This is a genomic window from Paraburkholderia bannensis NBRC 103871, assembly GCF_000685015.1.
GTDB classification, from domain to species: Bacteria; Pseudomonadota; Gammaproteobacteria; order Burkholderiales; family Burkholderiaceae; genus Paraburkholderia; species Paraburkholderia bannensis.
In genome coordinates this window covers 113859-171529 of record NZ_BAYA01000016.1, presented here as the reverse complement: position 1 = coordinate 171529, position 57671 = coordinate 113859, and the positions used below count along the sequence as shown (strand labels likewise).

The window sequence follows — 57671 nt, the reverse complement described above, 5'->3', positions numbered from 1 at the left end:
ATCAGCTCGTCCACGCGAACCTGCCCCGCACGCATGCCATCGACCAGGCGGGCCAACGGGTGAGCGGGCCCGACTTCGTTGTCGCGATACGCGCCGATCAGCAGGATATCCCGTACGTCCTGGCCTTTTCCGAACGCCTCGATGACCGGGATCGTGCCGGCGTCCAGCCATTGCAGGTCGTCCAGAAAGAGCACCAGCGGGCGCCCCGGAAATGCAAAGGCCGCGATGAAGCGCATGAGCGTCGCGACGAACCGGGTCTGCGCTTCCTGTGGCGGGAGTTCCGCAACCGGCGGCTGCACACCGATCAGGCGTTCCAGCACGGGGATCAGGTTGACGATCAGGAGTCCGTGCGAACCAAGCGCGTCCTGAATGCGCTCCCGCCATGTATCGACGTCGGATTCGTCTTCATCGAGGATCTGTTGCACGAGCGCCGCCAGACATTGCGCAATCGTTGCATACGGAATATCGCGCTTGTACTGATCGAATTTGCCCGAAGCAAACAGACTGCCCGAGCGCGACATCGACCGGTGAAACGCCTCGACCAGCGCCGATTTGCCGATGCCTGAATAGCCGGACACCAGCACGCATTCGGGCGCGCCATCGTGAACGACCCGCTCGAAGGCGGCCGTGAGCGCCTGCACATGCGTCTCGCGTCCGTACAGGCGACCGGGAATCAGCAAGCGTTCCAGCGAATCGGCCGCGCCCAATGCGAAGGGTTCGACCGGCGTCCCGCGCAGACATTGCTCCGCGCACAGCCTCAGGTCGTGTTCCACGCCTCGCGCGCTCTGGTAGCGATCCTGCGCGGTTTTCGCGAGCAGCCGCTCGACGATGGCGGCAACGGCGTCGGGCACCTGGGGCGCCGACTCCTTGAGCGAAATGGGCGGTCGCGCCGTATGGCAGTGCAGCCACTCCGCCGCCGAGCTGGCCAGCCAGGGGAACCGGCCCGTGAGCATCCAGTAGATCACGACGCCAAGCGAGTACAGATCCGAGCGCGCATCCGGGCGCCGGTTGAGCAGTCCGGTTCGTTCCGGCGCGACGTAGGGAAGCGCGTCCGCGAACAGCACCGGCTGGGGGAATGCGTGACCTTCTGCGGCGGATTCGAGGTTGGTATCCTGGTTCGCATCGGCATCGGCGGTCAGCCCGAATCCAGTCAGCGCGACCGCGCCAGTCCTTGCATTGACCAGCAGATGCGCCGCACGCACGTCGTGGTGAATGAGGCCGCGCACATGCAACGCGTCGAGGGCGGCGGCCGCGTTGGCGGCCATGGAAAGCACCTTGCCGAGTGGCAGGCGATGCGTCTGCATGGACGCGAGCACACTGCCGCCGGGGTCGTCGAGCAGGAGCGTCGTGCGCTGGCTTTCGCGCACCAGCGCGTACGGTCGCGCGAAGCGCAGGCTGTCGAGCCGCGAGCGCAACCGGTCGGCGTTCTCCAGCAGCGACAGCGCTTGCGCCGATAGCTGGCGTGCCGACGCATGCACGGCGAGCCGTGTGTTCGGCGCGCCCCGCGCCTTGATCCGCGAGAGGACGAGCGTGCCGTCGTCCCACAGCGTTTGAACGTCCGGGTCTTGCGGATTCGTGACGACAGGCGCGTCGGTCGGTGATTTCACAGTGGGCGGGATTTCAGGTGTCGGCCGAGAGCATATACCCGGCATTTCGCACGGTGTGCAGCAGCGAACGCTCAAAGCCCGCATCGATCTTTTGCCGCAGCTTGCTGACATGCACGTCGATCACGTTGGTCTGTGGATCGAAGTGATATTCCCAGATGTTCTCCAGCAACATGGTGCGCGTCACGACCTGGTCGGCATGGCGCATCATGTATTCGAGCAGCTTGAACTCGCGCGGTTTCAGGCTGATCGCCTTGCCCGCACGCGTGACCCTGCGCGAAAGCAGGTCGATGCTCAAATCGCCGAGCTTGAGCGTCGTCTCAAGCAGGTCGTTCTGCGAGCGGCGCATGAGCACTTCGAGCCTTGCCAGCACCTCGCCGAAAGCGAAGGGCTTGACGACATAGTCGTCGCCGCCGCCCTTGAGCCCGCGAATGCGCTCGTCCACCGCGTCGAGCGCGCTCAGGATCAGCACCGGCGTCTTGCTGCCCGTCGCCCGCAGCGCCGAGACGATGCTCAGTCCGTCCATGCCGCCCGGCAGCATGCGATCCAGAACGATTGCGTCGTACAGGCCGCCCATGGCGAGAAACATGCCGTCGTGGCCGTTGTCGGCGAAATCGACCACGTGGCCCGCCTCCGTCAGCCCTTTTTTCAGGAAGCCTGCGACCTGCACATTGTCTTCTACTAACAAGATCTTCATTCCAGCCACTCGCGGTTCCAGACAACCACCAAAAACAGTCGCGGCGCAGCGCAGCAGCTTGCGCGATGCGTGGTCTTCCTTGTCTCTGTCATTCGGCTTGCAATTATCCGTCCAGAGCCGATCTTCCGATATTCGGCGCCTCATTAAATTAAGTTAATGTCCTCTTACGCAAGACACCCGCCCGCAATGACTGCACACGACTGTGTCGCCGCTGCGGCAGCCGTAGATTAACAAAAGTTAATTTATGGGTAACGGTGAGGAAACGGCGCTTCGCCTATCATGCTCCTCGATACGGTTCGCGCGCGCCCAGCCCGCTAGAGAGACGACCGACAACGAGGCGCAGGTGCAGCGCGTCCTCAGCCCCCTGCCCGAGACACGCTGCACGAAACCGACATGAACTACGCGACAGCCGACTCCCCAACGCTCGATCCCCGGACACTCGTCATTCGGCTCGGCCATTGCGAGCTGGATCTCGGCGCGCGCGCGCTGCGCCGCGACGGCGCCGTGGTGGAGCTTGGCTCGCGCGCATTCGATGTGCTCGCCACCATCGCCCAGGCGGCAGGACGCATTGTCTCCAAGAGCGAGCTGATGGAAGCCGTCTGGCCCGATACGATCGTCGAGGAAAACAACATCCACGTGCAGCTTTCGGCGATCCGCAAGGCGCTGGGTGCAGACCGCAAGCTGATCCTGACCGTGTCGGGGCGCGGCTATCAACTGATTGCCGCAACGCCCGACGCGCTGGGCACGGCGCTGCCCCAGCCCGGATCCGCGCCCGAGCCCACTCCCTTGCCCGTCCATGACGCCTTGCTCGGGCGCGAAGACGCCATCGCCGAAGTACGCGCGATGGTCGCGTCGGCGCGCGTGGTGACGCTCGTTGGCGCGGGCGGCATCGGCAAGACAGGCATGGCGCGGGAAATCGCGCGGCAACTCGCCGCCGAGCAGGCTATCGATGTCCGCTTCGTCGAGCTGGCCGCGCATGACACGCGTAGTGGCATGATCCGCGCCTTCGCGAACGTCTGCGGCCTGCCCGCCGCCGGGAACGAACCCGACCTGCGCAGCGTGGCAAGCAGACTGGCAGGCATACGCGGCGTGATCGTGATCGACAACGCCGAGCACGTCGTGCAACACGTCGCCGAACTCATCGGCTTGATCATTTACGCCAATCCCCAGGTGCGGATTCTCGCTACCAGCCGGTTGCGCCTGCGCGTGGCGCACGAAGTCGTCTATCGTGTCGGCCCGCTCGAACTACCGGACGCAGGTGACAGCCGGGACGCCATCCTGCGCTCACCGGCAGTGGGCCTGTTCCTGAGGCAGTGGCTCTCGAACGGCGTGCACGCCGACTTGAGCGGCGACCGGCTCCGGGTCGTGGGAGAGATATGCCGGCGCCTCGACGGCATCCCGCTCGCGCTCGAACTGGCGGCCGGACGCGCCTCCGTGCTGGGCCTGGAAGGCCTCTGCGAAGGGCTCGACGAGCCGCTGCTCTATCTTGCCGGCGGCTATCGCACCGCCCAGCCCCGGCACCGAACCCTGCGAGCGGCATTCGACTGGAGCTTCGCGATGCTCGACGCCGACGAGCAACGCGTGTTCAGGCGGCTGAGCGTGTTCGACCAGGCCTTCAGCCCCGAGGCGGCGTGCCAGATCGCACGCGACGCCACGCTTTCCAGTCAAGCTGTGATGGACTGCGTAGGCGAGCTGGCCGACAAATCGCTCGTCGAGATTCAATTCGAAGGCGCGGAGGTCAAGTACCGCCTGTCCACGCCCGCTCGCGCCTATGGCCGCGAAAAACTGCTTGCCGAAGGCGAGATCTGCATGATTTTCGAGCGGCACGCCAGCTATGTCAGCGAACATCTGCCGAAGCTTGCCATCGAGACCATGGCAGCGAAGCCACTCTCGTCCAGTTGGGCAGTACAAGCGCCCCCGTTTATGCGCGCGTAGCTTCGCGCCGTCCGTCCGGTTGCACTGCACCTCGATGCAAGCCGCCGACCGTGGTCAGCGTATCCGCACGAACAATCATTTCTTCACGGCCGCCGCGCCGCGCTTTCGAGGGCGGTGATTTTCGCTTGCCGCTTCCGCTTCCGTTTCCGTTGCCGTTGCAGTTGCCGTTTCCGACTTGACCTCGGCGCGCCTTGCTGGTGGCTTGCGGTTGGACACCTGGGTGCGCCGCCCCGCCGCAAAGGCTTCTGCACGCGCGGCACGCTCGGCGGCCCAGCCTGGATTAACCCGCGTCTCGACCTGGCTAAAGCTAAATGGCAGATCGCCCTTGCCAGGCTTCCAGTCGCCGCCGATGACCTCGCCGGTTCGACGATGCGTCATGGTCACCGCCGGTTCTGCATCCGGATCCAGCCCGCAGTGCCGCATTCCCCACAAGCGCAGCTTCAGCATCACGCCGTCGAGTTCGCGCGCCTTGTCCGTGACGCCGTAGGCGTGCCGCCTGGGCCGCTCCTGATAAACGCGGCGTTCGATCAGCCCATCGCATTCCATCGACTTGAGGCGCTGGGTCAGCAGATTGGGCGACATGCCGGTCTGCGCCTGGATGCCGTCAAAGCGATCATTGCCCATCCGCAGTTCCCGCAGGATCAGGATCGTCCAGCGATCCGCAATGATCGCGGCCGCACGAGCGAGGGGACAAAGCGTCTCGCCGCCAGTCTGGGGTGTCTTTTTCATCTCTCGCAAAACGCCGAATGGTGAACCGGTTTGCCCAGCCATCGAGGCTCCGCGCCGTTCGATGCCAGGCTCTTTACAAGGTCAGTAACTTCACATATTGAAGCAACTATCCCATCTTAACCGGAGAGCGCCGTCATGACCAACCCATCTGGCCCCGCGCAGACGTACGAACCTGAATTGACGGGACTGTTGATCGTCGATCCCTACAATGACGTCCTATCGGAAGGCGGCAAGCTCTATGAACTTTGTTACGACCAGCGAGATCGTCGCGAAGCTGTCCGCCTGAGCGGCGGGAAGATAGCGGTACGCGATGGTTCGACGGGCAGCGAGAAGCCGGCGCCGAGCAAGCCGACGAATTGCACAGCCAGGGAAAGCGTGCAATCCGCGTTGCGGCTGAATTGCGGCTAGAAGCCGACTTCCCGCTGCAGGATGGCCGCGAGGCTCCTCGCCGCGCGCCCGGCCAGGCTCGCGCGTCCCGCATCGAGTTGCACCGTGCCGGTGACTTCGCGCGCGATCCCGGCCGCGCCATCGCAATGCCCGAACCGCACCTGCCACGTCGCCTGCAAAGGCACGATGCGGTGCGTCTTTGCATCCTGCTCGGCGGGAATGGGGCCGCCGTAGGTGCTCGCCACAGAGGGCTCGTCGAGCGTCGCCACGTTGACCTTGTCGACGGCCTCGATCGTGCAGACATGCGCCGCCATCTCGGCCACGCTCGCCACGAAAACCGCCTTCTGCCCGGCCTTCAGTCGCGCCACGTCGCTCTCGCCGACAAACGCATCGCCCTTCACGCCCGTCGGCGCGATGACGTCGTAGACGCGTTCGCCGCGCGCGAGCCACGCCCCCGGAGTCGGCGGATCGCCCGCTTCCTGCACGGTGCCATCGAAGGGCGCGCGCAAGGTCAGCTGCGCGATCTCCGCCTGCAAGCCCGCCACGGTCTGCCGCGCCGCATCCCAGCGTCGCGCCAGCGCGGTGCCCTGCTGCTGCAAGCGCTCGTCGAAGGGCTGCTGCTCCACTTCCCAGCGCAATTGCGCCTCGTCGGCCAGCGCGGTCTTGAGCTTGTAGTCGAGTTCCGGCGACACCAGCACGGCGAGCGTATCGCCCGCATGCACGCGCGCGCCGTCGCGCAGCGGCGGCACGGACGCATCCAGGTAACCCGACTCCACCGTATAGACGCCCTGCGCGTGCTGCGGCCCGAGCACGCCGGGCGCGCTCACGCCCGCCTGCCACGGCAGTACGAAAAAGCCCAGCAAGGCCGCGCCGAGCATCGCGCTGCGCAGCGTCTCGCGCCGCCAATGCAACGCCGAGCGCCGCTGCCACGTCACGGCGGCTTCGCGCCACACGGGCCGCACGATAAACCAGCCGAACTCCACGCAGAACAGCAGCATGCCGAGCAGCTTGAAGAACGCGTGATACACGACCAGCGCGATCGACATGAACACGATCAACCGGTACAGCCAGGTCGCAAACGAAAAGCCGATCAGGAAGCGCCGCCGGGCCGCCGTGCACGGCTCGGGCTGGGGATCGCCGAAGCCGAATAGCCATTCGCGCAGCCACCAGCGCCCGAGCGCGAACGCGCGGTCGTGCAGGTTCGGCATGTCGAGCCAGTCCGACAGCAGAAAATAGCCGTCGAAGCGCATGAACGGGCTCGCGTTGATGGCGAGCGTGGCGATCCATGTCGTGGTCGCGAGCAGGAACGCGCCAGCACGCAGCGGGCCGTCGGGCAAGACGCTCCACGCGAGCGTCGCGACGGCCGCCAGCGCGACTTCACTGAGCATGCCCGCCGCGCCGATCCACAGGCGGTGCTGACGTTGCGGCACTTTCCACGCTTCGGTGGTGTCGGTGTAGAGCACCGGCATCATCACCAGCAGCGCGACGCCCATGGTCGGCACGCGGCAGCCGTAGCGCTGCGCCGTGAAGGCATGGGCAAACTCGTGCAGCACCTTCGCGCAACCCAGCGCCACGCCCACGCCGATCAACCCGCGCCAGTCCGCGTAGCCGTGGAAGGTGTGCAGGAATTCGTCCCAGCGCCGCGAGACCAGCACCAGACCCGCGAGCGCGCAGGCGGCCACCGCCAGCCAGAACGCAGGCCGGTACGCGAAGGCCGCGTAGCGCGCCGCGCGCCGCAAAAACGGCATGGGGTGCCAGAGCGGAATGCGGATCATCAGGTAGTGCTTGAGCAGCCACATCGCGCGGGAGCTGTGCTGGGCGTTGGCGTGCTGTTGCAGGCGCGCGGTGTCCTGCTCGCCTCTGGACACCAGCAGGTTCTGCTGGCGCAGCATGCGCAGCAGCGCTTCCATGTCGTCGAGCGTCACGGTGAGCGTGGTATCGCGGTTCACGCTGTCGACGATCGCGCGCGGGTCGTCAAGGCTCCAGCGCGCGAGCAGTTCGAATGCGGGCCAGCCGATCTGGAAAAAGCGGTTGGCGGCCGGATCGTGGAGCATCCAGGTCGGCGCGCCTTCGGGCGTGGACGCGCCGGGCGTGAGCGTCAGTTCCTGGCGCAGTGGCGGAAGTCGGGACATGATGCGGAAGCAGCGAAAATCACCAGCCGAGCCATTGGCGCGCAAGCGCCAGCGGACGACGCAGCACGTAGTAGATGGCCGGCACCCAGGCGCCGTGGATGCGTGCGGTGCCCATCGCGCCCAGCGGCGCGTTCGTCTCGCCGCTCGCGAAACTCGCGCGTACGCGATAGGCCAGCACGCCTTCGGGCGTCGGTTCGGCGTGGTACGCGATCGAATCGATGCGCGCGTCGTAGCTCGCGAGCGGCGAGCTCTTCGGATACAGCGTGAGCGTCGCGCCCGGCTTCACGTCGATGTTGTCGGCGACGGGCAGCCAGACAGTCAACTCCACGCGCGCGGGATCGGCGATCAGCAGGATGCGCTCGCCGACGGACACCGCCTTGCCTGTCCATTCGTTCGGGTCGCCGAACACCGCCACGCCGTCTCGCGACGCGCTGACTTTCACGCGCGCCAGTTGCTGCGCGTTGTAATCGAGCGCCACCTGGCTCTGGTCGAGCTTGCCCTTGCGCTCGGCCATGTCGAGGCGCGTGCGGTCGTCGGTGACGGCAAGCTGGGCGGTCTGGCGAAACTCCTCCTGGGCCGTGTCGAAGTCCTTGCGCGCGAGCGCATAGCGCGACTGGAGCGTGGTGGCGTCCAGCCCCAGCAGCGGCGTGCCGCGCCGCACCGGCTGGTTCGGCTGCACGTAGAGACGGTCGATCACGCCGTCGAGCGGCGCGCGCACCACGAACGGATCTTTCGGCGTGACTTCGGCGGGCGCGAGCACGGTCAGGCGCAACGGCACCACGCAGGCGATCGCGAGCCCGATCAGCACGCGCCGTTGCGTGCGGCCCGGTTTCAGAACCGCGCGCGCGCGATCGAGCCAGGTCGCGTGCGGCGAGAAGGCGTCGAGGGCGTGGCCCCACACCAGGCCCAGTTCTTCGAGCAACGCGCAATCGGTCGCGCTCCAGGCTTCGTCGCGGGCGAACACCACGCCGCCCAGCGCGCGCCCGGCGCGGCCTGCCAGCGGCAGCCAGATGCCGTGGGCGGGCCACCAGGCTTGCCATTCGTCGGCCACGTGGGGCGCGTCGGCGCGCAGGTCATCGGCGGTGAAAGGCCGCACCTTCGGGCGCGCAGGCAGCACCGGCGCGGGCTGCCCTTCCACGCGTGCGGCCGCATCGGCATCCGGCGTAATCGGAGCGCCGCGCGCGAGCGTCTTGCACAGCCCCGCGAGCCACTGCACGTAAGGCGCGTTGGCGTCGCTCTGCGGCAGGCCGGAAACCGCCGCGATCGTGCCAGGCGCGCTGCCGCGCCACCACGCCGCCTGCCGGTACGGCAGCAAGGCCAGCGTCTCGTTGACGATCGTGAAGCCGAGCGTCGCCTCGCTACTGGCCGCGCGCGCACGCGCGCCGAGTTGCCAGAGCACCGCAAGCTGCTGCCCGTCGATGCGCACATGCGGCGCGCCGCCTGGCGCCCCGTGTTCCGTGCCTTGCCCCACGCCGCTGGGCGTTCCCGACTCGCTCATGATTTCAGTGCGCCGTGAACGTGGCCCAGCCACTCATGCCGGGCAGCAGGTCGGGCGCGCTGCCGCTCAGCGCCGCGGTCACGTCGACCGTCTGCGTGACCGGATCGACGCGTGCGCCGATGCGCGCCACCTTCGCGGGATACGTCTTGCCCACCTCGTCCACCTGCACGCTCAACGGATGGCCGGGCTTGAGCCACAGCAGCCACTTCGACGGCACGATCATCTTGAGTTCGAGATGGCTCGTATCGACGATGGTCAGCAGCGGCTTGCCGGCCTCGGCGAATTGCTGGGGCGCGGCGCTGCGCTTCGACACCCGGCCGTCGAACGGCGCGGCAATCGTGCATTTGCGCACCGTGGCCTGCATGTAAGCGACGTCGGCGGCACTCGCCTTGTGTTTCGCTTCGGCCTGCTGCACTTCAAGCTCGCCCACCGAATGCAGCGCGACCAGCTTGCGGTTTACATCAAGCAGGTCGCGTGCGCCGTCCGCGTCGGCCTGCGCCTTGCGCAACTGCGCGCTGTACAGCGAGCAATCGAGCGACACGAGCGTCTGCCCTGCGCGGAACGCGTCGCCGTCGCGAAACGGCAGCGAAGCGATCTTTGCGGAGATCTCGCTCGACACGTCCACCTGGTCGCGCGACACCAGCTGAATGCGGATCTTGCCGTCCGCGCCGTCTGCGGGCGCGGTTTGAAGTGCGGGTTGAGGTGCGGCTGGTGTAGCGGCTTGCGGTGCTGCTTTAGGCACGGCTTGCGGCGCTGCCTGAGGCGCGGCTTGCGCCGCCCAGGCGGACGCCGCCGTCGCAAACAACGCCACGCCCATTACCACTGTCCTGCGAATTGCAAACGGCTTCATTGCTGCGAAACTCCTGCTGCTGCATTGGCTGCATTGACTGCATTGGCCGCGGCGGTCGTCGTCGGGCCCGGCTGGGCGGCGCTCGGCATGCCGCCGCGCGCGAGCACATCCCAGCGCTTCTGCTCGTCGGCGATGGATTGCCTGAGCGAAGCGATATCGTGTGCATGCAGGCTGTCCGGCACCGGGTCGAGCCCGATCGTCGCCAGCATCTGCCCGTAGGCGCTCTCAAGCTCGCCATAGCTCTGGTAGACGCGCAGCTCGGACATCATTGCGCTCGTCGCCACGCGAATCTCCTCAAGCTTGCCCTGGGCGTTCGCGCGCGTTGCATTGCGCGTGTGCTCAAGGATCTGCTGATCGACGTCGTTGAGCTGCTTGAGCAGCGTGAACTGCCGCTCCTTCGCGCCCAGTTCGCTGCGCGCCACGTGAACCTGCGTGAGCACGGCCATGCTCAGCGCCATGCGCTGCGTCTTCGCGACTTCAAGCTGGGCTTCCGCCGTGCCGTGGATCGCCTTGTAATTGAGCAGGTTCAACAGGTTCCAGCTCACGCTGATGCCCGCAGCGCGCCATGCGTTGTAGACAAGAAAGCTGTTGCTGTCGTAATGGCCGCCGACTTCCAGCTCGATGCCGGGCAGCATCTTCGCCATCGCCTTGTGAGTCTCGTTGACGCTGATGCGCTCGTTGTAGCCCGCCTCCACGAGTTCAGGGCGACGTTGCAGCGCCATGTCCTCCATTTGCGGCATGGCCATCTCGAACTGCGGCACCGTGAAGTCCTCGGTGGCGGCGAGCGTGTAATCCTTGCCCGGCTCCAGGTTCATCAGCGAAGCCAGGCGCGGCTTGGCTTCTTCGAGCTGGTCGCGCACCGCTTCGAGCTGGCGCATCAGGTCGAGCAGCGCGTGCTGATAGTTGAGCGTGTCGATGGGCGAGCGCAGCCCCTGCTGCTGCGCCGCGCGCGAATCGTCGAGCGCCTGATGCGCCTGGTCGAGCAACGGCCCGATGCGGTCGTGCAGACGCTGCGCGCCAACGGCTTGCCAGTAGGCTTCGCGCACCTGCTGCATCATCAACTGCACGACCTTGCGGCGGCGTTGCTCAAGCACCAGCACGCGGTCGGCCTGTTCCTTCGCGTCGTAATAGCTCACGCCGAAATCGAGCAGGTTCCACGACAGCGTGAGATCGGCGGTGCGGTCGTTCTGGTCGGTCGAATAGGACGGGATCAGCGACTGCTCATTCGTGTAAAGACCTTGCGACGACGACGCGAGCGGATGATTGCGATTCGTATAACCGGCCTGCGCCGTGAGCTTGGGCAGCAGGTCGAAGTTCGACAGGTCGAGCTGATGCTGCGCGAGCGCCTCTTCCATCATCTTCAGACGATGATCGAGGTTGTAGCGGATCGCGCGCGCCATCGCTTCGTCCAGCGAGATCGGCCCGCTTACGGGCTGCTGGTTCGCGAACATCGACGTGCGATCGGCCTGTGCGGTCTGGGCGCGCTCGGCGTCGGTGAACGGCGTGGGCTTGATCGCGCAGCCGGACAGCCACAACACGGCGACGGACAATGCGACCAGCGTGGGGCGCGGTGCGCGCACCGCAAGCGACAGGGATTTCACGACGGTTGGTCTCTTCTCTGGAAATGAAAATACGGTGAATGAGCGCGCGGTCATACGTCCAGTCCTGGCGCGGTACGTTGGGCATCGTGCGTGCCGCCGCGAGCCACGGTCTGCGCGTGCGCGACATGCAGGGCTGCATGCGCGCTTGCGAACTGCGCGGCAAGCGACGGTTTGGCCAGCGAGGCATGCGGAGCGGTTTGCGCTACGCCGCCCTTGCTGGCGGGCGTCGTGCTGTGCTTGCCGCTCGGCGCAGCGCCTGCATCGTGTGCATTGCGAACACTGTGCGTGTCGAGCGACACCACCACTTCACGGCGCGTGACGTGGCCGGACGCATCGCGCGTCGTCAGCATCACGCGCACTTCGTGCACGCCCCTGGGCGGCACGCCGCTCAGTACGCCGCTGGCCGCGTCGTAGTGCAGCCAGGACGGCAACGGTTCGCCATCGGCCTGCGTGAGCGAGGTCGTGGACGCCCCCTGCTCGACATGCGCGCTGTGGCCGGGCGTCATCGACGTCAGCGAAAGCGAGAACGAGCCGTCGTCGTGATCCAGTGCGTGAACCTGCATCGAGGGCAAGGACTGCGCGGGCTCGGCGGCGTCGTTCACGATCGTCGGCACAATCGAACCGAGCGCATCGACATGGGTATCGCCCAGCGAGCGGCCATGCACGCCATCGGGCGTGAACGTGAAGCTGACCGGCACCACGATCGAACCGACATCGGGTGTCTGGGCGAACGTGTCGAGCACGATGAGCGGATTCGACACGCCGTCGTTTCGACCGCTGTTGTCGTTGACGATCAGCGGATTCGTGGACGGTGCGCCAGACGGCGGCGGCAAGCTGTGCGCGGTCGTCTGTGTCGACTGCGACGTCGCCGCCGAGGCGCCGGGCGTACCGGGCAGGATCGGCGTGCCGACGGGATCGGGCACGCCCGCGATCTGCAGCGTGCGCGTGACGCTCGCGCTCGTGGATGCGCCGTCGCTGACGGTGAAGGCGATCGAGCGCGTGCTGTCGTGATGTTCGGTCTGCGTGTCGCGATAGCCGATGCTGCCCAGCGCCGCCTGCCACTGCGCGAGCGTGGCCGTGCCGCTCGCCGAGCTGAGCTTGAGCACGCCCGTCGACGCATCGTAGCTGCCGGAAATGTCCCCGGTCGCGGCACTCGGCGTGAAGACCAGCAGGTCGTGCTGCGCGTCGAAGCTGCCGGTGAACGCAATGGTTGCGGACGTAGGCGGCGTGGCGTTCGCATCGGTGAGCGTGACGCCCGAGCCGAGGTTGAGCGTCGCGGTCTTGTCGCCGTTCGCCGTGTACGTGAGCGTCGATCCGTCGCCCGTGCCGACGCCCACGACCAGCGTCTGGTGCGTGGCGGTGACGGCGACCGTGCGCGTGATGGCCGTGCTCGTTTTCGTGCCGTCGTTCACGCTGAAGCTGATCGTGCGCTGCGTGGTGTCGGGCGCGGCTGCGGTGTCGGTATAGGTCACGCTGCGCAAGGCGGCCTGCCATTGCGCGAGTGTGGCCGTCGCGTGGCCCGAGGTCAGCGTGAGCGTGCCCGTTGCGGCGTTGTAGGTCGCCGTGATGTTGCCCATCGTCGCGCCGTCGTTGGCGAACGACAGCACGTCTTCGCCTGCGTGGAAGCCCGCGCCGATCTGTACCGTCGCCGACGACAACGTCGCGTTGTCGAGGTCGCTGACCGAAATGCCGTTGTCGATCACCACCGGCGTCGAGGCCGCATTGTCCGCCGAGACAAACGATGCACTGCCTGTATTGCTGCTCGACAACTGGGGCGTCTGGTCGGTATCCGTCACGCTGACGTTACGCGTAATCGCCGTGCTCGTTTTCGTGCCGTCGTTCACGCTGAAACTGATCGTGCGCGTCGTCGTATCGGGTGTGACTGCTGTGTCGGTATACGTCACGGCGCGTAGTGCCGCTTGCCATTGCGCCAGCGTTGCCGTTGCGCTGCCCGAGGTCAGGGTCAGCGTGCCTGTCGCGGCGTTGTAGGTCGCCGTGATATTGCCCATCGTCGCGTGGTCGTTGGCGAACAACAGCACGTCTTCGCCAGCGTGGAAGCCCGCGCCAATCTGCACCGTCGCAGACGACAACGTCGCGTTGTCGAGGTCGCTTACCGAAATGCCGTTGTCGATCACCACTGGCGTCGATGCCGCGTTGTCAGCCGCAGTGAACGAAGCTGCACCCGTGTTGCTGCTCGATAGAACCGGCGTCTGATCCGTGTCCGCCACACTGACGTTACGCGTAATCGCCGTGCTTGTTTTCGTGCCGTCGTTCACGCTGAAACTGATTGTGCGCGTCGTCGTATCGGGCGTCACTGCTGTATCGGTGTACGTCACGGCGCGCAAGGCCGACTGCCATTGCGCCAGCGTGGCCGATGCGCCGCCCGAGGTCAGTGTGAGCGTGCCCGTCGCAGCGTCATAGCTCGCCGTGATATCGCCCATCGTCGCGCCATCGTTCACGAACGACAGCACGTCTTCGCCTGCATGGAAACCCGCGCCAATCTGCACCGTCGCCGAAGCCAGCGTCGTGTTGTCCAGATCGCTCACCGCAATGCCGTTGTCGATCACCACTGGCGTCGATGCCGCATTATCGCCAGCGACGAACGATGCCGAACCCGTGTTGCTGCTCGACAGAACCGGCGTCTGATCCGTGTCCGCCACGGTCACGTCACGCGAAATCGTCGTGCTCGTTTTCGTGCCGTCGTTCACGCTGAAACTGATTGTGCGCGTCGTCGTATCGGGCGTGACCGCCGTATCGGTGTACGTCACAGCGCTCAAGGCCGACTGCCATTGCGCGAGCGTCGCTGTGGCGCCGCTCGAAGCGAGGGTCAGCGTGCCGGTCGCGGCGTTGTAGCTCGCCGTGATATCGCCCATCGTCGCGCCATCGTTCACGAACGACAGTACGTCTTCGCCGATATGGAAGCCCGCGCCAATCTGCACCGTCGCCGAAGACAGCGTCGTGTTGTCCAGGTCGCTCACCGAAATGCCGTTGTCAATCACCACCGGCGTCGAAGCCGCATTGTCGCCAGCAACGAACGATGCCGAACCCGTATTGCTGCTCGACAGAACCGGCGTCTGATCCGTGTCCGTCACGGTCACGTCACGCGTAATCGCCGTGCTCGTTTTCGTGCCGTCGTTCACGCTGAAACTGATCGTGCGCGTCGTCGTATCGGGTGTGACTGCCGTATCGGTGTACGTCACAGCGCTCAAGGCCGACTGCCACTGCGCCAGCGTCGCCGTCGCACTGCCCGAGGTCAGCGTGAGCGTGCCCGTCGCGGCGTTGTAGCTCGCCGTGATATCGCCCATCGTCGCGCCGTCGTTCACGAACGACAGCACGTCTTCTCCTGCGTGGAAGCCCGCGCCGATCTGCACCGTCGCCGAAGCCAGCGTCGTGTTGTCCAGATCGCTCACCGAAATGCCGTTGTCGATCACCACCGGCGTCGAAGCCACATTGTCGGCCGCAGTAAACGAAGCCGAACCCGTGTTGCTGCTCGACAGCACCGGCGTCTGATCCGTGTCCGCCACGGACACATTCCGCGTAATCGCCGAGCTCGTTTTCGTGCCGTCATTGACGCTGAAACTGATCGTGCGCGTCGTCGTATCGGGCGTGATCGCCGAATCGATATACGTCACGGCGCGCAAGGCGGACTGCCATTGCGCGAGCGTCGCCGTCGCGCCGCTCGAAGCGAGGATCAGCGTGCCGGTCGCGGCGTTGTAGCTCGCCGTGATGTTGCCCATCGTCGCGCCATCGTTCACAAACGACAGTACGTCTTCGCCGATATGGAAGCCCGCGCCAATCTGCACCGTCGCCGACGACAACGTCGTGTTGTCGAGGTCGCTCACCGAAATGCCGTTGTCGATCACCACCGGCGTCGCAGGCGCGTTGTCGCCAGCAACGAACGAGGCCGAGCCTGTATTGCTGCTCGACAGAACCGGCGTCTGATCCGTGTCCGTCACGGTCACGTTACGCGTAATCGCCGAGCTCGTTTTCGTGCCGTCGTTGACGCTGAAACTGATCGTGCGCGTCGTCGTGTCGGGCGTGATCGCCGTATCGGTATACGTCACAGCGCTCAAGGCCGACTGCCACTGAGCGAGCGTCGCCGTCGCGCTGCCCGAGGTCAGCGTGAGCGTGCCCGTCGCAGCGTCATAGCTGGCCGTGATGTTGCCCATCGTCGCGCCGTCGTTGACGAACCCGAGCACGTCTTCGCCTGCATGGAAGCCCGCGCCGATCTGCACCGTCGCCGACGACAGCGTCGTGTTATCCAGGTCGCTCACCGAAATGCCGTTGTCGATCACCACCGGCGTCGAAGCCGTATTGTCGCCAGCGACAAACGAGGCCGAACCCGTGTTGATACTCGACAGAATCGGCGTCTGGTCGGTCTGCGCGATCGTGACGGTGCGCGTGAGCGCGGTGCTTGTCTGCGTTCCGTCGCTCACGCTGAAGCTGATCGTGCGCGTGGCGGCATTGGGCGTGACCGCTGTATCGGTGTACGTCACCGAGCGCAGCGCCGACTGCCATTGCGCCAGCGTGGCGGAGCCACTGACCGAGTTGAGCGTCAGCACGCCCGTAATGGCGTTATAGGTGCCGGTGATGTCACCCATCGTCAAACCATCGTTCATGAAGCCGAGCACATCCTCGCCGGAATGCATATTGCCCGTGATCGCAACCGTTGCGGTGTCAACCACATTGCCGAGCGGGTCGGCCAGGCTCAGGTTGCCGTCCACCGTCACCGGCGTGCTTACCGAGTTATCGCCCGCGACGAACGACGCGCTGCCCGTGCTCGTGGTCGAGAGCACAGGTGCGGAACTCACCACGTCAATCGAATAGCTGAGCGCGGTGCTGGTTTTCGTGCCGTCGTTGGCCGTGATCGAGAGCGTGCGCGTGCCCGTGCCGACGCTCGTACTGGTCGAAAACTGGATGCCGTCGAGAATCGCATTCCACTGCGCGAGCGTCTTGCCGCTTGCCGAAGTGACGATGAACTCGCCATTGACGCCGTTGAAGCTCGCCGTAAATCCGGTGCCCATCGTCGCGTTGTTGTAGTTCAGCGCCAGCAGGTCGCCGCTCTGGAAGCCCGAGGCGAACTGGATCGTGATCGTCATGGGCAACGCGGGCGTCGCCACGCTGTCGCGGTCGCTCAAGGTCAAGCCGCTATCGAGGTTCTGCGCCGATGTGCCTTGCAGATAGGTCAGGCTGCTTTGCGAAGCGGTCAGCACTGGCGTCTGGTCGGTGTCCGCCACGGTGACGGTGCGGGTTACCGAGGTGCTGTTTTTCGTGCCGTCGCTCACGGTAAACGAGATCGTGCGCGTGGCGGCAGCGGGCGTGATCGCCGTGTCGGTGTAAGTCACCGAACGCAAGGCCGCCTGCCATTGCGCGAGCGTCGACGCCCCACCCGAAGAAAGGATCAGCACGCCGGTCGAGCTATTGTAGGTCGCCGTGATATCGCCAAAGCTGCCTGCGCCCAACGCCAGCACATCTTCGCCCGCGTGGAAATTGCCCGTGATGGCGACGGTTCCGGATTGCATCGTCGGGCTATCGAGATCGCTCAGCGCGATGCCCGTATCGACCGCGACCGGCGTGGATGCCACGTTGTCGCCTGCCGTGAAAGCGGCCGAGCCGCTCGAAGTCGTGAGCACCGGCGACTGGTCGGTGCTCACCACGTTGACCGAGCGCGTCCACGCGGTGCTGCTCTTGACGCCGTCGTTGACGACGAAGCTGATCGTGCGCGTCGCCGTGCTGGGCGACGGCGCGGTATCGTCGAACGTGAGCGAGCGTAGCGCCGACTGCCATTGCGCAAGCGTGGCCGTGCCGCCCACCGAATTCAGCGTCAGCACACCATTCGAGTACACGCCGATGATGTTGCCCATCGTCGCGCCGTCGTTCACGAAGCCGATCACGTCGCCCTGGCTGTCGTAGTTGCCGATCGTGACGGTCGCCGACTGCAGCGTGGTGTTGTCGCGATCGCTCAAGGTGATGCCGCTGTCGATCGTCACAGGCGTCGAGGCGACGTTGTCGCCCTGGGTGAACGTCACGCTGCCGCTTGAGCCGCCGATGAGCGGCGTCTGGTCGGTGTCGCTCACCTGCACGCCCACCGAGTAGGCCGTGCTGGTTTTCGAGCCGTCGCTCACCGCAAACGACACGGTGCGCGTGCCCGTGTACGGCGTGATTGCGGTGGACGTATACGTGACGGACTGCAGTGCGTTGTCCCACTGCGCGAGCGTGGCGAGCGCCCCCGACGACGTCATCGTCAGCACGCCGGTGGCGCTGTTGTAGCTCGCAACGATATTGCCGAACTGCGTTGAACTGGTGTTGATGAAGCTCAGTATGTCGCCGGTGCGGAAATTGCCGGTGATGCTCACGCTCGCCGCTGCGAGCGTCGTGTTGTCGAGATCCGAAACCGTCACGTCCGTTGCTATCGCAACCGGTGTGGACGTAACGTTGTCGCCCGCCACGAACGACGCCGCTGCGCCGCCGCCGCCAATGAGCGGCGTCTGGTCGGTGTCAGTCACCGTGACGGTGCGCGTTGCCACCGTGCTTGACTGCGTGCTGTCGTTGATCTGGAAGCTGATCGTGCGCGTCGCGCTGGTCGGCGTGACTGCCGTGTCGGTGTACGTCACCGAGCGCAGCGCCGACTGCCATTGCGCGAGCGTCGCCGTGCCGCTTGACGACACGAGCGTGAGCACGCCCGTCGAGAAGTTATAGGCGCCGTAGATGTCACCCATCGTCGCGCCGTCGTTGGAGTAGCCCAGCACGTCTTCGCCGATCTGGTGGTTGCCGGTAATGGAAACCGTTGCGCTGGCAAGCGTGTTGCTGTTCGGATCCGTGACGGTCAGGCCCGGGTCGATCGCAACCGGCGTGGATGCCACGTTGTCGCCCGCGACGAACGATGCCGAGCCACCATCGGTGGTCACGGCCGGCCCGTTCGACACGACGACGTTATGGCTGAGCGCTGTGCTGCTCTTGACGCCATCGTTCACCGTGAACGAAACCGTGCGCGTGCCGCTGACCGCGCCGCTCGCGTTTGAAAAGCTCACCGAGTCGAGCGCCGCCTGCCATTGCGCAAGCGTGGCCGTCGCGCCCGACGAAGAGAGCGTGAGCACGCCCGTGCCCGCGTTGAACGCGCCCGAGATGTTGCCGTATGCGCCGTTCGTAATCGAGAGCACATCGCCGATCTGGAAGCCCGACGAAATCGATATCGTCGCCGCTGAAAGCGTGGTGTTATCGAGGTCGCTCACCGTCAAGCCGCTGTCGATCGCGACCGCCGCCCCGCCCGCCTGGTACGAGGTCGAGCCGCCGCTGTCCGCCAGTGTCGGCGTCTGGTCGACGTCGGTCACCGTCACGGTACGCGTGGCGACCGTGCTCGTGTAGATGCTGTCGCTGGCCTGGAACGACAGGGTGCGTGTGGCGCTGTTCGGCGTGACCGCCATATCGACGTACGTCACCTCGCGCAGCGCCGCCTGCCACTGCGCGAGCGTAGCCGTGCCGCCCGCCGACGTCATCGTGAGCACGCCGGTGTTGCGGTTGTAGCTCGCCGCGATATTGCCCATCGTGCCGTCGTTGGTGAAGGCCAGCACATCTTCGCTTGCATGGAAGTTGCCGGTGATCGACACCGTTGCGCTCGTGAGCGTCGTGCTCGTGACGTCGCTCAACGTCAGGCCCGAGTCGATGGCGACCGGTGTGCTCGGAGCGTTATCGGCCGCCACGAATGCCGCCGATCCGGAATCCGTCACGATCGACGGCCCCGCCTTCACGGCGACCGTGTGCGTCACCGTGTTGCTCGTCGCATAGCCGTCGTTGACGGCATAGGTAATCGTGCGGTTGCCCGGGCTCGTACCGCTGGGGGTCGCAAACGTCACGGCGTCCAGCGCGGCCTGCCATTGCGCAATCGTCGCGGTATTGCCGGACGAGCTGAGCGAGAGCACATGCGTCGTGAGGTTGTACGAACTCGTGATGTTGCCGTAAAGCGTGGAATTCGTATTCGCGAAGCTGAGAATATCGTTGGCCTGCGCGCCGCTGCCGATCGTCACGGTGGCGGTTTGCGGAACGAGGCCGTTGGCGTCGGCCACGGTGACCGTGTTGTCGATCACCGTCTGGGTCGAGCCCACCGTATAGTTTGTCGTCGCGCCAGCCGTGTTGCTCAGGGCGGGAGCCGGGTCGCTGTACACCATGCGACCGAGATTCAACCCGATATTGCCGCCGGTGATCGTGATGGTGGTGGCATTGGCGAACGAACTGTGTCCGGCGAAGCTGATTTCTTCCGGTGTCCAGTCGCCGTTGCTCGTGAAGACGATGGCATCGCTCGCATTGCCGTCCGCAGTGATCGTCACGGTGCTGTCGGCGGCCGCGTCGATATCGAGCGTTTGCAGATTGATATGCTTGCCGCCCGTCAGCGTCAACGTGACCGTAGTGATGCCGCCTTTCCCTTGCATATCGAACAACAGTGCGCCGGAGTTTGCGCTCGCAGCCGACAGGGCCTGCATATAGGGATCCGATCCCGTCGCCGTTTCCACTGCCACATCGGTCGTGTAGGTGATGCCGTCCAGCGTGAACGAGGTCACGTCCGAACCGGTATCGAAGGACGTGTTGAAGTTCTCGACGCTTTGCGCGAGCAGCCCGTCATACTGCTGCTCGGCCGCCGCCGAAACAATCACGTCCGTGCGCACGTCGCCCACGTGATATTCGAGCGTCCAGTCGCCGCCCAGCGCCGTCGCGCCCGTCGCGTCCGTTGAGGCCGCAACGTTCAGGTGCGTGAGCGTCGCGATCTGTTGCACGAGCGCCTTGCCGCTCGCGTCTTCCGCCACGTCGCAGCCATAGATCAGGAAATCGCCGCCCGGCTTCATCGCCGCGCCGATGGCCGTCAGTTCCGCGCTGTATGCCGAGAGGTCGCCCAGGTTCAGCCAGGCCGAACCGGCCTGGATTTCGCCGTCCGCGCCGTGCGAAATGAGGTGGATCGCACTCACGCCCGAGTGCGTCTGCAGGTACTGCGCGATCTGCGCGAAGCCGTCGCTGTTCGCGTCGAGCACGACAACCTGCGTGCCCGCGGGCAAGCCGGTGAGCAGCGTCTGGTAGTTGGCAACCGCGGGATCGACGAACACGACTTGATGCGAGCCGCTGGTATCGCGCGCGCTGGCTGCGGCTTCGAGCGCGCTGACCGTGGCGGCTTGCGTCGTATCGGTGGTGGTGGTCGTGCTGGCCGTCGTGCTGTTCTTCGCGGTGTCGGTGTTCGCGCCAGTCTTCGCGCTGGAACTCTGCGAGGACGACGCGGACGACGACTTCGTCGAAGAAGACGAAGACGTATCGCCGGTCGCGGCATTGGCGGGAGTCGTCGTCTCAGTCTGGGTGCGATGCGCGGTTTCGTGCGTGTGCTCGTGCGCAGCTTCATGCGCATGCGCGGCAGGCGCCACCGCCGCCACCGACGCGTCGTACACCACACGCGGCTCAAGCGCCAGCATCAGCGGGGCCGCGGAGGTGCGCGGCGTGCGCGCGACGGCGCCCGCATTCCAGCGCTCCAGGATGTGTTTGACGATCTTGTTCATGACTATGACGACTCCACGCGCGGGCTGCGCCGGCGATACGAACGACGGACGATTAACCGCGCGTCGGGAAAATGCCTTGCAGCGCAATGATGAAATTCACGCCCAGATACGGATTGCGCAGGCTGAACGGCTGGCTTTGGCCGGCCGTCTGAACCGCGACCGTGGGCGCACCTGCGTTCACCGTGGCGTTGAACTGCTTGAGCGTGGTGTTGCCGTCGCCGGCCACGTAGAAGTTGCCCGAACGGCCGCCCGAGTTCACGCTGCCCAGCACGACGTTTGTGCCCGGCTCGCTTTGCTGGCCCGTGGTGGCCGTCGATGCGGGAATGTTGATCGGCACCGTCACTGCCGCCGGCGGCGTGACCGTGACCTCGTGGTTATGGGTGGGCAACTGGCTCAGGTTGAGCGTGACCGTTTCGTTGCCCGCCTTCTGACCGAGCACGATGTTCGACAAGCCCGGGCCTTCCCCAAAGCCAACCGGCACACGTCCGCGCAGGTCGGGCAGCCCGAAGGTTTGCATGCCGTCGCCGCCATACGTCGTGCCCAGCAGTGCGAACAGCGCCTGATTCTGCGCGAGCGACATCACCTGGCCCTGGCATTGTGCCCAGCCTTGCGGCGCGAAGTTGAAACCAGCCATACGAATTTCACCAAGATACGGATCGGACATGCTGCCTCCAGAGAGTGGTTAGGACATGCGGCAAAAATCGCCGGACGACGCGCTTCAAACGGCGTTCGCGGCGTGATCCGGAAGGGAAATCGAGGAAGGTTTCTCGCGATGCACGACGGCGCAGAGCACGCCCGCGCCGCTTTTCGTCGGCAGCGTCGGCGTGACGAACAAATGCCACTCGCAGCCGTCGGTGGCGATGAAGCGGTAGGTATCCTGGGGGAGCTGGGTCTGCGCGGGCAATTCGAAATGCGCGCTATAGCATTCGTAGCTATCGTCCATGGCGACGCCTTGCGGCGCTGCGATGAGGCGGGTCTGCACGAGCGGACGCGCTGTGTCGTCCGCGGTCGCCAGCGTAAAAATCTGGCCGAGCGCGGCGCTCAGCTCGACATGAGTCGGTATGTTTGACACGTCGCCCCCCGGCGGTCGGCACGATATACGGCGTTGACGACGCCGCTAGCCCATCGCACCTGCATTCTTTTGGTGTATCCAGCGGCACGGTTGTTTTCGCGCCGCCGCTCTCATGTGTTTGTACTGACTTTTATACAGCTACTTTTTTTGATTTACGGCAAGCTGGAATTATTCTTTAGTGATACTTGCATTTTCTGGCGGCCACAGTCCGGGTCAAACAACAGTCCGAAGGATGCCTAATGGTTTTTCCTCGTTGGCTGGAGCCGCGCATGGGCGTCGCAGCATTTCGTAGACCCCGTTCTCGCCGATTTTCATGAAACCAAGCCGGTCGTACAAGGCTCGCACTGGATTATTGCGCTCCACGTACAGGCTTACTGCCAACCGCTCCTGCCAGGCTTCGGCCAGCACTGCATGCAGCAATCGCGTGCCTATGCCGCCGCCGCGCCATTCCGGCAACAGCGCAATATCGATCACGCGCAACTCGCTGCCGGACGGCTCCTCGCGCTTCGCGTGATAAAGCCGCCCAATCGCCACCCCATTCATTTCGACGATGTCGAAACAGCCGTCGGGATAGTGCCGCTGATAATACTGATGCTGTAACTGGAACTGCTCTTGCAGAAAACTGCGGATGCGCTCCGGCTCCCAGCCGGTGCGCGTAAATTCTTCCACGCGGGTGCTGATGAACACCGCACACTCGAAATCCCGATCCGCCGCCGTGGCGGCCCGCAAGCTCATGCCATCTGGATCGAAGGCTACGTGTTTTGCTATTTCGACGCCCGTGGTATCCATCATTCCGATGTCCGCCCGACCCCAGCATGTAAGAATTGCTAAGCACTTGTAAGGCAATTCGCGCCGCAATTGTAGTCAACGGCTTGCTGATAAACAACCCAAAAAAATGGCGCTGAGATCAGTAAAAGTCCTGGTATCCAATAATCGTTGCCATTTAATGCCGGATGATTATTGGCTGGTTTTCTACGGCAAACGTTTGCCTTACGTTTATTACTCATAGCTGCGAGCGCAGCTATGATTCCTCCCTATATTTGAGCGTTTAATCGATATTGAGGACACGAGGTGGGCGCGCCGGAGATATTGCAATTCTGCAAGGGATCGTGCGACGGCGAACTCTGAACGCAGCAGCACTGACACGTTCCAGAAAGCCCGAAATTTGCCGTGGCGAACTTCAAGCCAGGTGAAAGCGCTATGTCCGGTGATGAGGGGCGGCCGGACATACGCTCTGTGTACGACACCAAAGATATATTGCAGTTTGGAACTGGCAACGAACGCCGCCCTCTTACCAGCGATGGGTATAGCTGGCCGTCATCACGGCGCCTGCGGCGGGCAGGTGGCTCGTGTTGTTGCTGTTGCGCATGAGCTGGCTGTATTGCGGGAAGTAATACCGGTTCAGCAGGTTTTCGACGCCGACCGTCACGCGATCCTTCTTGGTGACCTGATAGCGCGAGATCAGGTCGACGGTCGTATAGCTGCTCACATCCATGCGGCCAAAGCTGATCTTGTCGTTGAGCCGGTAGTCGCGCGCGGCGTAGAACGTCGCCTGCAGACGGTTGCTCCAGCGAGAAGTCGGACGGTACTCCAGATAGCCGGTCAGCTTGAGCGGCGGAATCCGGTAGCCCGTCATGTCCTGAAAGTTCGCGCTGTTCTGCGGGCGCTCGCGGCCTTGAATGTAAGTGAGCGTGCCGCCTGCGCCCCACTTGTCATCGTCGCTTGCATAGTCGAGCGTCGCTTCGACGCCGGAAATGCGCTCGGCCGTACGCGTGAGAATCAAGCCGTTGTTGAAGCTCTGCACGTCGCCAAGTTCCGAGGTCGTATAGAACAGTGCGATGGAGCCATCGGCATTTTTGCCAAGACTGCCGCGCCAACCGATCTCGTAGTTGTTGGTCTTGACGGGCTCAAGGCTCGACGAATGGATGTCGAAACCCGCGGTCGCATTGCGCAACTGCAGACCGACGTCCGGCAACTGGAAGCCCTGGCTGAACGCCGCGTAGACTTCCTGGCCCGGAACTGGCGCATAGGCCACCCCCGCGTTGAACAGCCACGCGCCGTAGTCGGTCGATCCGCCGGGCACCGTGTACTTCTTCGCGAGGCGCAGTTGCGAAAGCGGCACGAAACTGTCGAACCTCGCGCTTGCGTGCTCGTAGCGCACGCCGCCTTCGGCCGACCATTTTTCGTTGAACTTGTGCTGCAGTTGCGCGAATCCGCCGACGCTGGTCGTCGTGAGCGGCGGGAGATACATGAGCGTGCCGGTCTTGCGATAGACCAGGCCGCCGCTCGCATCGTATGCCGTGGGCGAGAAAATATCGTCCGGCATGTCGCTGCGCTCCTGGTTGAAATCGGCGCCCCACTGAACCTTCGTGCGGCCAGCGTGATCGAGCGGCGTCGTGATCGTCAGGCGGCTGCCGAATACCTTCGAGTCCTGCATGACCTGGTCGATGTTGTTCCCGCGCGTTGCAACGGCACGCGCGTCGAACGGCGCAAAACGTGTGTAGTAGTCCCGATAATAAATTTGCGCGGCCACCTCGCTGCCCAGCACGTCCTTGTTGCTGTATTGCAGGTTGAGCTGGGTATTGCGGATACGGTTCTGGTCGTCGAGCTGGAGCCCGTCTTTTGCGCGCGCGGCGACCGTGCCGGGCGTCAGCTTCGCCACCGAGGGATCGCTTGCATAGTCGGTGTCCTGCTTCGCGTCGAAGTGACTTGCCGAAAACACGATGCGCTGGTTCGCATCGATACGAAACCCTAGCTTGCCCTCTACGTTGTAGACGTTCGAGTCGAACAGGTCGCCCTGGCTCGGTTCCGGCGCGATGCGATGGCCCCGCGCGTCGTATGAGCTGCCGATGTGCTGCGCGTCGACGTTGAACTCATAGTCGACGGGGCCGTGGCTGCCCGCGAAATACTGCTGCACCGTGCCGCCCAGGCCGCCGCTGCCCAGGTGCGAAAGCGGCGACGTCATGGAAAACGTCGTCTCGGCGCGCGGCTCGCCGCCGGGCTGCCGCGTCGTGAACGACACGATGCCGCCCGTTGCGCCCGCACCGTAGACGGCGCTGCTGCCACGCAGGACTTCGACTTTCTCGATGTTGTTCGGATCGACGTTGGCCAGATTGCGCGCGGAATCGCGATTGGTGTTCAGCGGCACGCCATCGACCAGCACGAGGATGTTCCTGCCGCGCAGGGTTTGACCGTAATCCGTGATCGTATGGCTCGAATCGGCCATGCCAGGCACGGCCTTGCTCAGCACCGTCGCCAGATTGTTCGAGCCGGTTTCCAGGTCGCGCAATTCGTCGCGGCCAATGACCGTGATCTGCCGGGTGGGACGTACGAGGTCGCTATGCGTTCGATCGTCCGAGATGGCGATGGCAGCAAGTTCGACGGGCTGCGCTGCGTGGCTCGCAGCCGGATCGGCTTTGGGCGATGCGGGCGATGTGGGCGCTGCACGCTCTACCGTGAACGTGTTTGCGCCCGTTGCCTGGGCGCGCAGCCCGGATCCCATCAGCAACTGATCCAGCGCTGCCGAAGGCGTCATCCTGCCTTTCACGGCATGGCTCGATGCCTGCTCGGCGCTGGCCGTCGAAAACAGCAGTTGTGCATTGGACTGCCGCGCAAATGCATTCAGCGCGCGGTCAAGACGCTGCGCCGGAATGTCGAATGATGCAAGCTCGCCACCCTGCCCCCACGCGGCGGCCGACAGACAACTACTCGCAACCGCAACGCACGCGATGCGCCCCAAGCCAGCATGGCGCCCAGAATTCCCCATCCCACCGCTCCTTGTTTGAATCGTTATAAATCGATGACTCTCACAAGGGTTGCCGGATGGACGGGTGCTTTTGTTGACGTCCCGGCGAAAATATTTTTTGAAGCGCGTCGGGTGACTAGCAGGTGACTAGCGATGCGCGATCATGACCGCGCCACTGGCGTCGTGCTTGACCTTGATCGGCAGCACGTGGGGCAGCATATCCAGCAGCGCGTCGATGTTGGCGGTATCGAACTGGCCGGACACACGCAGGTTGGCCGCGCGAGGATCGAGGTCGATCGGCGCCTGCCGATAACGGCGCATTTGCGCGACGGCGACGCTCAACGGCGTTCCGTCGAACACCAGACGACCATCGCGCCAGCCCAAAGCCTGAACCGGATCGAATGGCTCAAGTGAGCCCATATGACCGGCGGCAACGGTAACGGCTTGATTGGGATTGAGGTTGACGGGCGCTTGCGTGCCTGCGGCGACCGCTACGGAACCCGACACGACGCCAACCTGCACGTCGGCAGCATCGCGCCGCACAGCGAACGTCGTCCCGACATCGTGAATCACGACATCGCCTGCGTACGTCACCAGTGGGCGCAATGAGCGCAATGAGGAATGGGCGACTTCGATCGAGGCCTCGCCGCGATCGAGCAGCAAACGGCGGGAGCGGACATGCCATTCGGCACGCACCAACGAATCGGTATTGAGCGCAAGCCGGCTGCCGTCCGCGAGCGACCAGTCGCGGTGCTCGCCCACGGCAGTCTGCAGCGTATCGACACGATAAGCCGGGTCGGCAAACCAGACTGAAACGGCCGCTGCGACGGACAGCATCGTACTGCCGGCAACGCGCTGCATGGTGCGCCGGCGCGACGCCCGACGCACAACCACGTCAAGCGGATAGCGCGCACGCAACGCATCCTTGAAGGGGTCGAGCGAGCCGTCTTGAAGGGATGTCGAATCGTGACTACGGGAAGGCTCAGGCAACATCGGCATTTGCCGTCTAGGTATGCAGAGTGTTCTGCAGGATCGGGGTAAGGGCCGTCATCGCTCGGGCCATATGTTTGGCCACCATGTTACGCGATATCCGTAATTGCGCCGCCACTTCTTCCTGCGATAGATCGTGCAGTTTGTGGAGGATAAACACCTCGCGACATCGCTCGGGCAAGGCATTGATGATCTGCTCCAGCTCCTGCACGGTCTGCTGGTAACTCAGGGCCTGTTCTCCATCGTTATCGTCCGAGCGCGTATCGGGAACCGCCACGCCCGTCGATTCCGTGTGACTCGCATGGGCTTCGTCCCCTCGCCACCGGTCAATCGCCCTATGGATGGACATGTGCCGCAAAAACGCAAGCGGCGTGTGCACCGCTTCGTCAGGCGGCCGCTGCAGAAGCTGGACACCGACATCCTGAACCACGTCGCACGCGAACGCGCGATCGCCGAAGCGACGCCGCACATGGCTGACAAGATCTTCGTAGTGCTTGATAAAGGCAGCGATCAACGAAGAATGGGCGGAGTCGCGGTGCGAGCCTGTCACATTGTTACGGGATGAGCGAGCATCACACCCAAAATGATAATGAGTCTCATTATTAACGTATCTTACAAAGCTGTCAACGCCCGTGAGGGGCGGTAGTCGTCACGCCATCGCATCCACGCTTTCGTCATCCTCGAAGCCCAGGGCGAGTTGCGGACACCCAGGCGGCTAAGCACATGTCCGAAAATGGCGAGCCTCACAGGCGAGCGGAATGTACGATGCTCCTCATGCCTGCCCTCATCTACCCCCCCCGAAAGCGACGCCTGCTATCTGGCGCTGAAGGCGCATGACGCGCGCTTCGATGGCTCGTTTTTCGCGGCTGTCACCAGTACCGGCATTTATTGTCGGCCGGTCTGTCGCGTCAAGACGCCGCGTCGCGAGAACCTGCGCTTTTATCGCCACGCGGCAGAAGCCGAGGCGGCCGGCTTCAGACCTTGTCTGCGCTGCCGTCCCGAATTGGCGCCGCGCGCGGCGTCATGGAGCACGGAAGATGCCTCACGCATCCTGGCCTTCCAGGCTGCGCGATTGATGGACGAGCCCGATGCCTGGAAGCCAATGCCTTCCGCGGGTACGACTGCGGGAGAATCCAGCGGCGGCACGATGGCCCAGATTGCGCAGAAGCTGGGCGTCAGCGATCGCCATTTGCGGCGCATTTTTGAGGCGCATTTTGGTGTCTCTCCGCTTCAGTACCTGCAAACGCGGCGGCTGCTGGCTGCGAAGCAACTGATCGCGGACACCCAGCTGCCGATGGCCCAGGTGGCGTTGTCCAGCGGCTTTGCCAGCGTACGGCGCTTCAACGACGCCTTTTCGCGTCACTATGGCCTGAACCCCAGCGCCCTGCGCCGCGCAAGGTCGGCGCCGGACGGTCTGGGCGTAAGTGTGCGCCTGGGCTGGCGACCGCCCTACAACGTGCCGGCGATGCTCGGCTTCTTGCGCCGGCGCGCGTTGCCCGGCGTGGAGCAGGTGGCCGACCGGGAATTCACGCGCACGCTGCGCCTCATGCGGGGCACGCAGCACTATGGCGGCTGGCTGCGTGTACGTTTCGACGAGGATCGCGCTCAGGCCATGCTGACGGTCAGCGACTCGCTGGCCGCCGCGTTGCCCACGGTGATCAACCGCGTGCGCGCCGCGCTCGATCTGGACGCCGATCCAATCGCCATTCACGCGACGCTCCACGCCGCGTTCCCGTCGAGCGACGGTGTGCGCGTGCCCGGCACACTGGATGGTTTCGAGCTGGCCGTGCGCGCCGTGCTGGGCCAGCAGGTCACCGTGGCCGCTGCACGCACGCTGGGCGCGCGCCTGGTTGCGGCCTTCGGCGATCCCATTGTTACGCCGGTCGCGGGCCTGGATCGTCTCTTTCCCACCCCTGCCGCTCTGGCTGCAGCCAGCGGCGACGAACTGGGCCGACTGGGCATCACGCGCCAACGTCAGGCTGCGCTGCACGCGCTCGCTCACGCCATCCTGGAAGGCCGCATCGCCCTGCATCCCGGCGTGGACGTCGAGACAACCTGTGCCGATTTGCGCGCCCTGCCCGGCATCGGCGACTGGACGGCGCAGTACATCGCGCTGCGCGCTTTGCGCTGGCCCGATGCGTTCCCCGCCGGTGATGTCGCGCTGCAAAAGGCCCTGGGCGTGAGCAATGCCCGCGCCGCCACACAGGCTGCCGAAAGATGGCGGCCCTGGCGCGGCTACTCGGTACTGCGGGTCTGGCATGCCATCGAGCACAGCACTTCAACCTGAACATCACTTTTATTGACATCGCTCCCGGTCGTGCGCCCCCTGGCGGTCGCCGAAAGCGGTCGATTCGCGCCATGAATACACTCACCGAACCCCTCAACGCCATCCATGCCCAGAGCGATTTATTTGGAGAGAGCGAAACCCGCTTTTCGATAGACACCACTTTCCAGACGGCGAAGCGTTTCGCTCTCGATGCGCATTCCTGGGTGGACATCGTGCCTGGCTGGATTTCGGGGGCTTCCCTGCTCTATGAGCAGATGCGCAACAGCGTGCCCTGGCTCGAACACGATCGGCGAATGTTCAACAAGGTCTTTCGCGAGCCGCGCATGACGGCGGCGTATCAGGATCTTGGCGCCGTACCGCAGCAAGGCCTGTTGCAGGCCGTTCGTGCACTCTCAAGTCACTACGGCGTGGTTTATGACGGCTTGTGGATGAACCTCTATCGCAATGGCCAGGACAGCACTGGCTGGCACCGCGACCATCGCTCGTGCCGAAAGCTGGAATGCATCGTACCCGTGCTGACGCTTGGAACAACCCGTCGGTTTCTGATCAAGCCGATAAAAGGCGGCAGCTCCATGACCTTCAAACCCTCCTCCGGCGACCTTGTCGTGATGGGCGGGCGATCCCAGCAGGACTGGGTGCATTGTGTGCCCAAGGAACCCGGCATCGTGGAGGCGCGAATCAGCGTCAACTTCATGAGTTCGGCGCAAGGCGTGAGCGATCGCCTGTGAGCCGTGGCTAGCACGGGCGTTCGCACGTAAAGCTCGTCGGGCCTTCTGACACACGTTACCGTCACTGTTTTTTCGAAAAGCAAGGAACTTAACGATAAGTAATCCTCTTTGTTTTATCTCGTTTCCGCAGTCAAACTGCCAGTCAAACCCGGGAGAATGCGGTGGAATCACTCGTCAGGAACGGGTCTATTCAATAGCAAGAAACGGAGTGACCGCGCAAACACACAGCGGTAGCGTGAAAGTCACGCTGGCAATCGCGACGAAAGCCTGATTGCCGACGTGCTCCTTGCCATCCTTCAGCGAGGTCTATCATGCTTCCATTGCTATCGCTGCATGCACTGGTGACTCATCGCGGAGACGGGCTTCGTCCGGAACTCCGCGCTCTTTTATTGAGCCGCGCGAACGGTCACGAAGGGCTCAGCGCCAAAATTGAAATCGACGACAACGAGAGCAGCCGGTCTCCGGCGAACAATCTCAGCGAACCAGAAGCGAGCAAGAATCCATAGACTCGTGACTTCAATGCGCCTGCATTTGAATTCGCCCGCCTGTTGCGCTCACGCGATGCGAAAAAGGCGGCCATTATTCCGGCCGCCGCTGCACTAGAATCGGAGATCGTTCCAACCTGCACACTCATCGCCAATCATGATCACCTGCACGCTGCGCTACGTCATCGACCCCTACCGTCTCGCCGAATTCGAGACCTACGCCAAAATGTGGATTCCCCTCGTCGAGCGGTTCGGCGGCCAGCATCACGGTTATTTTCTGCCCAGCGAAGGCGCAAACAATATCGCGCTCGCCCTGTTTTCGTTCCCGAGCCTTGCCGCCTACGAAACCTACCGCGAACAATCGCGCCACGACGCCGACTGCCAGGCGGCCTTCCAGTACGCCGACGAAACCCGCTGCATCGTGAGTTATGAACGCAGTTTCATGCGCCCCGTATTCGGGTAGGATGCGCATAGCGTGCCGCACGGATCGCGGCGCGCCTCAACCTCTTTCTTTGCACCCGACATGCAACAAGGCACTCCGGCCACCGCCGCCAGCTTTGCCAGTATGGGCGTCGACCTGCTCGACTTTTTCGACGTCACGCCCACGTCCCTGTGGCTCGAGGACTATAGCCAGCTCCGCGCCCTGTTCGAACGCTGGCGCGAAGCGGGCGTGACGGATATCCGCCAGTGGCTCGAAGAAGATCCGCGCCGCGTGGCCGAATGCTCCGCCTGCATCCGCGTGCTCAAGGTGAACCAGCATACGCTCGCGCTTTATGGCGCGCGCAGCCACGACGAGCTCACGGCCCACCTCGCCGAAGTCCTGCGCGACGACATGTTCCAGGCGCACGTGGGCGAGCTCGAACAGATGTGGAAAGGCAGTGCCACCTTCGAAAGCAAGAGCGTGAACTACACGCTCAGCGGCCGTCGCATGGACATCCTGCTGCGTGGCGTGATCCTGCCGGGCCACGAAAACGACTGGAGCCGCGTGCTCGTGGCCATCGAGGACGTGTCCGCACTGGAGGATGCGCGCCAGCGCGCGGCGGCGAGCGAGCAATACGCGCTCGGTGTTTTCGAACATGCGCCGGTGTCGCTGTGGGTCGAGAATTTTTCGGCGATCCGCCAGTTGCTCGACGAAGTCCGCATGCAGGGCATCGTCGATTTCCGCACTTTCACCGACGTGCATCCCGAGTTTGTCGAGCGCTGCATGAGCGAAATTCAGGTGCTCGACGTCAATCACTACACGCTCGGCATGTATCGCGCGCCCGACAAGGCCACGCTGCTCGCGCGCCTGCCGCAGATCTTCCGCGACGACATGCGCCCGCATTTTCGCGAGCAATTGCTCGATTTGTGGGAAGGTCGGCTGTTCCAGCAGCGTGAGGTCATCAATTACGCGCTCGACGGCAGCGAGCTCAACGTGCACCTGCAATTCTCGGTTTTTCCCGGCCACGAGGAGCAATGGGATCTTGTGCTGCTTGCGCTCACCGACATCACGGCACGCAAGAAAGCCGAGGCTTACCTCGAATTTCTGGGCAAGCACGATGTGCTCACCAAGCTCAAGAACCGCTCGTTCTATGTCGACGAGCTGAACCGCCTGCAACGCAAGGGGCCGTTCCCGGTCAGCGCGATCGTGCTGGACATGGACAACCTGAAGACCGTGAACGACCAGCTCGGCCATGCGGCCGGCGACGCGCTGCTACGCCGCGCAGGCGAAGTGCTGGCCAAGGCGATCCGCAAGCCGTACCACGCCGCGCGCATCGGCGGCGACGAGTTCGTGATGCTCCTGCCGGGCGCGGACGCACGCGACGCGGAAATCGTCGCGGACAGCATCGGCAAACTGGTCGAGCTGAACAATCAGTTCTACGGCGGGCCGCGTTTGAGCTTCTCGCTGGGCTGGGCAAGCTGCGAGGAAGGCGAAAGTCTGGAAGGCATGATGCGTGCCGCGGATGCGGCCATGTACGAGGCCAAGCGGCGCCGCAACGAACTCGCGCGCCAGGGCACGCAATCGTCGCAACTGCTCGCGACGCCGCGCAAAGACGATCTTTAAGCCGACCAGGCCCATGCGCTTTGCCGCGTGCGGGCTTCGTCCGGTTAGTTCGATTAATTCGGTTACTTCGGACAACAGAGGATTTGCCGATGTAAACGGCAACCGGGAGCGAGACGCCAAGCGTCCCGCTCCCGGAGTGTGATGCGCCAAAACCGCCGCGCGTGCGCAGCCGAAACCGCGCGGAAGACGAGCAGAGGTCATGCGCAAGGAAGGCGCCAAAGCGCCCTCCTCATGTCACGAACCCTGCACGCGCCGCGCGGCGGCGGCCAGCATCACGACGCGTTGACGGCGTCCTTGAAGGCCTTGCCGGCCGTGAACTTGACCGTCTTGGCCGCAGCGATCTGGATTTCCGCGCCCGTAGCCGGGTTGCGGCCGACGCGTGCTGCGCGCTGGCCGGTCGAGAACGAACCGAAGCCGACGAGCTGCACGGAATCGCCCGACGTGACCGCCTTGGTGACCACTTCGAGGATCGCGTCGATTGCCGCGCCCGTGGCTGCCTTGGTCTCGCCCGTGCTTGCGGCGACTGCGTCAATGAGTTCCTGTTTGTTCATCTGCTACCTGTGTTGAGTTGAGAAAACCTGCATACCCTACCTCACGCGGGCAAAACAGGCAAATCGCGTTGCATATCGAAACGTAAGGCACACGGGGGTTACAGGCCCCTCGCGGATGCGGGAACGATTCATGCAAGGCGATTTTCTCGCCAATTTAGTGTCTATTTCGCGTATTTTTACAAAAACCACCGATATTCGCGTGCGGCAATCGCGTTCATAAAATCGAGATGGTCTTGCCGTTTATTTTCGCAATAAACCGTCACAAAGTCCTCGCCGAGCGCCTCGCGCACCCCGGCATGCGCCTTCATGGCCTCCACCGCCGAGAGCATATCGCCCGGAAAATCGATGCCGCTCGCACGGTTTTCGTTGAGCGGCGCGATGGGTTCGCGGCCCGCGTCGAGACCGAATTCGATGCCGGCGAGGATCGCCGCGAGCACCAGATAGGGGTTCGCGTCGGCGCCTGCGAGGCGGTGTTCGATGCGCAGGTTTGCCTCGTCCGACTCCGGGATTCGGATGCAGGCGTCGCGATCCTCGAAACCCCAGCTCGCCCGGCTCGCCGCGTTGACCATCGCGCCGTAGCGCCGGAATGCGTTGTGATTGGCGGCGAAGACCGGCATGCAATGCGGCAGCAACGCGAGGCAACCCGCCACGGCGTGCCGCAGCGCGCGCCGCTCGTGCGCCGCCAGCACATTGCGGCCCGCCTCGTCGTAGAGGCTGACGTGCACGTGCATGCCGCTGCCCGGCGCGTCGAGCCACGGCTTCGACATGAAGCTCGCGCGGTAACCGTGCTGCATCGCCACGCCGCGCGTGCTGCGGCAGAACAGCGCAGACCAGTCGGCGGCCCGCATCGCGTCGTCGCAATGGCCAAAGTTGATTTCGAACTGGCCAGGCCCGAGTTCGGCGGTAATGACCGTTGCGTCGACATCCTGTTCGCGCGCCGCCTCGACCATTTCGTGCAGCACCGGCGCGAAACGCGAGAGACGCTCGATATGCATGTTCGGCTGATCGTCGGCGTCGTCGCAGAGTAGATCGCGCGCGTGCTGCGGCAGCCCGTCGCGCAGCTTCGCATCGAACAGATAGAACTCCAGTTCGAAGGCGACCACCGGCTTGAGGCCGCGCCGCGCGAAACGCTGGAGCACGCGCGCGAGCACTTCGCGCGGCTCGAAGGCGATCGGCGCGGCGGTGCCGTCCGAGGTGATGAGCATTTGCGCGAGCGGCTGCTGCTCCCAGCGCACCCGCTTGAGCGTGCCGGGCACGAGACGGCGCGCGGCGTCGGGATCGCCGTCGTGGAAGCAATATTCGCCGATCGGATACACCCCGCCCTGCGCGCCGAGCAGGATGCAGTTCTGCGGCAGCTTGAGCATCGCGCCTGCCGCGACTTTTTCGAGCATGCCAATGGGGTAACGCTTGCCGTAAAAATGGCCCGGCAGGTCGAGACAGATCAAGTCGACGTACTGCACGTCGGGATGCGCCGCACGGAAGGCGCGTACTTCGCTCAGCAGATCGGAGGCGATGGCGGTCACGTCAGTGTCCTTTGATAACGCAAGCTGGTTTTTAATATGGATTGCGAAACAAATAAGAAGCGCGCCCGCATTCCGGGCGTACCTAACCGATCAATCAGTGTCGCGGCGCGTCGTCACCTCAGGTGAACACCCACAGCACGCGCGCGGGCTGCTCCGCCAGGTTTGCGTAACTGAAGCGGCAACGCGACGGCAACTGAAAACTGTCACCGGCCTTGAGCGTGACGGGCTCGCCGTCACTGTCGAGCCAGATCGTCAGCTCGCCTTCGAGCACGAAACCGCCCTGCTCGTCGCTATCGTCGACGGGACGCTCGCCGCTCGTCGCGCCCGGCTCCAGCAGGCTTTCGAGCATCGAAAATCCCGACGACATGCTCGGCGACACCAGCACGTCCGTGATGCCGCCGCCGTAGTAAAGCGTGCGACGCTCGGCCGGGCGCGTGACCCAGGGCAGCGCGCGCGGCTTGCTCACGCTGTAGAAGTACGTCGTGGGCGTCTGCAATGCCTCGCCGATGGCGGTGAGATCGGCGACCGTGGGCCGCGACAGCCCGCGTTCGACCTGCGAGAGAAACCCCACCGAGCGCCCGATGCGCTGCGCCAGCTCCGAAAGCGTCACCTTCTTGTGCTTGCGCAGATCGCGAATCAGGATCGCGAGCCCTTCGATCTCTTCCTGCCTGTCCATGCCGGTTTCACTCCCATCAGACGACGTCGCGCAGGCGATACCAGAGCTTGCCCAGCGCTTCGAGCGGTGCGGCCAGCGCGTCGCCGCCCGGAAAACGCGGATTATGGATGGCCTCGTAGTGCGAGAGCAAGCGCGTATCGCCGAGGATCGCATCGGATACCGCGCGCGCAGCGGCCAGCGTCGGCAGCACGCCGTGACCGGAAAAGCCTTGCAGCCAGTAGCGACCGCGCGCGTGGCCCACGTCGGGCGTGCGCCGGATGCTGATGTCGATATGGCCGCCCCACGCGTGCTCCAGTTCGACGCCGCGCAATTGCGGAAACGCACGTTCGAGACTCGGACGGATGGCCGCGCGAATGTCCTTCGGAATGCCGCCCAGATAGGTGCACGCGCCGCCGAACAGCAGCCGGTGGTCGGGGCTCAGGCGGAAGTAGTCAGGGACGAACTGATTGTCGATCACGCAACTATTGCGCGGCAGGATCGCGTTCGCGAGCGCGGGATCGAGCGGCGCAGTGGCCACCTGATAGGTGCCGACGGGCAGCACGCGACGCGCGAGTTCGCTGTCGAGCCGATCGATATAGGCATTGCAGGCCAGCACGAGCGTGTCCGCGCGAATCGATCCGCGCGCCGTGTTCGCGATGAAACCGGACGGCGTTTCGCGCCACGTCAGCACGCGGGTCTGCTCGAAAATGCGGCCGCCCGCGCGCTCGATGGCGGCGGCAATGCCCAGCGCGAACTTGAGCGGATTCAGATGGCCGGCCTCGGGATCGTAGAGCGCGGCGCGATAGCGCGGGCTGCCGATCCAGCCTGGCATGTCCTGCTGCGGGATCACGCGCAGCGCGTCGTAACCCCACTTCTGCGCGGCCTCGTCGCGCGCCACGTCGAGCATGCCCACACGATTGCGCTTCACGGCGGCCCACAGGCTGCCGGGGCGATAGTCGATATCGAAGCCATGCCGCTGCGGCAACTCGCGTACTTCGCGCGCCGCCCAGCGCATGCTATCCCAGAGTTCGCGGGCGCGCTCGACGCCCAGCGAATGTTCCAGCGGCCCCATATCGCACGACCAGCCGAGCAGCGCCTGACCGCCGTTGCGCCCCGACGCGGCCCACGCCACCCGGCTTGCCTCGACGACGGCGACGCGCTTGCCGGCCAGCGCGAGCCGCAACGCCGTATGCAGCCCACTGAATCCCGCGCCGACGATCAGGACGTCGGCGTCGCAATCCTCTTCCAGCGCCGCACGCGCAGGCGCGGCGGCAGGCAGGGTGCGGGCGTAGTAGCTCTCCACATGCTGGGTCGATTCGACGAACATCGCGGCATCCGTGAAATTTTATTTGCTAAATTTCATGAAAAATTAGCACGGCAATTTCACGGATGCAAGCGGGAGTTTCCCCCGACGCTTATTGGCTCAGCGCTGCGCGTCGGCCGCCCGGCTCGCCCACTCGCGCACATAAGCGGGTTCGCCGTCCGGCGGCAGGTTGCCGTCGCGTTCGGGCGCAAGCGGCCGCAGCGCCATCGGCAGCACACCCGCCCAGACCGGGCGATCGAGGTCTTCTTCGTCGTCACAGACGCCGTGCGCGCGCACCTTCGCGACCGCTTCGTCGAGCGGCAGGCGCAGCACCGTGGTCGCAGCGAGTTCGTTGCGGTTGCCCGCGCGCGCTTCATGCACGCGCCCCGGCGCGATGTGCTCCATGAACGCATCGAGCGCGGCGGACTTGTGGCCGTCCGCGACGACTTCGAACGCGCCGTAGATCATCGCCGAGCGATAGTTCATCGAGTGATTGAACGCCGAGCGCGCGAGCACAAGGCCATCGAGGTGCGTGACGGTCACGCAGACCTGGGCGCCTTCGGCGGCGAGTTTGAGCATGCGGCTGCCATTGGAGCCGTGGATGTAGAGATGATCGCCCTCGCGCCAGCAGGCGGTGGGAATGCAATGGACGCCGTGGGCATCGGCGAATGCGACGTGGCAGACGTAGGCGTCATCGAGAATCGCGTGCAGCGTGGCGCGATCGTAGTCGGCGCGCTGGGCGATGCGACGCACGCGCGTGCGCGCCGACGGCGCGCCCTGAGTTGCGATGGAATCGGCTTCGTTGTTGTTGTTGTCGTTGTCGTTGCTGTCGCTCACGGACATCCTTGGCTTCTCCTGGTTTCAGGTGGGGAAAGCCTGTTACGTTAGCGAAGCGGTGGCCCTAGCGGTAGACCCAACATGGCGCGAAAATATAGAGCCACATGCGTCCTGGATATCCTCAAGTCGACCCGGACTTTTTGCGCATAACACGCAATGGCTTTGCCGCGCCATCGGTTGAGCGGGCCGCTCGCCTGGGCGTCCGGCGGGCAACCGGCGCGCTATTCGGAGGCGTCACCGCCTTCGCCTTGCTGCGTAGCGTCTCCAGTTCCTCCGTCTGCGTCGCGTGGATGGCTCGCATCGCGTCCAGCCGCCCTTCCAGCATGCCCGCCTGGTGACGCAGATCGCCCAGTTGAGTTTGCAACGCCTGGGTTTCGCTACGCGCGGTTTCTTCGGCCCGCGTAGCGCGCTTCGTCGCCGCTTCCAGATCCTTTTGCAGGCGCGCGCTGGTGGCGCGTTCGCGCTCGATTTCGAGCAGGGCGCGCTTTTCGGCCGCTTGCAGGCGAGTTTCGGCCAGTTCGGCGCTCGCGCGCAGCTTGTCGAGTTCGGCGGCAAAGTCAGCGCGCGCCTGCACGAGCGCCGCGTCGCGCTCCCGTCCGGCTTGCTGCAAGTCCGCGACCTGCCCTTCGAGTGCTATGCGCGTTGCCTCGCCCGCCGCCTGAGCCTGCTCCAGTTCGTGAATGCGAACCTGCGCGGCGAGCAGCGCCGTCGTCCGTTGCTCAAGCGCCGTTTCCGTGCGCGCAAGATCGCTCTGCAAACTTGCAACTTGCGACTCGGCTTCGCGCCGCGCGTCTTCCACTTCGACACGCAACGCTTCGAGCGATGACTGAGCCGCCGCCGTGGCGCGCGTCCACAATGCCGCGACCAGTTCGCCCGCTGCGCCCTGCAACTCCTCCGGCAAATCCGCGTGCTCGATACGCACGCGGCTTTTCTCACGCAACTCCGCCCAAAATTCGCCGAGGACGGCCGTCGGCGTGCCCATGCTGCCGCGATGAACCAGTTGATAGAGGCGGTTCGCGGTGGGTGTGATGCCGAAGCGGAAGAACAGCAGGGCGCACACCTCGCGATACAACTCGCGCGTCTTGGGGAATTCGGCCTTGAGTCGTTCGATTTCGGCTGTGATGCGGACTTCGTCGGGCGCGGCGTCGGACATGATGAGTTTCGAATGCGATAGAACAATGAATATTACAACGTAAATCGTATGTTTTCTACTTTCTTAAGTCGTAATTTAGACATTACTTTTATAATGTTTGTGGAAATGCAAAAAGGGGCGTGCCTGAACGCGCCTTAGCTTGAAACAATCGATTCGAGGGGAGTCTGCGAAGCTCGCCGGGCGCGAGCCGCTAAAAGAAGGAAGCCAGACGATTTGTGAATCCGCCTGGCCTTAGCAATGAAGTGAGAAACGCCAGCCGCAGAGCAATCAGCCCCGCTCCTCGCGCGCCAACCGGGCTGCCAGCGCGCCAATCTCCGAATCCGCGAAAACTTCGATGCCGTGCGCGCGAAGCAACGCCGCCGTCACCCCTGCCCCGGCGTGGCGCTGCCCCGAAAAGCTGCCGTCGTAAATGAACTGGCTGCCGCACGAAGGGCTGCCATCGATCAGCAAGGCAAAACGGCAATCGTGCTCGCGCGCCGCCGCGAGTGCCGCCTGCGCACCCGCAACGAACAGCGCTGTCACATCGGCACCGCTCGCGTCGACGACTTGCGCGCCTGCCGCCAGCACCTCGTCGCCCGACTTCGCCAATGCGATCTCGGCCGCCGGACGCGGCACGCCAAACCCACCCATCAGCTCAGGGCAAACGGAAACGATGCGCCCCTCGCGCCGCCACGTATCGAGCAGCGGGTGCGCAAGCGTCTTGGCCGCGCCGTTGTACCGGACGGGGCTGCCAAGCAGACACGCACTAACCAGAACCTTGTGAATCATCGCAATGGAAAATAAAGCCGCTAAATGCAGCACGCGAACCCGTCACTCATCCTTCGCGGCACGCACCATCGCTTCGGAGAGCTTGTCGAAGTGACGCAGCGCGGCGGGCGTGAGTTCGACCTGCTTGCGCCGCGCATCCTCGGTATCGCCGAGGCGAATCCAGCCCTTCTCGCGCATCGAAGTCAGCCGTGCATGCAGCGTGGCCGGCGACCCCAGTTCGCTCTTGCCCATGATGTCGCGCACGGAAAGACGTTCATGCGTCTGACCGACGCGCGCCACCAGTTCGAGGATGCGTTGTTCGAGCGGGTCGAGCGCCGGCAGCGCGGGCAGGCCACGCAGCGCATCCGCCAGTTGCAGGAAACGAAAGTAGATATCAGCAGGGCGCGTCATGGTGGGGAATTCGCATATCGTCGACTGCTAGTCCTTCCCACGCACGTCGCGCGCATGGGAACGCGAGGCATTCTACCGCGCCGATAAACGCACGACCGCTATTGCACCGGGGATCTGGCGCGAAGATCCCGGAGACTGGCTTCTAATTGTTTTTTATTCGATCAGGCCAGGCACACGCGACGTCCAATGCGCGTCGGACGCCTGCAAATAGGGGCTCACCGCATCATCGCTTTCAAGCACGCGTGCGATGCGCTCATAAAGCGTAAACCAGTCGACGGCCAGCACGGGAACCGTGATATCGCCGCGCGTGCGATAGGCCAGGAAGCGCATCCAGCTATCGAGAAAAATGCCCTGCCCCGGCATGAGCAGGCACGGCGGCCTGGCCACGCGCGGATAGTGCAGACGGGTTTCGCCAATTGCCGCGCTCAGCGACGCGTCGTCGTCGCCATTGGGCGCGCAATGATCGCGCACCGCCTGATTGACGAGCGACATCGGCAATTCGACGAACGCCACACGCACGTCGCTCACGACGTGCAGCGCCGTGCTGCCCGCAATGTCTCGTGCGCCGTCTCCGGCGAACACACGTTTCGCCACGACGGAGCGAGCCTGCGGAGGCAACGCGCCAAGCGACATGGCGCCATGAAAAAGCGCCTCGCGAAACAGGGGATATCTGACCAGCCAGGTGTCGGATGATGCCATACGACCTACCGCGCGATCGCAACGCACACCGATGGTGCAGGTGGGCGCGCCGCGTCGCTTCGGCACTCTCTCAGGTTCTATTGTTATAAAAAATATAACGTCAATCCGGTTAATCGACAAGAGGCGCAGCGGAAATATGCACCAGTCGAAAATCGCCGCCCCCAGCAACGGATGACATGGCTCCGCCCGGCGTCCGCTAATCGCACACTCGGCTCTTCACATTCATGCAAATGCCATAAAACTCACACGCCGAATATTTTTCGATTTTTTTTCCTGGCGCGCGATTTATTTTCGGAACCATCCTATCGAAAGCTATTCGTAAACATCACTTTCGACGCGGCGATCCTGGCATGGCCAGCCGCCCCATTCAGGAGCCTGAAACGATGAACCCTCCGAAACGCTTTCTGCTCGCCAACCGCGCCTGGTCCGCCGAAGTGGCGGCCCGCGAGCCGGATTTTTTCAGCCAGCTCGCACAAGGCCAGCAACCGCGCGTGCTGTGGATCGGTTGCTCGGACAGCCGTGTGCCCGCCGAGCGCATCATCAATGCCAGGCCAGGCGAACTGTTCGTACACCGTAACATTGCCAATCTGTTCGCCGCCGACGACACGAACGCGTCCAGCGTCGTGGAATATGCCGTGCATGCGCTCGAAGTGGAGCACATCATCGTCTGCGGCCATCATCATTGCGGCGGCGTACGCGCGGCGCTTTCGCCGCCCTCGCCCGCACTGCCGCTCGTGAACCGCCGCATTGCCGGGCTGCGCGAACTGGCCGCGCGGCATCGCGGCGAACTCGACGCCATCGGCAACATGGACGACCGCGTCGACCGCCTCGCCGAACTCAACGTGATCGAGCAAGTCCAGCGCCTGGAAGCGTCGCCGATCCTGCGCGACGCCAGGCGCAAGCCGCAGGTGCATGGCTGGGTGTTCGGCCTGCGCGAAGGCCGCCTGCTGCAATTGCACGACGCGAGCGAAGCGAACCAGACAAACGAAACAAACGAAACAAACGAAACAAACGAAACAAGCGACACGCAACACGCGCACGCGGCAAAGAACGCCGTCGCCGCCTGAAAGACCCCTGCACCGATCTCCCCACCCTGGAATGTCCATGCCGAAATCTCGCCCCATCGACTTCACGACCCTGCGCAGCGACCTGTTCGCGGGCATCGTGGTCTTTCTCGTCGCCCTGCCGCTATGCCTCGGCATTGCCACGGCCTCCGGTGTCGAGCCGTTCGCCGGCCTGCTGTCGGGCATCGTCGGCGGGCTCGTGGTGGCGCTGCTCAGCGGCTCGCATCTGAGCGTGAGCGGCCCCGCAGCGGGCCTCGTCGTGATCGTGGTGTCGGCCATCGGCACGCTCGGCAGCTTTTCCGCGTTCCTGTGCGCCGTGCTGATCGCGGGCGCGCTGCAAGTGGTGTTCGGCCTGCTGCGCGCCGGGCAACTCGCAAGCTTCGTACCGGTGCCCGTCATCAAGGGCATGCTTGCATCAATCGGCCTGCTGCTGATCGTGAAGCAGGTGCCGCTGGCCGTGGGGGGCGGCGCGGCCGCGTCCGCCGCCACGCTCGCGACGCCCTTTGGCCCCGTCCTGCTGCCCGCGCTCGCGCTGGCCGCCGTGTCCGTCGCGCTGCTGTTCGCATGGGAAACGCCGCGTGCAAAGCGCTTCGCGCTGGTGCGCGCCGTACCGGGGCCGCTCGCCGTGGTGGCGCTTGGCATCGGCACGACCGTGCTGCTCGACAGGTTCGCGCCCGCGCTCGGCTTGCCGGTCGAGCAGCGCGTGGCGCTGGATTCGCTCGCCTCGTTCGACGCTCTGGCTGGCGCGCTCGCGCTGCCGGACTTCACGCAACTGGTGGACGCCGATGTCTGGCGCGTCGCCCTCACGCTCGCCATCGTCGCGAGCCTGGAAACGCTGCTGAGCCTCGAAGCCGTCGAGCAGATGGATCCGCTGCGCCGCCGCGCCTCGCCTGACCGCGAACTCAAGGCGCAAGGCGTCGGCAATATGGTCGCCGGTGCGCTGGGTGGCCTGCCGATCACCGCGGTAATCGTGCGCAGTTCCGCCAATCTCAACGCGGGCGCACGCACGCGGCTGTCGGCTTTCGTGCATGGCGTATTGCTGCTTGTGAGCGTGTTCGCGCTCACGACGGTGCTGAACCTCATCCCGCTCGCCTGCCTCGCTGCGATCCTGATCCAGACGGGCTACAAGCTCGCGAAGCCGCAACTGTTCGTCGCGATGATGCGCGAAGGCGCCGAACGCCTGGTTCCGTTCGTCGCGACCATCGTGGGCGTGCTGGCGACCGACCTGCTTATCGGCATAGGGATTGGCATTGCGGTGAGCATGCTGCTGGCGATGCGCGCAAACCTGGACGACACCTTCGCACTGGCCGAACACGACGATCATTATTTGCTGTCGTTTCGTAAGGATGCCTCATTTCTTGCAAAGCCGATGCTGATGCGCTGCCTCGCACGCATTCCGGATAATTCGACGGTGCTGATCGACGCTGAGCGCGCCGATTTCGTCGATCGCGACATACGCGAAACGCTCGATCGATTTATCGCCGATGCGCCGCGCCGCCAGATCGCCGTGGAGCGCATGCAATGGCCGCGCGTCGATGCCACCGCTAAACGACGCCTGCCCTGGGCGCGCGCCGCAAGCACGACTTAAGGCCCATCAAGCAAGCATCGCAGACGAAAAAAAGCGCGCCCGAGGCGCGCCCAATGATCGCTGCTTGCTTCCCGCGCCGCCGTTCCGCATAACGACGGAACGGCGGCGCAAAGATCTTGCGACGGCGTCAATCGAAGTTCTCACGCAGCCACTTCTTGTTCAGCTTGCCCACGCTGGTCTTCTCGATTGCATCGACGAACTTGACGACTTCCGGCACCGCAAACTTCGAGATCTTGCCGGTTTCGACAAATTGCATCACGTGCGTACGGATATCCTCGGCGCTCACGGGCGCATCGCGCTCGGCGCGCAGCACAACCACGGCCGCGGGACGTTCGCCCCACTTCTCGCTCTTGATGCCGATAACCGCCACCTCCGCCACGGCCGGATGCTGCGAAATCAGGCTTTCGATATCGAGCGAAGACACCCACTCGCCGCCCGACTTGATCACGTCCTTGATGCGATCCGTAATCTGCAGATAGCCGTCCGTGCCGATGCGCGCCACGTCCTGCGTATGCAGATAGCCGCCTTCCCAAAGCACTTTCGAAGCCTCGGGATTGTGCAGGTAGCCCTGCGTGAGCCACGGCGCACGCACGACCACCTCGCCGCTCGCGACGCCGTCATGCGGCACGTCACGCATTTCGGCGTCGACGATCCGCAGATCGACGAGCGGAATCGGCAGCCCCGTGCGGCAACGCAGGCTGACTTCTTCATCGAGCGTGCGCGGCTCGCGCGACGGCATCAACTGGGCGAGCGTCAGCACCGGGCAGGTCTCGGACATGCCATAGCCGGTGAAAATGTCGATACCGCGTTCCAGCGCCGCACGCGCAAGCCCATGCGGCAGCGCGCCGCCGCCAATCACGACCTTCCACTTGCTGAAATCGGCGGTCTTGGCCTGCGGGCAGCTCAGCATCATGTGCAGGATCGTGCCCACGCAATGCGAGTAGGTGACGCCTTCCTCGCGAATCAACTCGACGATGCGGTCCGGCACGTAACGGCCCGGATAAACCTGCTTCAGGCCCATCAGCGTAGCGATATACGGCATGCCCCACGCGTGCACATGGAACATCGGCGTGAGCGGCATATAGACGTCGCCGCGATGCACGCGCTGGCCTTTCTCGGGACTCGTGAGCGCCGCCATGACCGTGATCGTGTGCAGCACGAGCTGGCGATGCGAGAAGTACACGCCCTTCGGCAAGCCGGTCGTGCCCGTCGTATAGAACGTCGTGGCGCGCGTGTTCTCGTCGAAGTCGGGGAAGTCGAATTGCGTATCGCTGGATGCGAGCAAACGCTCGTATTCGTCGGCGAATTCGATGCCCGGCGGCGGCGTCACGTTGCCTTCGTCGTCGATCAGGATGAAGGTGTGCACACGCGGCAGTTTCTCGCGAATCGCCTCCAGCACCGGCAGGAAGTCGGTATGCACGAGCACGACTTCCGCCCGCGCGTGATCGACCGTATACGCGATTTCAGCCTGCGAAAGACGGATGTTCACGGTTTGCAGCACCGCGCCCATCATCGGGATGGCGAAATAACATTCCAGGTAGCGATGGCTGTCCCAGTCCATCACCGCAACCGTGGTGCCGTGCTTCACGCCCAGCCGCTGCAAGCCATTCGCGAGCCGCGCGATGCGCTCCTGCAACTGCGCATAGCTGATGCGAACCTGGCCGCGATAGACAATCTCCTGCTCGCGCGCATGCGCCATCGGCGTATGCAGGAGGCGCTTGATCAGGAGCGGATAGGCATACGCCGACTCCGCGTCCTCGTTCACCTCGTCCGCGTTTGCTCGATTCGCCTCGTGGTACATGTATTTCTCCAGTCTCATGCCGCGCGCTAAAAGGACTTAGCGCAGGTTCTCGAAAATCGCTGCAATACCCTGGCCGCCGCCGATGCACATGGTCACCAGCGCATAACGGCCGCCCACGCGTTGCAGTTCGTGCAGCGCCTTCACGGTGATGAGCGTGCCGGTCGCGCCGATCGGATGGCCCAGCGAAATACCCGAGCCGTTCGGATTGACCCTGGCCGGGTCGAGGCCCAGTTCCTGCGTCACGGCGCAAGCCTGCGCCGCGAACGCTTCATTCGACTCGATCACGTCGAGGTCTTCGATTCGCAGGCCCGCGCGTTGCAGCGCGAGACGCGTGGCCGGCACGGGGCCGATGCCCATATGCAGCGGATCGACGCCCGCGTGTGCGTAGGCGACCAGGCGCGCCATCGGCGCGAGACCGCGTTGCTCGGCGGCTTCGCGCGACATCAGCAGCACGGCGGCGGCGGCGTCGTTGATACCCGAGGCATTGCCCGCCGTGACCGTGCCGTTTTCCTTCGCGAACACCGGCTTGAGCTTCGAAAAGTCTTCGATCGTCGCGTCGGTGCGCAGATGCTCGTCAGTGTCGAAGACGACTTCGCGGCCCTTCACCGTGCGCGTGACCGGCACGATCTGGCTCGCGAAACGGCCTTCCGCGATGGCCTGCGCGGCGCGGCGATGCGATTCGAGCGCCAGCGCGTCCTGGCGTTCGCGCGAAATGTCGAACTTGCGCGCGACGTTTTCCGCCGTCACGCCCATCGGCACCGTATGGAACGGATCGTTGAGCGCGCCGAGCATCATGTCCACGAGGCGCACGTCGCCCATGCGCGCACCGAAACGCGCATCGGGCGTGATATACGGCGCGCGGCTCATGTTCTCCGCGCCCGCGCCGATGGCAACATCAACGTCGCCGAGCATGATGGTCTGCGCCGCCGACACGATCGCCTGCAGGCCCGAGCCGCACAGACGGTTGACGTTGAATGCGGGCGTCGATTCCGGAATGCCCGCATTGATGGCCGAAACACGCGACAGGTACAGGTCTTTCGGTTCCGTGGCGATCACGTTGCCGAACACCACATGGCCCACGTCCTCGGGCTTGACCTCGCTGCGTGCGAGCACTTCGCGCAGCACGAGCGCGCCGAGTTCCGTGGGCGACACATCCTTCAGGCTGCCGCCGAACTTGCCGATTGCAGTGCGTACACCGCCGACGACTACGACTTCCTTGCTCATTTTGCACTCCTCATTCGATGGGCCGCGCACACGCGCGGCAAGGCATTACATGTTCGGATAATTGGGGCCGCCGCCGCCTTCGGGCGTGACCCAGACGATATTCTGCGTGGGATCCTTGATATCGCAGGTCTTGCAGTGCACGCAGTTCTGCGCGTTGATCTGCAACCTGTCCGCATCCGAATCGTCTTTCACGAATTCATAGACGCCCGCTGGGCAGAAGCGCGCTTCCGGGCCCGCGTACGTCGTCAGGTTAATGCCGACCGGCACGTTCGCATCCTTGAGCGTCAAATGCGCGGGCTGATTCTCTTCGTGGTTCGTGTTCGAGATGAACACCGAAGACAGCCGGTCAAATGTGAGCTTGCCGTCAGGTTTCGGATAGACGATGGGCTTGCACTGCGACGCGGGCTTGAGCATCTCGTGGTCGCGATGCTGGTGATGCAGCGTCCAGGGCACCTTGCCGCCCAGCACTTTCTGCTCAAGACCGACCATCATCGTGCCCAGGTACAGGCCCTTGCTCATCCACTGCTTGAAATTGCGGGCCTTATAGAGTTCTTCGTGCAGCCACGACTGCTTGAAGCCCTCCGGATACGCCGTCAGTTCGTCGCCCTGACGGCCCGCCTGCACGGCTTCGAATGCGGCTTCGGCCGCCAGCATGCCGGTCTTGATCGCCGCGTGGCTGCCCTTGATACGCGATACGTTGAGGAAGCCCGCATCGTCGCCGACCAGCGCGCCGCCCGGGAACACAAGCTTGGGCAGCGACATCAGGCCGCCTGCCGTGATCGCACGCGCGCCATACGAGACGCGCTTGCCGCCTTCCAGATATTGGCGAATCGCAGGATGCGTCTTGTAGCGCTGGAATTCCTCGAACGGCGAGAGATACGGATTCGTATAAGCCAGGCCGACGACAAAACCCACCATCACCTGGTTGTTCTCGGTGTGATAGAGATACGAGCCGCCGTAGGTATCGTTTTCCAGCGGCCAGCCAGCGGTATGCACGACGAGACCCGGCTTGTGCTTCGCGGGATCGATCTCCCAGAGTTCCTTGATGCCGATGCCGTACACCTGCGGGTCGGCGTCCTTGCCGAGATGCAGTTTCTCGTTGAGCTGACGGCCCAGGTGCCCGCGCGCGCCTTCGCAGAAGAGCGTGTACTTGGCGTGCAGTTCCATGCCGAGCTGGAAGTTTTCAGTGGGCTCGCCATCCTTGCCGATGCCCATGTTGCCGGTCGCGACGCCCTTCACCGAGCCATCGTCGTTGTAAAGCACTTCGGCGGCCGGGAAGCCGGGGAAAATCTCGACGCCCAGTGCCTCGGCCTGCTGGCCCAGCCAGCGCGTGACGTTCGCGAGGCTGATGACGTAATTGCCGTGGTTCTTGAAGTTGTCGGGCAGCGCCCAGTTCGGTACGGACTTCGCGCCGGTTTCGGAGAGAAACAGAAACTTGTCTTCCGTGACCGGCACGTTCAGCGGCGCACCTTGTTCCTTCCAGTCGGGAAAGAGTTCGGTGATCGCGCGCGGATCCATGACCGCGCCCGAGAGAATATGCGCGCCAATTTCCGAGCCTTTTTCCAGCACGCACACGCCAATTTCGGCGCCTTTTTCAGCGGCCAGCTGCTTGAGGCGAATGGCCGCCGACAGACCCGCCGGGCCGCCGCCGACGATCACCACGTCGTATTCCATCGACTCGCGCGGGCCGTATTGCGCGATCAAATCGTTTGCGTTATTTGCATTCATGCTGTGTCTCCCCCATCGACCGAAGCGCGGCCCGTATCGGGCCGCTGCTGCGGCCAGAATCAGAACTGGTCTTCGGCGAGCGCGAGCACACCTTCATCGCCACGCGCGGCCAGCACCGCCGTCGCGAAGCCGCCTGCCTGGGACAGCACATGCTCGGCGTAGAACTGCGCCATGGCGATCTTTGCCCCGTAAAACGCAGGGTCTTCAGCAAGATTGCGTTGCGCCGCGAGCAGCGCGCGCGCCATCTGCCAGCCGCACAGCACGATGCCCGCCAGCTTCAGGTACGGCACGCTGCCGCCGAACACCGCATTGGGATCGCGCTTGACGTTTTCCAGCACGAAATCGATCACGCGCGAGAGCGCCTGCACGCCCTGCTCAAGTTGCGTGCGCATCGATGCCGCCGCCGCGCCGCCCGCCTGTCCGAGCGCTTCAATGGTCTGCGCCACCTCGTCGAGCAGCGCCTTCGCCACCGCGCCGCCGTCGCGCGCCGTCTTGCGGCCGATCAGGTCGTTCGCCTGGATCGCCGTGGTGCCTTCGTAGATCGCCAGAATGCGCGCATCGCGATAGTGCTGGGCCGCGCCGGTTTCCTCGATGAAGCCCATGCCGCCGTGCACCTGCACACCCAGGCTCGTGACGTCGTTGGCCATTTCCGTGCTCCAGCCCTTCACGATCGGCACGAGGAATTCGTAGATGGCCTGATGGCGGGCGCGCACTGCTTCGTCGGCGTGGTGATGGGCCTTGTCGGCATGACCGGCCGCCACATAGGCCAGCGCGCGGGCGCCTTCAGTCATCGAACGCATCGCTGCAAGCATGCGGCGCACGTCCGGGTGATGCACGATCGTCACCGACTGCTTTGCCGATCCATCGACGGGGCGGCTCTGCACGCGCTCCTTCGCATAGGCCACGGCCTGCTGGTAGGCACGCTCGGCGATCGCCACACCCTGCGTGCCCACACCAAAGCGCGCGGCGTTCATCATGATGAACATGTATTCGAGGCCGCGATTTTCCTCGCCGATCAGATAGCCGGTCGCGCCGCCGTGGTCGCCGAATTGCAGCACCGCCGTCGGGCTCGCCTTGATGCCGAGCTTGTGTTCGATCGACACGCAATGCACGTCGTTGCGCGCGCCCAGCGAGCCGTCTTCGTTGACCAGGAACTTCGGCACGATGAAGAGCGAAATGCCCTTCACGCCTTCGGGTGCATTCGGCACGCGCGCCAGCACGAGATGGACGATGTTCTCGGCCATGTCGTGTTCGCCCCACGTAATGAAGATCTTGGTGCCGAACACCTTGTACGAACCGTCGGCCTGCGGCTCGGCGCGCGTGCGCACCAGCGCGAGGTCGGAACCGGCCTGCGGCTCGGTCAGGTTCATCGTGCCCGTCCATTCGCCCGAAATGAGCCTGGGCACGTAACGCTGCTTCTGTTCTTCGGTGCCGGCGGTGAGCAGCGCTTCGATCGCGCCGTCGGTGAGCAGCGGGCACAGCGCGAACGACAGGTTCGCCGCGTTGAGCATTTCGTTGCAAGGCGTGCCGATCAGCTTGGGCAGGCCCTGGCCGCCGTATTCAGTCGGGTGTTGCAAACCTTGCCAGCCGCCTTCGGCGAATTGGGCGAACGCTTCCTTGAAGCCCGGCGTCGCCGTGACTTCGCCGTCGCGCCAGCTGCTGGGCGCGCGATCGCCTTCGACATTCAGCGGGGCGAGCACTTCGCCGCTGAGCTTCGCGGCTTCTTCCAGCACCGCCTGGGCGGTCTCGAAGCCGGCGTCTTCGTAGCCGGGCAGCGCGGCGACATCGTCGATGCCAGCCAGCTCTTTCAGTACGAACAGCATGTCCTTGACGGGGGCGTTAAAGCTCATGGCGAACCTTTCAATCACACGGTGGATCAGGGGAGCCCTTGAGCGGTGCGACTGCGCTGTCACGCATAAGCCGATGCCGCAAGGGCAATGTCTGGCCAATCGTAGCGGCAAAGAGGCTGCGCCGGACTGTCCAAACCGGCCCATCTAGTGACAAATCTGGCCACGCCCTGCCTGCTGAGCGCCTGAATAAAAGCCAGACCAGGGTTGATCCTGGTGCCCCACGCACCCGTTCCACCCGATTGCGGGGTTGCGCGTCAATCGCGCCCGCGATAGGTGCCGGGCGTGCTGCCCGTCCAGTGCCGGAAGGCGCGATGAAAGGCGCTGGGATCGTCGAAGCCGATATCGGCGCCAATGGCCGCGATGGTGTCCTGGGTGTCGGTCAGGCGCTGGATCGCGACGTCGCGGCGCAGGTCGTCCTTGAGCATCTGGAACGAGGTGTCTTCGGATGCCAGACGGCGGCACAAGGTGCGCACCGAACAATGCAGATGATCCGACGCCGCCTCGATGGTCGGCAGGTCGGGCAGCGTGCTGGCCAGGTACTGGCGCACCTGATGGCTCACCAGTTGCTCGCTGAACGATTCGAAGATCCAGTCGCCGGGCGAGCGCTCCAGGAATTGGCGCAGGTTGCGCTTGCTTTGCCGGATCGGCATGTCCAGATAGGCCGCGCTAAAGCGAAACAGCGCCGTCTCGCAGCCAAAGCGCACCGGGCCGGAAAAGAAGTAGCGATGATCGTGCGCGTGCGCGGGCCGCTCGCAAGCCAGCTCGACTTGAAGAAACGGAATTTTCTGGCCGATCAACCACGACGACACGCCATGCGCGAGCTTGAGCATCAGTTCCTGGCCCAGCGGGCTCAGCGCCCCAAACGCGGGATGCGGGCGCAGCTCCACTTGCGCCACCAGCGCGCTGCGCCGCGATTCGAGCCGGAAGTCGTCCAGCACGATATGGAAGAACTGGCCGAAGCGATGCAGCGCCGTCTCCAGGTTGCGCGCGTCGAGCAGGCTCAGGCAGAGAAACTTGAGCGTACCGCTGCGAAACGGGCGGCTGAAGACGCCCGGCATTTCGTCGTCGAGTTCGATGGCCAGCATGCGATAGAGCGTGGAGAACTGCTCCTCGGTCACGCGCGCGCCGGGTTCGTTCAGCAATTCTTCGGGGATGCCGGCCTGCTCCAGATAACGTTCGACTACTTCGGGCCTGGCGCGAGCCGCCGCGAGAAAACCGAGAACAAGCGAGATGGGAACGGTGGAGCCGGGAAGTTGCATGCCAGAAAAAGCCGGGCGTCAACCCCGGCGGTTCGGTTCAGGTGAGCGCGTGGGCGCGACACCGCATGATACGCCGACGCGGGTTATTTACCGAGCGCTGATCGGGGCTTGCGACCTGGCTTGCGACCTGGCTTGTCACAAGGTTTGACATGGCCGCGCGACGTTCCTGCACTACGATTAAACACGTCAGCCGCTCAAACCGACGCACGATGGCACTGAGCAAGCAGCGTCGGCCGCGGCTCGCGGCATGCAGTCAGCACGAGAAGTCATATCGTAGCCCGCACTCCATTTATTTAATTCGGATTACATATCATCTGGCACAGGAGTGCCCGATCATGTCACATGCGTCTATCGGCCCCGCTCGAATTCCGCCCCGTTCGGGATCGCCCTGCATGAACGCACTCGCGCTGAAAACGGCAGCGCTCGACGTCGTCATCGCAGGGCTGGCTGCGGCCTGCGTCCCGCACGCCCATGCCGGCACCGCGACCGCCCCGTTCCAGGTCACGTTGACGATCCAGGCAGCCTGCACGATCAGCGCCAATGCTCTCAACTTCGGCACCAATGGCGTGCTCGCCAGCAACATCGATCAATCGACCACGCTCACGGTCACCTGCTCGACCGGCTCGCCGTACACCGTCTCGCTCGACGCGGGCACGACCACCGGCTCCACCATCCCGAACCGCCTGCTCACGAACAGCGGCGCGACCGTGACCGTGAGCTTCAACCTGTACCAGGATGCGGCACGCACCCAGATCTGGGGGCAAACGGTCGGCACCAACACAGTGGCCGGCACGGGCACCGGCGCGGCCCAGACACTCACCGTCTTTGGCCGCGTTCCGCCGCAAAACACGCCCGCGCCAAACACCTACCAGACCACGGTGACCGCCACCGTCGCATTCTGAAAACACGCAGTACGGCGCTTCCATGAGCGTCGCGAAGTACGCATCAACAACAGGCATCAACCTGTGATCGAATCTGGCACGAAGAACCGGAGGTGAGAGATGGGTACGCTGCCTGGCTCGTCGCTGTTGCGCGCTTATTTATCAGGAATGCTGATTGTTTACCTGGGATCGGCATCTGCGGCATCGCTTGAGATTTCACCGATCAGCATCGAACTCGAAGCCAGCCAGAACGGCCAGGTCATCACGCTGCGCAACACGGGAACGCAGGCGCTGAATGCGCAGGTGCGCGTCTACGCCTGGAACCAGGCGGCGGGCGACGAGCAACTCACCCCGACGCAGGATCTCCTCGCCAGCCCACCCATCGCGCCCGTCCCACCGGGTGGTGCGCAGATCGTCCGGCTGATGCGCGCGAGCCAGGCACCATCGCCGCGCGAAATGACTTACCGGCTATTCATTGACGAACTGCCCACCGGCAACGCCCCGGGCGCCTCCAGCGTGCAGTTCAGGTTCCGCTACTCGGTGCCGGTCTTCCTCTATCCCACGGGCCAGCGCGGCGCACCCGACACCCACTGGTCGGTCGAAGCCCGCGACGGCAAATGGTTGCTCCGCGTGAGCAATAGCGGCGCGCTTCACGCGCGCATCAGCGACGTTACGTTGACGGGGGCAGGCGTGCGTGTGCCGGTTCACACCGGTCTGCTTGGCTATGCCCTGGCGGGCCGCGAGCGCACGTGGCCCCTGGCCTTGCCGCCATCCAGCTGGCGCGGTGGGGACGCCAGGCTCGAAGCGACCGCGAACATCAACGGCAAACTGGTCACGGCTCCCGTCGCGTTCGAGCACTGACGTGCCTGTCGATCGCAGGAGGCGCGCGGCGTCCCTTCCGCCTGGCCCGCCGAGACCCGGCCCGGCTGGCATGGCGCGGCTACGCCGGGTCACGGTCACGGCCGACCTCGTACTGAGCCTCGCAGCCCAGGCGGGCGTCGCGCCCGCACGCGCCAGCGGCCACGCGCCCGAGACGCTGGTGGCGGCGTCCACTCCGGCACCCAGTGGCGCACTACCGCCGACCTCCATGCCAACCGCTCCCGATACGCTGCCTGCACTCCCCCCGCCCTTGCCGCCGGGCGCCGACGAACCGGAAACGCTCGCGCTGGAGATCGTCGTCAATGGCACGAGCAGAAACCGGCCCGCTACTTTCGAGCTGCGCGCCAATGCGCTGTATGCGCGCCCGGAAACGCTGGTCGAGGCGGGCATTCGCACGGACAACGTCACGCCGGCGGCGGACGGCTGGATTGCGCTGGACGCCGTTCCAGAGCTGCGCTATCGCTATGAGCCGCAGAACCAGCAGGTCGCCATCGACGTCGCAACACGCCAGCAAATCGCCCAGTTGCTCGGCAACCAGGTTCCTGGCCTGCCCCCGGCCACGCCCGCTACCGGCCTCGTGTTGAACTACGATGCGAGCTACGTGCATGCCTCGGGCAACAGTACGGGCAACGAACTAGGCATCTGGAGCGATGAGCGCTTCTTTTCGCCATTCGGTGTCCTCGACAACACCGGCACCTACCTCTCCGGCAGCAACACCGGGCGCTATACCCGGCTCGACACGACCTGGAGCTACTCGAACCCGTCGAACCTCTTCACGATCAACTTGGGCGACACGATTTCCGGGGCGCTGCCGTGGACGCGCGCCGTGCACTTCGGTGGCATCCAGCTCCAGCGCGACCTCTCGCTGCAGCCCACGCTCACCACCTTCCCGCTGCCGACGATCGCGGGCAGCGCAGCCGTGCCGTCGGCGGTCGATCTGTACATCAACGGCCTGCGCCAGTACAGCGGCAACGCCGCGCCCGGGCCCTTCCAGATTGCGCAGCCGCCCGCCCTCACCGGCGCAGGCGTCGCCCAGGTCACGGTCACCGACGTGCTCGGACGCCGCGTCACCACGAGCATTGCGCTCTATATCGACACGCGCCGTCTCAGCGAGGGGCTGTACGACTATTCGGCCGAAGCGGGCTTTCTGCGCGAGGGCTATGGGATCGACTCGTTTTCCTACGACTCGTCGCCGTTCTTTAGCGGCACGCTGCGCTACGGGTTGCGCAACTGGATCACGCTGCAAAGCCATCTGGAGACGGCGCAAAGCCTGCGCAACGGCGGCGTCGGATCGATCATCGGCATCGGCGACGTTGGCTCGCTCTCGCTGGCCGTTGCGGGCAGCACGGCTAGCAGCGCAGCGGGCGCACTCTACAGTGCAGGCTACCAATACATCGGCCGACGCTTTTCGATCAACCTGCAGGGCGCGCAGGCGACGCCCGGCTATCGCGACCTCGCCGCGCTCGATGTCGGCGTCACGTTCCGCCATCAATATCAGGCCACGGGTTCCGTCTCGATCCTCGCGACGCAGACGCTCACCGCTTCATACATCGACGCCGAAGACAGCTTCGCGGGCCATTCGCGCGTCGCGACGCTCGGCTACAGCGGCCAGGTTGGCGGCGGCTGTTCGCTCTACGCGACGCTCTACCGCGACTTCGCGCAGCACGGCGTCTGGGGCGCGTCTTTCGGCATCACGATCGCGCTGGGCGGCAGTGCGTCGGCGAGCGCGACGCTGACGCGCACAGGCGACCAGACCACCGCCAACGTCAGCGCGTCGCGCCCCGCCAATTTCAGCGGCGGCTGGGGCTGGGCGGTTCAGGGCGGCGCCGGATCCGACTATCACCTGGGCTTCGCATCGGCCCACTACCGCTCGACAGTGGGCGACTTCCAGGCGAGCGCCCAACGCTTCAACGACACGAACACCGGCACGCTCGAAGCCACGGGCGCCATCGCCGTGATGGACGGCACGGTAGCGGCCTCGCGCACGCTGAGCGATGGCTTCGCGCTCGTCTCGACCGACCGGGTGCCCAACGTGCCGGTGCTCCAGGAGAACCGCGTGGTGGGCACCACCAACGCGGCGGGCTATCTGCTCGTACCCGATCTGCCTTCGTACCAGCGCAACCAGATCGCCATCGATCCGCTTGCCCTGCCGGCCGACGCGCAGATCGACACCGCGGAGCAGGACATCGCCCCGCAACGCCGCTCGGGCGCGCTGGTGCACTTCGGGCTCAAGCAGTACACCGGCGCCTCGGTCAGCTTCGTGGACGAGGCGGGACAGCCACTGCCCGTCGGCAGTGTCGCGACGGCGCAGCCAGGCGGCGCGACGTCGGTGGTCGGCTACGACGGCGTGACATTTCTGGCCCATCTCGACGCGGCCAATACCGTCACGATCCAGGGCAACGGCGCGGACTGCACCGCCAGCGTGCCATTCGATGCGGCGAGCGCGAACCGCCTGCCGCAGATCGGCCCGTTTCTGTGTGAGCGGGCAACGGCGCCCCATGACCGGCCATCCCCGACGACCAAGGAGCCCTCCGCGCCATGAACCTGCCATCCGCCCTTGCCGCCTGCCTGCGCCGGTATGCATTCGTCGCCGCGTGCGTGCTCCTGTGCATCGCGCCGCGCGCCGTGCTCGCGCAAACCTGCACCTTCACCATGAGCAACATCGCTTTCGGCAATGTGAGCACGATCACGGGCTCGCCCGTCGATGCCACCGGCACGCTCACCGCCAACTGCAGCGGCATAGCGGCCGCGAACGTCGAGTTCTGCCTGAGCATCGGCATCCCGAGCGGCGGCTTCTCGCCCCGCACGATGACCGGGCCCGGCGGCGCAACGCTCTCGTACGACATCTTTACGGACTCCGCGCATACGACCATCTGGGGCAGCGTCGCTTCGAGCAGCTTTCCGGAGCGCATTGTCGACATACCCGTCGTGGGCGGCATCGTGTCCGTATCGCTCACGGTGTACGGGCGAGTCTATGCTGGCCAGACCACCGTGCAGCCCGGCAGCTATTCGCAGGCCTTCGCCACCACCGACACGCTGTACACCTATCTGGCCTATAACGGCACGCCGCCCACTTGCACCGGTAGCTCGACACCCTCGGATCGCCTGACGTTCAACGTCTCCGCGACGGTCATCGCGGACTGCACCATCAGTGCCGCGCCGCTCGCCTTTCCCACGATGACCACGCTGAGCACGCAGGTGACGGCCAATTCGAGCCTGAGCGTGACCTGCGTCTCGGGCGCGCCCTATACGGTGGCGCTCAATGCCGGCACGACGGCCGGCGGCACGGTCGCGAGCCGGCTCATGCTGCTCAGCGGCGGCACTGCCACCGTCAATTACGAGCTCTACAAGGACGCCGCGTTCACGCAACCGTGGGGCGACGGGACGAATGGAACCGCTACGGATTCGGGCACGGGCACCGGCGCCGCGCAGACATTGACCGTCTTCGGCCGCGTGCCAGCACAGACGGTGCCGCCATCGGGCAATTACTCGGATACCGTCACAGCGACCGTGACGTTCTGATCTTCCGGGCCTGCACGAACAGGCAGACAGCGGACAGAAAACGTCATCGCGCCCAGGATCGGGCGACCTCGATTATCAGATTTGCGCGCGATTGTTATACCGGTTTATGCGGCTTTTCGATTCGCCATTCGAAACTCGATGCAATCAATAAATCCCGCGATTGAATTTCACCCGTTAATCATACTGCGTGATATTTTATCGACGCCTGTGAATGCAGGGCATTGACAAGCCGATTCGCATAAATCAGCCAAGCGATAAAACTCAACATCCATAATTTTCCGATATTGAAACTCGCACCAGAGAAAATATCGGTAAAAACAACAGTTTCACGACCAAATATAATGAAGAAAGGCGTCAACCTCCATCTTTATCTGATTCTCGCCGTCGTCAATATCGTCGTGTTTTTCCTGCTCTGGCACGGCGCGGGGCCGGACGGACTCAACAACTATCGCCTGCTCGACTGGGGCGCGAACTTCGCGCCGCTCACGCTCACCGGCGAACCGTGGCGGCTCCTGACCAGCGCGTTCCTGCACGGCAGCTGGACGCATCTGCTGCTCAATATGTACATGCTGGTCGTGCTCGGCAGCGTGCTGGAACGCGTCGTTGGCTCGGCGCGTTTCGGCGCGATCTATCTGCTCTCGGCGCTGGGCGGCAGCCTGCTCAGTGCGTTCTGGCATGGCTATCACGAGGTCAACAGTTTCCAGTACGCGCTCGGCGCCGTGATTCCCACGGGCGGCATTCGCCCCGTGGTGAGCGTGGGCGCGTCGGGCGCGCTGATGGGTCTGGCCGGCGCGGCCGGTTTCTGGGCGCTGTTCCAGCGTGCCAACGCCACGGACGAAACAGCCGTGCGCGTGAGCGGCAGCGCCATCGCACAGGTTCTCGTCATCAATCTGGTCTACGGCTTCATCACGTCGGGCATCGACCAGGCCGCGCACATCGGCGGCGTGATGACGGGCTTCGTCGCAGCGGGCCTGCTGTTTCCGTGGCGGCCGGTTTCGCCGCGCATGGGCGCGTTCGTTCTGCCGCTGCTGCTTGCCGTCGTGGGCAGCGCGGCGATGGTCGGCGCGGCATTGCACGGCCAGAGCGAAGACCTGCTCGACTGGAAAACGACAACCGCCGACGAGCGCGCCAAAGTGAAGGAAAAAGACGCCGCTCTCGCCGAATCGAAGGCCGTCGCGGACGCCATCCAGCAAGACGCGCGCAATGCGCCCAAGCCGGTTTCGGAGCAGGAAGCAGCGGGCACGGTCATCAAGCTCGGCAACTGGCCCGATCACATGACGCCGGGTGCGTCAGGCAAGTATCTGTACGTCACCGACAACGCCGACAACACGATCAGCGTTGTCGATCTCGCGCAGCACGCCGTCGCGCGCACGATCCAGGGCGGCGCGTTTCCCGCCGCCAAGGACGGCTGCCCCAGCAACTACTGCCGCGGGCGCGGCGCGACCGGCATCGCCGTGAGCCCGGACGAACGCTACGCCTACGTCGCCTCGCTGCGCGAGGACAGCCTCGCGCGCGTCGACCTGCAAAGCGGCAAAGTGCTCGACGCGGTCAAGCTCGGGCGCTTTCCGCGCGAGGTGGTGGCCTCGTCGAACTTCGATCGCCTCTACGTCTTCAACGGCGTGGACGATACGGTCTCGGTCGTGAGCGTCGCGCAATGGCCCAGGGTGCTCGCCACCATC

At 64.5% G+C, this 57671-nt stretch carries 41 protein-coding genes (2 of these 41 cut by a window edge); 13 read left to right on the top strand and 28 right to left on the bottom strand.

Annotated features, from left to right (window positions below; all coding sequences use genetic code 11):
• Together BBA01S_RS24140 and BBA01S_RS24135 are read right to left on the bottom strand one after the other, a co-directional pair.
• Nucleotides 1–1607, bottom strand: the start of a protein-coding gene (locus tag BBA01S_RS24140; protein ID WP_052391862.1) for an AAA family ATPase. 3469 nt of this gene lie to the left of the window's left edge; 1607 of the gene's 5076 nt are visible here — the first part of the coding sequence; its start codon is at nt 1605–1607; its stop codon lies off the left edge, out of view.
• Nucleotides 1608–1620: 13 nt separating this feature from the next.
• On the bottom strand, nt 1621–2301 hold the full coding sequence (locus BBA01S_RS24135) for a response regulator transcription factor (RefSeq protein ID WP_027818703.1): 681 nt from the start codon (nt 2299–2301) through the stop codon (nt 1621–1623).
• A gap of 393 nt (nt 2302–2694) precedes the next feature.
• Between BBA01S_RS24135 and BBA01S_RS42450 the strand changes: the two genes are divergently transcribed.
• The gene (locus BBA01S_RS42450) at nt 2695–4236 is read left to right on the top strand and encodes an ATP-binding protein (protein WP_052391861.1); all 1542 of its coding nucleotides are present in this window, start codon (nt 2695–2697) and stop codon (nt 4234–4236) included.
• Nucleotides 4237–4311: 75 nt separating this feature from the next.
• Here BBA01S_RS42450 and BBA01S_RS42445 read toward each other — a convergent pair whose 3' ends face one another.
• A complete protein-coding gene (locus tag BBA01S_RS42445; protein WP_084162500.1) occupies nt 4312–5007 on the bottom strand; it encodes a winged helix-turn-helix transcriptional regulator in 696 nt (231 codons plus the stop codon).
• Between the two features lie 93 nt (nt 5008–5100).
• Here BBA01S_RS42445 and BBA01S_RS47890 point away from each other — a divergent pair, with 93 nt between their 5' ends.
• Nucleotides 5101–5373 (top strand): hypothetical protein, encoded by a 273-nt coding sequence (locus BBA01S_RS47890; protein ID WP_027818702.1) that lies wholly within the window; start codon nt 5101–5103, stop codon nt 5371–5373.
• Here the strand turns inward: BBA01S_RS47890 and BBA01S_RS24115 are convergent.
• The 11 genes from BBA01S_RS24115 to BBA01S_RS42425 form a co-directional block, all read right to left on the bottom strand.
• On the bottom strand, nt 5370–7484 hold the full coding sequence (locus BBA01S_RS24115; RefSeq protein WP_027818701.1) for an HlyD family efflux transporter periplasmic adaptor subunit: 2115 nt from the start codon (nt 7482–7484) through the stop codon (nt 5370–5372). The two genes, BBA01S_RS47890 and BBA01S_RS24115, sit on opposite strands and share 4 nt — an antisense overlap.
• Before the next feature lie 19 nt (nt 7485–7503).
• Nucleotides 7504–8982: an efflux RND transporter periplasmic adaptor subunit gene (locus BBA01S_RS24110; RefSeq protein WP_084162498.1), complete on the bottom strand. Its 1479-nt coding sequence runs from the start codon at nt 8980–8982 to the stop codon at nt 7504–7506.
• Nucleotides 8983–8986: 4 nt separating this feature from the next.
• Entirely contained in the window at nt 8987–9832 is an 846-nt protein-coding gene (locus BBA01S_RS24105; RefSeq protein WP_245641566.1) for an efflux RND transporter periplasmic adaptor subunit, read from the bottom strand.
• Nucleotides 9829–11487, bottom strand: coding sequence for a TolC family protein (locus BBA01S_RS24100; RefSeq protein ID WP_027818698.1), 1659 nt, complete (start codon nt 11485–11487; stop codon nt 9829–9831). The genes BBA01S_RS24105 and BBA01S_RS24100 overlap by 4 nt, the downstream gene beginning before the upstream one ends.
• Nucleotides 11484–20966 (bottom strand): DUF4347 domain-containing protein, encoded by a 9483-nt coding sequence (locus tag BBA01S_RS42440; protein ID WP_052391859.1) that lies wholly within the window; start codon nt 20964–20966, stop codon nt 11484–11486. Before BBA01S_RS42440 ends, BBA01S_RS24100 begins: the two co-directional genes overlap by 4 nt.
• A gap of 52 nt (nt 20967–21018) precedes the next feature.
• Nucleotides 21019–21630: a phage tail protein gene (locus BBA01S_RS24090; protein WP_027818697.1), complete on the bottom strand. Its 612-nt coding sequence runs from the start codon at nt 21628–21630 to the stop codon at nt 21019–21021.
• A 54-nt stretch (nt 21631–21684) separates the two neighbouring features.
• Nucleotides 21685–22038: a DUF6916 family protein gene (locus BBA01S_RS42435; protein WP_042297781.1), complete on the bottom strand. Its 354-nt coding sequence runs from the start codon at nt 22036–22038 to the stop codon at nt 21685–21687.
• Nucleotides 22039–22251: 213 nt separating this feature from the next.
• A complete protein-coding gene (locus tag BBA01S_RS42430; protein ID WP_052391858.1) occupies nt 22252–22830 on the bottom strand; it encodes a GNAT family N-acetyltransferase in 579 nt (192 codons plus the stop codon).
• A gap of 499 nt (nt 22831–23329) precedes the next feature.
• A complete protein-coding gene (locus BBA01S_RS24075; protein WP_042297780.1) occupies nt 23330–25804 on the bottom strand; it encodes a TonB-dependent siderophore receptor in 2475 nt (824 codons plus the stop codon).
• Between the two features lie 126 nt (nt 25805–25930).
• On the bottom strand, nt 25931–26644 hold the full coding sequence (locus BBA01S_RS47000; protein ID WP_167336040.1) for a FecR family protein: 714 nt from the start codon (nt 26642–26644) through the stop codon (nt 25931–25933).
• Nucleotides 26645–26789: 145 nt separating this feature from the next.
• On the bottom strand, nt 26790–27287 hold the full coding sequence (locus tag BBA01S_RS42425; RefSeq protein ID WP_245641565.1) for an RNA polymerase sigma factor: 498 nt from the start codon (nt 27285–27287) through the stop codon (nt 26790–26792).
• A 219-nt stretch (nt 27288–27506) separates the two neighbouring features.
• Between BBA01S_RS42425 and BBA01S_RS24060 the strand changes: the two genes are divergently transcribed.
• From BBA01S_RS24060 to BBA01S_RS42415, 4 genes are all read left to right on the top strand, one after another.
• Complete coding sequence (locus tag BBA01S_RS24060; protein WP_084162496.1) at nt 27507–29060, top strand: AlkA N-terminal domain-containing protein; 1554 nt, start codon at nt 27507–27509, stop codon at nt 29058–29060.
• Nucleotides 29061–29131: 71 nt separating this feature from the next.
• Entirely contained in the window at nt 29132–29788 is a 657-nt protein-coding gene (locus tag BBA01S_RS42420) for an alpha-ketoglutarate-dependent dioxygenase AlkB (protein WP_052391857.1), read from the top strand.
• A 642-nt stretch (nt 29789–30430) separates the two neighbouring features.
• Nucleotides 30431–30736: an NIPSNAP family protein gene (locus tag BBA01S_RS24050; RefSeq protein WP_027818694.1), complete on the top strand. Its 306-nt coding sequence runs from the start codon at nt 30431–30433 to the stop codon at nt 30734–30736.
• A 102-nt stretch (nt 30737–30838) separates the two neighbouring features.
• Complete coding sequence (locus tag BBA01S_RS42415) at nt 30839–32317, top strand: sensor domain-containing diguanylate cyclase (RefSeq protein WP_042297777.1); 1479 nt, start codon at nt 30839–30841, stop codon at nt 32315–32317.
• Between the two features lie 272 nt (nt 32318–32589).
• Here BBA01S_RS42415 and BBA01S_RS24040 read toward each other — a convergent pair whose 3' ends face one another.
• The 9 genes from BBA01S_RS24040 to BBA01S_RS24000 all read right to left on the bottom strand — a co-directional run bounded on the left by BBA01S_RS24040 (nt 32590) and on the right by BBA01S_RS24000 (nt 40196).
• A complete protein-coding gene (locus tag BBA01S_RS24040) occupies nt 32590–32868 on the bottom strand; it encodes an HU family DNA-binding protein (RefSeq protein ID WP_027818693.1) in 279 nt (92 codons plus the stop codon).
• A 176-nt stretch (nt 32869–33044) separates the two neighbouring features.
• Complete coding sequence (locus BBA01S_RS24035; protein ID WP_027818692.1) at nt 33045–34391, bottom strand: glutamine synthetase family protein; 1347 nt, start codon at nt 34389–34391, stop codon at nt 33045–33047.
• Between the two features lie 118 nt (nt 34392–34509).
• Entirely contained in the window at nt 34510–35067 is a 558-nt protein-coding gene (locus tag BBA01S_RS24030) for a helix-turn-helix domain-containing protein (protein ID WP_027818691.1), read from the bottom strand.
• Between the two features lie 16 nt (nt 35068–35083).
• On the bottom strand, nt 35084–36373 hold the full coding sequence (locus BBA01S_RS24025) for an NAD(P)/FAD-dependent oxidoreductase (protein ID WP_027818690.1): 1290 nt from the start codon (nt 36371–36373) through the stop codon (nt 35084–35086).
• A gap of 96 nt (nt 36374–36469) precedes the next feature.
• On the bottom strand, nt 36470–37192 hold the full coding sequence (locus tag BBA01S_RS24020) for a pyridoxamine 5'-phosphate oxidase family protein (protein ID WP_084162492.1): 723 nt from the start codon (nt 37190–37192) through the stop codon (nt 36470–36472).
• Nucleotides 37193–37307: 115 nt separating this feature from the next.
• Nucleotides 37308–38339 (bottom strand): DNA-binding protein, encoded by a 1032-nt coding sequence (locus BBA01S_RS24015; protein ID WP_027818688.1) that lies wholly within the window; start codon nt 38337–38339, stop codon nt 37308–37310.
• A 267-nt stretch (nt 38340–38606) separates the two neighbouring features.
• Nucleotides 38607–39107 carry a DUF523 domain-containing protein gene (locus BBA01S_RS24010; RefSeq protein ID WP_027818687.1) on the bottom strand — a complete coding sequence of 167 codons (501 nt, stop codon included), beginning with the start codon at nt 39105–39107 and terminating at the stop codon, nt 38607–38609.
• Between the two features lie 42 nt (nt 39108–39149).
• The gene (locus BBA01S_RS24005; protein ID WP_027818686.1) at nt 39150–39497 is read right to left on the bottom strand and encodes a helix-turn-helix domain-containing protein; all 348 of its coding nucleotides are present in this window, start codon (nt 39495–39497) and stop codon (nt 39150–39152) included.
• Nucleotides 39498–39650: 153 nt separating this feature from the next.
• On the bottom strand, nt 39651–40196 hold the full coding sequence (locus BBA01S_RS24000) for a hypothetical protein (protein WP_027818685.1): 546 nt from the start codon (nt 40194–40196) through the stop codon (nt 39651–39653).
• Nucleotides 40197–40579: 383 nt separating this feature from the next.
• On the opposite strand from BBA01S_RS24000, the gene BBA01S_RS42410 reads away from it, so the two are divergent.
• Together BBA01S_RS42410 and BBA01S_RS42405 are read left to right on the top strand one after the other, a co-directional pair.
• Complete coding sequence (locus BBA01S_RS42410; protein ID WP_084162491.1) at nt 40580–41263, top strand: carbonic anhydrase; 684 nt, start codon at nt 40580–40582, stop codon at nt 41261–41263.
• Between the two features lie 37 nt (nt 41264–41300).
• Nucleotides 41301–42848, top strand: coding sequence for a SulP family inorganic anion transporter (locus BBA01S_RS42405; protein ID WP_156966058.1), 1548 nt, complete (start codon nt 41301–41303; stop codon nt 42846–42848).
• 127 nt (nt 42849–42975) lie between these two features.
• Here BBA01S_RS42405 and BBA01S_RS23985 read toward each other — a convergent pair whose 3' ends face one another.
• The 5 genes from BBA01S_RS23985 to BBA01S_RS23965 all read right to left on the bottom strand — a co-directional run bounded on the left by BBA01S_RS23985 (nt 42976) and on the right by BBA01S_RS23965 (nt 50710).
• Nucleotides 42976–44649 carry a fatty acid--CoA ligase gene (locus BBA01S_RS23985; RefSeq protein ID WP_042297775.1) on the bottom strand — a complete coding sequence of 558 codons (1674 nt, stop codon included), beginning with the start codon at nt 44647–44649 and terminating at the stop codon, nt 42976–42978.
• Between the two features lie 36 nt (nt 44650–44685).
• Complete coding sequence (gene bktB, locus BBA01S_RS23980) at nt 44686–45873, bottom strand: beta-ketothiolase BktB (RefSeq protein ID WP_027818683.1); 1188 nt, start codon at nt 45871–45873, stop codon at nt 44686–44688.
• Nucleotides 45874–45918: 45 nt separating this feature from the next.
• A complete protein-coding gene (locus BBA01S_RS23975; protein WP_042297774.1) occupies nt 45919–47601 on the bottom strand; it encodes an electron transfer flavoprotein-ubiquinone oxidoreductase in 1683 nt (560 codons plus the stop codon).
• 59 nt (nt 47602–47660) lie between these two features.
• Complete coding sequence (locus BBA01S_RS23970; RefSeq protein WP_027818681.1) at nt 47661–49451, bottom strand: acyl-CoA dehydrogenase; 1791 nt, start codon at nt 49449–49451, stop codon at nt 47661–47663.
• Between the two features lie 254 nt (nt 49452–49705).
• Nucleotides 49706–50710, bottom strand: a complete 1005-nt coding sequence (locus tag BBA01S_RS23965; RefSeq protein WP_027818680.1) for an AraC family transcriptional regulator — start codon at nt 50708–50710, stop codon at nt 49706–49708.
• Nucleotides 50711–51102: 392 nt separating this feature from the next.
• On the opposite strand from BBA01S_RS23965, the gene BBA01S_RS23960 reads away from it, so the two are divergent.
• The 5 genes from BBA01S_RS23960 to BBA01S_RS23940 all read left to right on the top strand — a co-directional run.
• Complete coding sequence (locus BBA01S_RS23960) at nt 51103–51612, top strand: Csu type fimbrial protein (RefSeq protein WP_084162489.1); 510 nt, start codon at nt 51103–51105, stop codon at nt 51610–51612.
• Nucleotides 51613–51711: 99 nt separating this feature from the next.
• Nucleotides 51712–52452, top strand: a complete 741-nt coding sequence (locus BBA01S_RS23955; RefSeq protein WP_052391856.1) for a fimbrial biogenesis chaperone — start codon at nt 51712–51714, stop codon at nt 52450–52452.
• A 70-nt stretch (nt 52453–52522) separates the two neighbouring features.
• On the top strand, nt 52523–55012 hold the full coding sequence (locus BBA01S_RS42400) for a fimbria/pilus outer membrane usher protein (RefSeq protein ID WP_167336039.1): 2490 nt from the start codon (nt 52523–52525) through the stop codon (nt 55010–55012).
• Nucleotides 55009–55992, top strand: a complete 984-nt coding sequence (locus BBA01S_RS23945) for a Csu type fimbrial protein (RefSeq protein ID WP_042297773.1) — start codon at nt 55009–55011, stop codon at nt 55990–55992. Before BBA01S_RS42400 ends, BBA01S_RS23945 begins: the two co-directional genes overlap by 4 nt.
• A 341-nt stretch (nt 55993–56333) precedes the next feature.
• A protein-coding gene (locus BBA01S_RS23940; protein WP_027818676.1) for a rhomboid family intramembrane serine protease crosses the window boundary here: on the top strand, nt 56334–57671 show its 5' portion. It continues 594 nt past the right edge of the window; 1338 of the gene's 1932 nt are visible here — the first part of the coding sequence; the start codon lies at nt 56334–56336; its stop codon lies beyond the right edge, outside the window.

What these genes read in the sequence shown, in the direction of transcription:
- BBA01S_RS24135 (WP_027818703.1), bottom strand. Translation starts at nt 2,301, where the DNA reads ATGAAGATCTTGTTAGTAGAAGACAATGTGCAGGTCGCAGGCTTCCTG.
- BBA01S_RS42450 (WP_052391861.1), top strand. Translation starts at nt 2,695, where the DNA reads ATGAACTACGCGACAGCCGACTCCCCAACGCTCGATCCCCGGACACTC.
- BBA01S_RS42445 (WP_084162500.1), bottom strand. Translation starts at nt 5,007, where the DNA reads ATGGCTGGGCAAACCGGTTCACCATTCGGCGTTTTGCGAGAGATGAAA.
- BBA01S_RS47890 (WP_027818702.1), top strand. Translation starts at nt 5,101, where the DNA reads ATGACCAACCCATCTGGCCCCGCGCAGACGTACGAACCTGAATTGACG.
- BBA01S_RS24115 (WP_027818701.1), bottom strand. Translation starts at nt 7,484, where the DNA reads ATGTCCCGACTTCCGCCACTGCGCCAGGAACTGACGCTCACGCCCGGC.
- BBA01S_RS24110 (WP_084162498.1), bottom strand. Translation starts at nt 8,982, where the DNA reads ATGAGCGAGTCGGGAACGCCCAGCGGCGTGGGGCAAGGCACGGAACAC.
- BBA01S_RS24105 (WP_245641566.1), bottom strand. Translation starts at nt 9,832, where the DNA reads ATGAAGCCGTTTGCAATTCGCAGGACAGTGGTAATGGGCGTGGCGTTG.
- BBA01S_RS24100 (WP_027818698.1), bottom strand. Translation starts at nt 11,487, where the DNA reads ATGACCGCGCGCTCATTCACCGTATTTTCATTTCCAGAGAAGAGACCA.
- BBA01S_RS42440 (WP_052391859.1), bottom strand. Translation starts at nt 20,966, where the DNA reads ATGAACAAGATCGTCAAACACATCCTGGAGCGCTGGAATGCGGGCGCC.
- BBA01S_RS24090 (WP_027818697.1), bottom strand. Translation starts at nt 21,630, where the DNA reads ATGTCCGATCCGTATCTTGGTGAAATTCGTATGGCTGGTTTCAACTTC.
- BBA01S_RS42430 (WP_052391858.1), bottom strand. Translation starts at nt 22,830, where the DNA reads ATGATGGATACCACGGGCGTCGAAATAGCAAAACACGTAGCCTTCGAT.
- BBA01S_RS24075 (WP_042297780.1), bottom strand. Translation starts at nt 25,804, where the DNA reads ATGGGGAATTCTGGGCGCCATGCTGGCTTGGGGCGCATCGCGTGCGTT.
- BBA01S_RS47000 (WP_167336040.1), bottom strand. Translation starts at nt 26,644, where the DNA reads ATGCAGCGCGTTGCCGGCAGTACGATGCTGTCCGTCGCAGCGGCCGTT.
- BBA01S_RS24060 (WP_084162496.1), top strand. Translation starts at nt 27,507, where the DNA reads ATGGCGAGCCTCACAGGCGAGCGGAATGTACGATGCTCCTCATGCCTG.
- BBA01S_RS42420 (WP_052391857.1), top strand. Translation starts at nt 29,132, where the DNA reads ATGAATACACTCACCGAACCCCTCAACGCCATCCATGCCCAGAGCGAT.
- BBA01S_RS24050 (WP_027818694.1), top strand. Translation starts at nt 30,431, where the DNA reads ATGATCACCTGCACGCTGCGCTACGTCATCGACCCCTACCGTCTCGCC.
- BBA01S_RS42415 (WP_042297777.1), top strand. Translation starts at nt 30,839, where the DNA reads ATGGGCGTCGACCTGCTCGACTTTTTCGACGTCACGCCCACGTCCCTG.
- BBA01S_RS24040 (WP_027818693.1), bottom strand. Translation starts at nt 32,868, where the DNA reads ATGAACAAACAGGAACTCATTGACGCAGTCGCCGCAAGCACGGGCGAG.
- BBA01S_RS24030 (WP_027818691.1), bottom strand. Translation starts at nt 35,067, where the DNA reads ATGGACAGGCAGGAAGAGATCGAAGGGCTCGCGATCCTGATTCGCGAT.
- BBA01S_RS24025 (WP_027818690.1), bottom strand. Translation starts at nt 36,373, where the DNA reads ATGTTCGTCGAATCGACCCAGCATGTGGAGAGCTACTACGCCCGCACC.
- BBA01S_RS24020 (WP_084162492.1), bottom strand. Translation starts at nt 37,192, where the DNA reads ATGTCCGTGAGCGACAGCAACGACAACGACAACAACAACAACGAAGCC.
- BBA01S_RS24015 (WP_027818688.1), bottom strand. Translation starts at nt 38,339, where the DNA reads ATGTCCGACGCCGCGCCCGACGAAGTCCGCATCACAGCCGAAATCGAA.
- BBA01S_RS24010 (WP_027818687.1), bottom strand. Translation starts at nt 39,107, where the DNA reads ATGATTCACAAGGTTCTGGTTAGTGCGTGTCTGCTTGGCAGCCCCGTC.
- BBA01S_RS24005 (WP_027818686.1), bottom strand. Translation starts at nt 39,497, where the DNA reads ATGACGCGCCCTGCTGATATCTACTTTCGTTTCCTGCAACTGGCGGAT.
- BBA01S_RS24000 (WP_027818685.1), bottom strand. Translation starts at nt 40,196, where the DNA reads ATGGCATCATCCGACACCTGGCTGGTCAGATATCCCCTGTTTCGCGAG.
- BBA01S_RS42410 (WP_084162491.1), top strand. Translation starts at nt 40,580, where the DNA reads ATGAACCCTCCGAAACGCTTTCTGCTCGCCAACCGCGCCTGGTCCGCC.
- BBA01S_RS42405 (WP_156966058.1), top strand. Translation starts at nt 41,301, where the DNA reads ATGCCGAAATCTCGCCCCATCGACTTCACGACCCTGCGCAGCGACCTG.
- BBA01S_RS23985 (WP_042297775.1), bottom strand. Translation starts at nt 44,649, where the DNA reads ATGTACCACGAGGCGAATCGAGCAAACGCGGACGAGGTGAACGAGGAC.
- bktB (WP_027818683.1), bottom strand. Translation starts at nt 45,873, where the DNA reads ATGAGCAAGGAAGTCGTAGTCGTCGGCGGTGTACGCACTGCAATCGGC.
- BBA01S_RS23975 (WP_042297774.1), bottom strand. Translation starts at nt 47,601, where the DNA reads ATGAATGCAAATAACGCAAACGATTTGATCGCGCAATACGGCCCGCGC.
- BBA01S_RS23970 (WP_027818681.1), bottom strand. Translation starts at nt 49,451, where the DNA reads ATGAGCTTTAACGCCCCCGTCAAGGACATGCTGTTCGTACTGAAAGAG.
- BBA01S_RS23965 (WP_027818680.1), bottom strand. Translation starts at nt 50,710, where the DNA reads ATGCAACTTCCCGGCTCCACCGTTCCCATCTCGCTTGTTCTCGGTTTT.
- BBA01S_RS23960 (WP_084162489.1), top strand. Translation starts at nt 51,103, where the DNA reads ATGAACGCACTCGCGCTGAAAACGGCAGCGCTCGACGTCGTCATCGCA.
- BBA01S_RS23955 (WP_052391856.1), top strand. Translation starts at nt 51,712, where the DNA reads ATGGGTACGCTGCCTGGCTCGTCGCTGTTGCGCGCTTATTTATCAGGA.
- BBA01S_RS42400 (WP_167336039.1), top strand. Translation starts at nt 52,523, where the DNA reads ATGGCGCGGCTACGCCGGGTCACGGTCACGGCCGACCTCGTACTGAGC.
- BBA01S_RS23945 (WP_042297773.1), top strand. Translation starts at nt 55,009, where the DNA reads ATGAACCTGCCATCCGCCCTTGCCGCCTGCCTGCGCCGGTATGCATTC.